Annotated in this window: 62 protein-coding genes (2 of these 62 only partly in view); 10 read left to right on the top strand and 52 right to left on the bottom strand. The window is 67.0% G+C overall.

The annotated features are described in order from the left end of the window. The 40 genes from rpsK to ACV7NO_RS08485 all read right to left on the bottom strand — a co-directional run. Positions 1–78, bottom strand: the 5' end (the start) of a protein-coding gene (gene rpsK, locus ACV7NO_RS08680; RefSeq protein ID WP_281125350.1) for a 30S ribosomal protein S11. It extends 312 nt beyond the left edge of the window; the window shows 78 of its 390 coding nt (coding positions 1–78); its start codon is at positions 76–78; its stop codon lies off the left edge, out of view. An 81-nt stretch (positions 79–159) separates the two neighbouring features. After that, the gene (gene rpsM, locus ACV7NO_RS08675) at positions 160–528 is read right to left on the bottom strand and encodes a 30S ribosomal protein S13 (RefSeq protein WP_463405603.1); all 369 of its coding nucleotides are present in this window, start codon (positions 526–528) and stop codon (positions 160–162) included. A gap of 169 nt (positions 529–697) precedes the next feature. Further along, a complete protein-coding gene (locus ACV7NO_RS08670) occupies positions 698–931 on the bottom strand; it encodes a hypothetical protein (protein ID WP_463405602.1) in 234 nt (77 codons plus the stop codon). A 32-nt stretch (positions 932–963) separates the two neighbouring features. Further along, the gene (locus tag ACV7NO_RS08665) at positions 964–2307 is read right to left on the bottom strand and encodes a sensor histidine kinase (RefSeq protein ID WP_463405601.1); all 1344 of its coding nucleotides are present in this window, start codon (positions 2305–2307) and stop codon (positions 964–966) included. A gap of 22 nt (positions 2308–2329) precedes the next feature. Continuing rightward, the gene (locus ACV7NO_RS08660; protein WP_463405600.1) at positions 2330–3022 is read right to left on the bottom strand and encodes a winged helix-turn-helix domain-containing protein; all 693 of its coding nucleotides are present in this window, start codon (positions 3020–3022) and stop codon (positions 2330–2332) included. Between the two features lie 321 nt (positions 3023–3343). Then, complete coding sequence (locus ACV7NO_RS08655) at positions 3344–3994, bottom strand: adenylate kinase (RefSeq protein ID WP_463405599.1); 651 nt, start codon at positions 3992–3994, stop codon at positions 3344–3346. 63 nt (positions 3995–4057) lie between these two features. Beyond that, the gene (gene secY, locus ACV7NO_RS08650; RefSeq protein WP_463405598.1) at positions 4058–5422 is read right to left on the bottom strand and encodes a preprotein translocase subunit SecY; all 1365 of its coding nucleotides are present in this window, start codon (positions 5420–5422) and stop codon (positions 4058–4060) included. 238 nt (positions 5423–5660) lie between these two features. After that, complete coding sequence (gene rplO / locus ACV7NO_RS08645; RefSeq protein WP_463405597.1) at positions 5661–6203, bottom strand: 50S ribosomal protein L15; 543 nt, start codon at positions 6201–6203, stop codon at positions 5661–5663. Between the two features lie 99 nt (positions 6204–6302). Further along, positions 6303–6479 (bottom strand): 50S ribosomal protein L30, encoded by a 177-nt coding sequence (gene rpmD / locus ACV7NO_RS08640; protein WP_463405596.1) that lies wholly within the window; start codon positions 6477–6479, stop codon positions 6303–6305. A gap of 6 nt (positions 6480–6485) precedes the next feature. Further along, positions 6486–7277: a 30S ribosomal protein S5 gene (rpsE, locus tag ACV7NO_RS08635; RefSeq protein ID WP_463405595.1), complete on the bottom strand. Its 792-nt coding sequence runs from the start codon at positions 7275–7277 to the stop codon at positions 6486–6488. Between the two features lie 2 nt (positions 7278–7279). Next, complete coding sequence (rplR, locus tag ACV7NO_RS08630; RefSeq protein ID WP_463405594.1) at positions 7280–7636, bottom strand: 50S ribosomal protein L18; 357 nt, start codon at positions 7634–7636, stop codon at positions 7280–7282. Next, entirely contained in the window at positions 7633–8166 is a 534-nt protein-coding gene (rplF, locus tag ACV7NO_RS08625; RefSeq protein WP_463405593.1) for a 50S ribosomal protein L6, read from the bottom strand. The genes rplR and rplF overlap by 4 nt, the downstream gene beginning before the upstream one ends. Next, complete coding sequence (rpsH, locus tag ACV7NO_RS08620; RefSeq protein WP_055845506.1) at positions 8166–8561, bottom strand: 30S ribosomal protein S8; 396 nt, start codon at positions 8559–8561, stop codon at positions 8166–8168. The genes rplF and rpsH overlap by 1 nt, the downstream gene beginning before the upstream one ends. 10 nt (positions 8562–8571) lie before the next feature. After that, entirely contained in the window at positions 8572–8877 is a 306-nt protein-coding gene (rpsN, locus tag ACV7NO_RS08615; RefSeq protein ID WP_463405592.1) for a 30S ribosomal protein S14, read from the bottom strand. Between the two features lie 156 nt (positions 8878–9033). Next, positions 9034–9618: a 50S ribosomal protein L5 gene (gene rplE, locus ACV7NO_RS08610; protein ID WP_463405591.1), complete on the bottom strand. Its 585-nt coding sequence runs from the start codon at positions 9616–9618 to the stop codon at positions 9034–9036. Then, on the bottom strand, positions 9611–9928 hold the full coding sequence (rplX, locus tag ACV7NO_RS08605; protein ID WP_463405590.1) for a 50S ribosomal protein L24: 318 nt from the start codon (positions 9926–9928) through the stop codon (positions 9611–9613). The genes rplE and rplX overlap by 8 nt, the downstream gene beginning before the upstream one ends. Then, on the bottom strand, positions 9928–10296 hold the full coding sequence (gene rplN, locus ACV7NO_RS08600) for a 50S ribosomal protein L14 (RefSeq protein ID WP_017979484.1): 369 nt from the start codon (positions 10294–10296) through the stop codon (positions 9928–9930). The genes rplX and rplN overlap by 1 nt, the downstream gene beginning before the upstream one ends. Before the next feature lie 171 nt (positions 10297–10467). Further along, entirely contained in the window at positions 10468–10740 is a 273-nt protein-coding gene (rpsQ, locus tag ACV7NO_RS08595) for a 30S ribosomal protein S17 (protein ID WP_463405589.1), read from the bottom strand. A 10-nt stretch (positions 10741–10750) separates the two neighbouring features. Further along, a complete protein-coding gene (gene rpmC, locus ACV7NO_RS08590; protein ID WP_463405588.1) occupies positions 10751–10954 on the bottom strand; it encodes a 50S ribosomal protein L29 in 204 nt (67 codons plus the stop codon). 1 nt (position 10955) lies between these two features. Continuing rightward, entirely contained in the window at positions 10956–11390 is a 435-nt protein-coding gene (rplP, locus tag ACV7NO_RS08585; RefSeq protein ID WP_463405587.1) for a 50S ribosomal protein L16, read from the bottom strand. Positions 11391–11402: 12 nt separating this feature from the next. Beyond that, positions 11403–12110: a 30S ribosomal protein S3 gene (rpsC, locus tag ACV7NO_RS08580; protein ID WP_463405586.1), complete on the bottom strand. Its 708-nt coding sequence runs from the start codon at positions 12108–12110 to the stop codon at positions 11403–11405. After that, on the bottom strand, positions 12110–12487 hold the full coding sequence (rplV, locus tag ACV7NO_RS08575) for a 50S ribosomal protein L22 (RefSeq protein WP_463405585.1): 378 nt from the start codon (positions 12485–12487) through the stop codon (positions 12110–12112). The genes rpsC and rplV overlap by 1 nt, the downstream gene beginning before the upstream one ends. Beyond that, on the bottom strand, positions 12487–12762 hold the full coding sequence (gene rpsS / locus ACV7NO_RS08570) for a 30S ribosomal protein S19 (protein WP_463405584.1): 276 nt from the start codon (positions 12760–12762) through the stop codon (positions 12487–12489). The genes rplV and rpsS overlap by 1 nt, the downstream gene beginning before the upstream one ends. After that, positions 12762–13595: a 50S ribosomal protein L2 gene (gene rplB / locus ACV7NO_RS08565; protein ID WP_463405583.1), complete on the bottom strand. Its 834-nt coding sequence runs from the start codon at positions 13593–13595 to the stop codon at positions 12762–12764. Before rplB ends, rpsS begins: the two co-directional genes overlap by 1 nt. A 1-nt stretch (position 13596) precedes the next feature. Then, entirely contained in the window at positions 13597–13914 is a 318-nt protein-coding gene (locus ACV7NO_RS08560) for a 50S ribosomal protein L23 (protein WP_463405582.1), read from the bottom strand. After that, on the bottom strand, positions 13907–14533 hold the full coding sequence (gene rplD, locus ACV7NO_RS08555; RefSeq protein ID WP_463405581.1) for a 50S ribosomal protein L4: 627 nt from the start codon (positions 14531–14533) through the stop codon (positions 13907–13909). Before rplD ends, ACV7NO_RS08560 begins: the two co-directional genes overlap by 8 nt. A gap of 2 nt (positions 14534–14535) precedes the next feature. Beyond that, complete coding sequence (gene rplC / locus ACV7NO_RS08550) at positions 14536–15288, bottom strand: 50S ribosomal protein L3 (RefSeq protein ID WP_463405580.1); 753 nt, start codon at positions 15286–15288, stop codon at positions 14536–14538. Between the two features lie 257 nt (positions 15289–15545). Further along, entirely contained in the window at positions 15546–15854 is a 309-nt protein-coding gene (gene rpsJ, locus ACV7NO_RS08545; protein ID WP_375273201.1) for a 30S ribosomal protein S10, read from the bottom strand. A gap of 158 nt (positions 15855–16012) precedes the next feature. Then, positions 16013–17206, bottom strand: a complete 1194-nt coding sequence (gene tuf / locus ACV7NO_RS08540; RefSeq protein WP_463405579.1) for an elongation factor Tu — start codon at positions 17204–17206, stop codon at positions 16013–16015. 102 nt (positions 17207–17308) lie between these two features. Continuing rightward, positions 17309–19405, bottom strand: coding sequence for an elongation factor G (gene fusA, locus ACV7NO_RS08535; RefSeq protein ID WP_463405578.1), 2097 nt, complete (start codon positions 19403–19405; stop codon positions 17309–17311). Between the two features lie 134 nt (positions 19406–19539). Beyond that, complete coding sequence (gene rpsG, locus ACV7NO_RS08530; protein ID WP_463405577.1) at positions 19540–20010, bottom strand: 30S ribosomal protein S7; 471 nt, start codon at positions 20008–20010, stop codon at positions 19540–19542. Positions 20011–20109: 99 nt separating this feature from the next. Continuing rightward, on the bottom strand, positions 20110–20481 hold the full coding sequence (gene rpsL / locus ACV7NO_RS08525; RefSeq protein WP_463405576.1) for a 30S ribosomal protein S12: 372 nt from the start codon (positions 20479–20481) through the stop codon (positions 20110–20112). A 440-nt stretch (positions 20482–20921) separates the two neighbouring features. After that, positions 20922–21938: an alpha/beta fold hydrolase gene (locus tag ACV7NO_RS08520; protein ID WP_463405575.1), complete on the bottom strand. Its 1017-nt coding sequence runs from the start codon at positions 21936–21938 to the stop codon at positions 20922–20924. A gap of 155 nt (positions 21939–22093) precedes the next feature. Next, on the bottom strand, positions 22094–23356 hold the full coding sequence (locus tag ACV7NO_RS08515; protein ID WP_463405574.1) for a Xaa-Pro dipeptidase: 1263 nt from the start codon (positions 23354–23356) through the stop codon (positions 22094–22096). A gap of 53 nt (positions 23357–23409) precedes the next feature. Then, positions 23410–24825 (bottom strand): hypothetical protein, encoded by a 1416-nt coding sequence (locus ACV7NO_RS08510; protein WP_463405573.1) that lies wholly within the window; start codon positions 24823–24825, stop codon positions 23410–23412. Then, a complete protein-coding gene (gene lpdA / locus ACV7NO_RS08505; RefSeq protein ID WP_463405572.1) occupies positions 24809–26221 on the bottom strand; it encodes a dihydrolipoyl dehydrogenase in 1413 nt (470 codons plus the stop codon). The genes ACV7NO_RS08510 and lpdA overlap by 17 nt, the downstream gene beginning before the upstream one ends. Beyond that, on the bottom strand, positions 26214–26657 hold the full coding sequence (locus tag ACV7NO_RS08500) for a hypothetical protein (RefSeq protein ID WP_463405571.1): 444 nt from the start codon (positions 26655–26657) through the stop codon (positions 26214–26216). The genes lpdA and ACV7NO_RS08500 overlap by 8 nt, the downstream gene beginning before the upstream one ends. Beyond that, positions 26657–27046 carry an acyl-CoA thioesterase gene (locus tag ACV7NO_RS08495; RefSeq protein WP_463405570.1) on the bottom strand — a complete coding sequence of 130 codons (390 nt, stop codon included), beginning with the start codon at positions 27044–27046 and terminating at the stop codon, positions 26657–26659. The genes ACV7NO_RS08500 and ACV7NO_RS08495 overlap by 1 nt, the downstream gene beginning before the upstream one ends. A 25-nt stretch (positions 27047–27071) precedes the next feature. After that, a complete protein-coding gene (locus ACV7NO_RS08490) occupies positions 27072–27287 on the bottom strand; it encodes a hypothetical protein (protein ID WP_463405569.1) in 216 nt (71 codons plus the stop codon). Positions 27288–27304: 17 nt separating this feature from the next. Continuing rightward, a complete protein-coding gene (locus tag ACV7NO_RS08485; RefSeq protein ID WP_463405568.1) occupies positions 27305–28636 on the bottom strand; it encodes a pyruvate dehydrogenase complex dihydrolipoamide acetyltransferase in 1332 nt (443 codons plus the stop codon). Positions 28637–28801: 165 nt separating this feature from the next. On the opposite strand from ACV7NO_RS08485, the gene ACV7NO_RS08480 reads away from it, so the two are divergent. Beyond that, complete coding sequence (locus tag ACV7NO_RS08480; protein WP_463405567.1) at positions 28802–29257, top strand: universal stress protein; 456 nt, start codon at positions 28802–28804, stop codon at positions 29255–29257. A gap of 122 nt (positions 29258–29379) precedes the next feature. Here ACV7NO_RS08480 and ACV7NO_RS08475 read toward each other — a convergent pair whose 3' ends face one another. Next, positions 29380–30171, bottom strand: a complete 792-nt coding sequence (locus ACV7NO_RS08475; RefSeq protein ID WP_463405566.1) for a hypothetical protein — start codon at positions 30169–30171, stop codon at positions 29380–29382. Positions 30172–30311: 140 nt separating this feature from the next. On the opposite strand from ACV7NO_RS08475, the gene ACV7NO_RS08470 reads away from it, so the two are divergent. Continuing rightward, on the top strand, positions 30312–31619 hold the full coding sequence (locus ACV7NO_RS08470; RefSeq protein WP_463405565.1) for a M20/M25/M40 family metallo-hydrolase: 1308 nt from the start codon (positions 30312–30314) through the stop codon (positions 31617–31619). A gap of 131 nt (positions 31620–31750) precedes the next feature. Here ACV7NO_RS08470 and ACV7NO_RS08465 read toward each other — a convergent pair whose 3' ends face one another. The 4 genes from ACV7NO_RS08465 to ACV7NO_RS08450 all read right to left on the bottom strand — a co-directional run bounded on the left by ACV7NO_RS08465 (position 31751) and on the right by ACV7NO_RS08450 (position 34686). After that, entirely contained in the window at positions 31751–32989 is a 1239-nt protein-coding gene (locus ACV7NO_RS08465) for an RcnB family protein (protein WP_463405564.1), read from the bottom strand. Between the two features lie 104 nt (positions 32990–33093). After that, entirely contained in the window at positions 33094–33576 is a 483-nt protein-coding gene (locus ACV7NO_RS08460; RefSeq protein WP_463405563.1) for a GAF domain-containing protein, read from the bottom strand. Between the two features lie 11 nt (positions 33577–33587). Then, the gene (gene arfB, locus ACV7NO_RS08455) at positions 33588–34013 is read right to left on the bottom strand and encodes an alternative ribosome rescue aminoacyl-tRNA hydrolase ArfB (RefSeq protein WP_463405562.1); all 426 of its coding nucleotides are present in this window, start codon (positions 34011–34013) and stop codon (positions 33588–33590) included. A 7-nt stretch (positions 34014–34020) separates the two neighbouring features. Then, complete coding sequence (locus ACV7NO_RS08450; protein ID WP_463405561.1) at positions 34021–34686, bottom strand: RluA family pseudouridine synthase; 666 nt, start codon at positions 34684–34686, stop codon at positions 34021–34023. A 48-nt stretch (positions 34687–34734) separates the two neighbouring features. Between ACV7NO_RS08450 and ACV7NO_RS08445 the strand changes: the two genes are divergently transcribed. Beyond that, positions 34735–35496, top strand: coding sequence for a M15 family metallopeptidase (locus ACV7NO_RS08445; protein WP_463405560.1), 762 nt, complete (start codon positions 34735–34737; stop codon positions 35494–35496). A gap of 97 nt (positions 35497–35593) precedes the next feature. Here the strand turns inward: ACV7NO_RS08445 and ACV7NO_RS08440 are convergent, their stop codons facing one another. Further along, complete coding sequence (locus ACV7NO_RS08440; protein WP_463405559.1) at positions 35594–38065, bottom strand: PhoX family protein; 2472 nt, start codon at positions 38063–38065, stop codon at positions 35594–35596. A gap of 414 nt (positions 38066–38479) precedes the next feature. Between ACV7NO_RS08440 and rplJ the strand changes: the two genes are divergently transcribed. The 3 genes from rplJ to ACV7NO_RS08425 all read left to right on the top strand — a co-directional run bounded on the left by rplJ (position 38480) and on the right by ACV7NO_RS08425 (position 39902). Then, positions 38480–38995: a 50S ribosomal protein L10 gene (gene rplJ / locus ACV7NO_RS08435; protein WP_463405558.1), complete on the top strand. Its 516-nt coding sequence runs from the start codon at positions 38480–38482 to the stop codon at positions 38993–38995. Positions 38996–39064: 69 nt separating this feature from the next. Then, positions 39065–39439, top strand: coding sequence for a 50S ribosomal protein L7/L12 (gene rplL / locus ACV7NO_RS08430; RefSeq protein ID WP_463405557.1), 375 nt, complete (start codon positions 39065–39067; stop codon positions 39437–39439). A gap of 328 nt (positions 39440–39767) precedes the next feature. After that, positions 39768–39902, top strand: coding sequence for a hypothetical protein (locus ACV7NO_RS08425; RefSeq protein WP_463405556.1), 135 nt, complete (start codon positions 39768–39770; stop codon positions 39900–39902). A 1-nt stretch (position 39903) separates the two neighbouring features. Here ACV7NO_RS08425 and ACV7NO_RS08420 read toward each other — a convergent pair whose 3' ends face one another. The 3 genes from ACV7NO_RS08420 to ACV7NO_RS08410 are packed head-to-tail and all read right to left on the bottom strand — an operon-like array spanning position 39904 to position 41371. Then, positions 39904–40665 carry a hypothetical protein gene (locus ACV7NO_RS08420; RefSeq protein WP_463405555.1) on the bottom strand — a complete coding sequence of 254 codons (762 nt, stop codon included), beginning with the start codon at positions 40663–40665 and terminating at the stop codon, positions 39904–39906. Further along, positions 40662–40886, bottom strand: coding sequence for a helix-turn-helix domain-containing protein (locus ACV7NO_RS08415; protein ID WP_463405554.1), 225 nt, complete (start codon positions 40884–40886; stop codon positions 40662–40664). The genes ACV7NO_RS08420 and ACV7NO_RS08415 overlap by 4 nt, the downstream gene beginning before the upstream one ends. After that, positions 40886–41371 carry a DUF2975 domain-containing protein gene (locus tag ACV7NO_RS08410; protein ID WP_463405553.1) on the bottom strand — a complete coding sequence of 162 codons (486 nt, stop codon included), beginning with the start codon at positions 41369–41371 and terminating at the stop codon, positions 40886–40888. Before ACV7NO_RS08410 ends, ACV7NO_RS08415 begins: the two co-directional genes overlap by 1 nt. 142 nt (positions 41372–41513) lie before the next feature. Here ACV7NO_RS08410 and ACV7NO_RS08405 point away from each other — a divergent pair, with 142 nt between their 5' ends. After that, complete coding sequence (locus ACV7NO_RS08405; RefSeq protein WP_463405552.1) at positions 41514–42347, top strand: alpha/beta hydrolase; 834 nt, start codon at positions 41514–41516, stop codon at positions 42345–42347. Between the two features lie 25 nt (positions 42348–42372). Here the strand turns inward: ACV7NO_RS08405 and ACV7NO_RS08400 are convergent, their stop codons facing one another. From ACV7NO_RS08400 to ACV7NO_RS08390, 3 genes are read right to left on the bottom strand one after another with little or no spacing between them, the layout of a single operon-like run. Beyond that, positions 42373–43518, bottom strand: coding sequence for a hypothetical protein (locus ACV7NO_RS08400; protein ID WP_463405551.1), 1146 nt, complete (start codon positions 43516–43518; stop codon positions 42373–42375). A gap of 13 nt (positions 43519–43531) precedes the next feature. Next, complete coding sequence (locus tag ACV7NO_RS08395) at positions 43532–45499, bottom strand: CocE/NonD family hydrolase (RefSeq protein ID WP_463405550.1); 1968 nt, start codon at positions 45497–45499, stop codon at positions 43532–43534. A gap of 5 nt (positions 45500–45504) precedes the next feature. Further along, positions 45505–46035: an acyloxyacyl hydrolase gene (locus tag ACV7NO_RS08390; protein WP_463405549.1), complete on the bottom strand. Its 531-nt coding sequence runs from the start codon at positions 46033–46035 to the stop codon at positions 45505–45507. A gap of 126 nt (positions 46036–46161) precedes the next feature. Between ACV7NO_RS08390 and ACV7NO_RS08385 the strand changes: the two genes are divergently transcribed. From ACV7NO_RS08385 to rpoC, 3 genes are all read left to right on the top strand, one after another. Further along, positions 46162–47052, top strand: a complete 891-nt coding sequence (locus ACV7NO_RS08385) for a class I SAM-dependent methyltransferase (RefSeq protein ID WP_463405548.1) — start codon at positions 46162–46164, stop codon at positions 47050–47052. Between the two features lie 244 nt (positions 47053–47296). Then, positions 47297–51445, top strand: coding sequence for a DNA-directed RNA polymerase subunit beta (rpoB, locus tag ACV7NO_RS08380; protein WP_463405547.1), 4149 nt, complete (start codon positions 47297–47299; stop codon positions 51443–51445). Positions 51446–51608: 163 nt separating this feature from the next. Beyond that, positions 51609–54682, top strand: the 5' portion of a protein-coding gene (gene rpoC / locus ACV7NO_RS08375) for a DNA-directed RNA polymerase subunit beta' (RefSeq protein WP_463405546.1). It continues 1303 nt past the right edge of the window; the window shows 3074 of its 4377 coding nt (coding positions 1–3074); its start codon is at positions 51609–51611; its stop codon lies beyond the right edge, outside the window.

Raw genomic sequence — 54682 nt, 5'->3', positions numbered from 1 at the left:
GCTGGCGTTCACATGCGCGACGCCCGAGGTGATGTTCTTGCGTTCGCGACGGCGAATACGCTGCGGTTCACGTGCCATTGAATAGTAGCCCTAATCCTGAGAACGCCGGGCAATCGGCCTCAAGCCTGCCTCCGGCGGAGCAATTCGTCCCCGGACGAATTACTTCTTCTTGCCTGCGATCGGCTTCGCCTTGCCCTTGCGGGTGCGCGCATTGGTGTGCGTGCGCTGGCCGCGGACCGGCAGGCCCTTGCGGTGACGCAGGCCACGATAGCAGGCGAGATCCATCAGGCGCTTGATGTTCATCGCGACTTCGCGACGCAGATCGCCCTCGACCGTGTGGTCGGCATCGATCGTCTCGCGGATCTGGAGGACCTCCTGATCGGTCAGGTCCTGCACGCGCGCGGTGGTCGCGATGTTCAGCTTCTCGGTGATTTCCTTGGCCTTGGCCGGACCGATGCCGTGGATATAGGTCAGCGCGATGACGACGCGCTTGTTGGTCGGGATGTTGACACCCGCGATACGTGCCATGAAATGTTTCTCCTTGCTCCACAGGGCCGGCATGGCTGCACGGGCCCCATCTCTTCGCAGTTGATCCGACCCACAGGGCCTGAACGCAGTAGCGCGGCGAGCGCAAAAGAGCGCCGCCGGGAACCGGTGTGTCGGAGTAGGGAGCAACTAGGCACGGGCGAACACCCTGTCAAGCGATCGGTTCCGCATCCCCGCGGATATGTCCCCAGCGCCGCAGCGCGACGCCCGACCAGATCAGTTCGACCGCGCCGAACGGCCACGCGCCCTGCAAGAAGCCATAGGCCGATCCGAGCAGGCAGCCAACCGCGAACCCCAGGGTCCAGACCGACGCACGCCCCTCGAGCGCGTAGCATAGCAGCATGAACGAAACCGCGAAGAGGCCGAAGGCGGTGAGCAGATCCATGCGCCGACGCCTAGCCCAGGCCACGGACGGGCTCAACGCGGCACTATGATCCGTGCGACCAGCCCCGGCGCGTTGTCCGCCATCTCGAACCGGCCGCCATGCAGCCGCGCGACCGCCTCGATCAGCGCCATCCCCAGCCCCGCCCCCGGCGTCGTCCGCGCCGAGTCGAGTCGACCGAACCGCTTGAGCGCCTGCGCGCGATCGGCCTGCGCGATGCCCGGCCCGCGATCCTCGACCTGGATCGCGATCCCGTCCGGCACCGCGGCGAGCCGCAAGGTCACGTCGGCGCCTTTGGCATGCTTCAGCGCATTGTCGATCAGGTTGGTGATCGCCTGGCTCAGCAGTTCGCGGTGGAGCATCATCGGCAGCGGATGATTGTCGAGCACCACCGCCAGATCGACACCCTGGTCCTCCGCGACGGGTTCGTAGAGTTCGCCGATCTCCTCGACCAGTTCGCCCGGATCGACCAGCGTGAACCGATCGCGCGACACAGCCTCGGACCGGCTGATCTCGATCACCATCGTCAGCATCCGCATGACGAGGTCGGTCTCGGTCAGCAGCCCGCCGAGCGCAGTCTCGCGCTGCACCGGGTCGGCGATCAACACCGCCTGTTCGGTTTTCGTTCGCAGGCGCGCGAGCGGGGAGCGAAGGTCGTGCGCCAGACTGTCGGTGACCACGCGCAGTTCGGCCATCACGCGCTCCAGCCGGTCCAGCGTGGCGTTCAACCGAACCGCGAGCCGGTCGAACGCGTCCCGCCCGCCCGCCACCAGCGGCACCCGCCGCGTCAGGTCACCCTCGCCCGCCGCCGCGACGACGCCCGCGATGCGCACCAGTCGCGCCGACACGTACCGCGTCAGCACCAGCCCTCCGAGCACGCCGAGGATCAGCGACACCAGCACCGCGATCGCCAGCGCGCTTTCCAGCGCGCGCTGCTCCTGCTCGACCACCGCGAGCAGGCTGCCGTTGAGCAGCCAGTATCCCCCCAGCCGGTGGACGGCATAGCCCGCCTCGTGCTCGGACCACGGCGCGCTGCTCGCGATATGCGCGATGCGGAACGTCGTCGGCGCGATCGGAATCGTGTCGACGCGCGCCGGTCCGGTGCCCAGCACGTGACGGCCCTCGCCGTCGAGTAGCGCGACGATCGTCGTGACGTCGCCGGGCTGCCGCGCGCGCATCACCGCGGCGGCCAGCGCGCGGTCGCCGCCCGATCGCCAGATCTCGCGGAAGTCCTCGGCTTGCTCGACGGTGTCGCGGCGTACGGTCGCGATCGCATCGTCATGCGTCTGCTTCCAGACAAACAGGATCACCGCGAAGTTGGACGCGAGCGCAAGCGCGATCGACAGCAGTGCGATCCGCGCGGTGACCGACAACCGCATCAAGCGAATCGCTGTCCGCGCATCAGCCCTCGGGCGAGAGCCGGTAGCCCGCGCCGCGCACGGTGTGAAGGATCGGCGCGCCGAACCCGTCCTCGAGCTTGCGGCGTAGGCGCCCGATATGGACGTCGACGACGTTCGAGCCCGGATCGAAATGATAGTTCCAGATCTTCTCGAGCATCATCGTGCGCGTCACGACCTGGCCGGCGTGGCGCGCGAGATATTCGAGCAGGTTGAACTCACGCGCGCCGAGCGGGATCGCCTTGCCCGATCGCGAGACGCTGCGCGCCAGCAGGTCGATCTCGAGATCGCCGACCGACAGACGCGTCTTCGTCGATTCGCCGGCCACCCGGTCGAAGCGACGCAGCAGCACCTCAATCCGCGCGGAAAGCTCGGCGAACGAGAAGGGCTTGCACAGATAGTCGTCGGCCCCCGCCTTCAGCCCGTCGACACGCTGGTCGACCGCCGCGAGCGCGGACAGGATCAGGACCGGGGTCGCGATCCCCGCCGCGCGGATCGCGCCGACCATCGCCAGCCCGTCGAGCCCGGGCAGCATCCGGTCCGCGATGATGAGGTCGAAGATGCCTTCGCTCGCCAGGAACAGGCCATCGCGACCGTCGCCACACGCCTCGACCGCATAGCCGGCCTCTGCGAGCCCCTTGGCCAGATAGCCCTGCGTGGCGGCGTCGTCCTCGACGATCAGGATCTTGCGGCTCATCCTCGGCGTCCCATCGGCCCGTTGCGCATCACGGCCTTCCACATACGGCGAAAGCCGGCGGGACGCTACGTCCCGCCGGCCCCTCGGTGACCACGGGAAATGGACGCCGACGTCGCTGTATCAGAGGGCGTGACCGACGCCGGGAGAACGCCGGCCACGAGGAAGGACCTAACCGGGACCGCCCGTCATCGCGGTGACGCCTTCATGAAAAGACTGTCATTCTTCAAAACCGTCATCCCCGCGAAAGCCGGGATCGCCCAACGCAGCGACGCGCCCCTTGCAAAGAGACCCCAGCTTTCCCCGGGGTAACGACGTAGGACATCACTTCCCCGCCAGCGCTGCCTCTATCGCCGCGCTGACATGATCGATGTCCGCCATCCCGTCGACGCGGCGTATGAGCCCACGCGCGTCGTACAGCGGCAGGATCGGGGCGGTCTTTGCGCGATATTCCGCCATCCGCGTGCGCACGGTGGCCTCGTTGTCGTCGGGGCGGCGCTTGAACGCGGTCGAGCCGCACTTGTCGCACACACCCTCGACCCTGGGCTTCTGGAACACGTCGTGATAGCCAGCACCGCAGTTCGCACAGGTGTAGCGTCCGACGATCCGTTCGACGAGCGCGTCCTCGTCGACGACCAGTTCGACGACATAGTCGAGCGTCCGGCCACGCCCCGCCAGGATCCCGTCGAGCGATTCGGCCTGCGCCGCCGTCCGCGGATAGCCGTCGAAGATCGCGCCCTGGTCTGCATCCATCGACGCCAGCTTGTCGTCGATCAGCGCGGAGACGATCGCGTCAGACACCAGTGCGCCCGAATCCATGATTGCGGCGACCTCGCGGCCCAGCGGCGAATCGACCTTGCGCTTTTCACGGAGCATGTCGCCGGTCGACAGCTGGACCATGCCGCGGTCGGCGACGAGCTTCGCAGCCTGCGTCCCCTTGCCCGCCCCAGGCGGCCCCAGAAGGATGATATTCACGGTCGAACGCTCTCCCAATGCGTTGGTCGGGGCGTAACCTTGCCGGCCCGCCCCCTCGTGCGATCAGCGAAGCCGCCCACCCTTGAGCTTCGCCTTCTTGATGAGGTCACCATATTGATGCGCGAGCAGGTGCGACTGAATCTGCGTCACCGTGTCCATCGTGACGTTGACGACGATCAGGAGGCTGGTCCCGCCCAGATAGAACGGGATCTGCAATGCCGACACCAGATACTCCGGCACCACGCAGATGAAGGTCAGGTACGCTGCGCCGATGACGGTGATACGCGTCAGGACATAGTCGAAATACGTCTCGGTGTTCTTGCCCGGCCGGATACCCGGCACGAACCCGCCATAGCGCTTCAGGTTCTCGGCGGTCTCCTCCGGGTTGAAGACGACCGCGGTGTAGAAGAACGAGAAGAAGATGATACCGGCCGCATAAAGCGCCATGTACACCGGCGAGCCATGCTGGAGATACTGGTTCAGCGAGATGACGAAGTCGCCCCACTGGCTCTCGCCCGCGACCTTCTGGCCCGCGAACTGGCTGATCGTCAGCGGCATCAGCAGCAGCGACGACGCGAAGATCGGCGGGATCACGCCCGCGGTGTTGATCTTGAGCGGCAGGTGGCTGCGGTCCGCCTGCATCCCGCGCTGCGTCTGGCGCTTGGGATACTGGATCAGGATGCGGCGCTGCGCGCGCTCCATGAAGCAGATCAGCAGGATCAGTCCGACGACCGCAACGACGATCCCGATCAGACGTCCGCCGCCGACCGAGCCCGAGCGCCCACCCTCCAGCAGGTTGATGAGCGTCGTCGGCAAATGCGCGACGATTCCTGCCATGATGATGAGCGACACGCCGTTGCCGATCCCGCGGCTGGTGATCTGCTCGCCGATCCACATCAGGAACATTGTGCCCCCGATCAGCGAGATCACCGCGCCGACGCGGAACAGCATGCCCGGCTCGATCACCGCCTGCACGCCCTGCGTCGCGCCCAGCGCCTCGAGGCCGACCGCGATGAAATAGCCCTGCACCGCGGTCAGCGCGACCGTGCCGTAGCGGGTATACTGGTTGAGCCGCTTGCGCCCGCTCTCGCCTTCCTTCTTGATCGCGGCGAGCTGCGGCGACAGCGACGTCGCCAGCTGCACCACGATCGAGGCGGTGATGTAGGGCATCACACCAAGCGCGATCAGCGACATCCGGCTGAGAGACCCGCCAGAGAAGGTGTTGAAGAAATCGAGCACGCCGCCCTGCGTCTGCTGGCTCAGCAGGCCCAGCGCGGTCGGATCGACGCCCGGCAGCGGCACATAGCTGAGCAGCCGGAACACGATCAGCGCGCCGATCGTGAACCACAACCGCTTCTTGAGGTCGGTGGCCTTCGCGAATTTCGCGAGGCTGACGCTTTGCGCCATACGATCGGCTGCGGATGCCATGCGTGTATCAGTCCTGATGCGACGCTGCGTGAAATAAACTCTCACGGCGTTCAAACGAAAAGCGGCGGGATGCGTTGTGACCCGCCCCGCCGCTCATATAGGCGCGAGAGCGCGCTTGTCTAATGCTGTACGCACAACCCAACCCATTCGGGCCGAGCCTGTCGAAGCCCTGTCCATCTTTCCTTCGACGGAAAAAGACGGACAGTCCCTCGACAAGCTCAGCGCAAACGGTCGAGCATCACGCCTTGAACGACGCCTTGTGCGCCGCGCGCTCCTTGTACTTCACGCCCTTCTTGGCGGCAGCCTTCTCAGCCGCGGGCACCAGCACCGGCACGTCAACCGAACCACCAGCCTTCTCGACCGCCTCGCGCGCCGACGCCGAAACGCCAGCGACCTGGAAGGCAAGCTTCATCGAGAACTCGCCCTTCGCCAGCAGCCGGACGCCGTCCTTGCCACCGCGCGACAGACCGGCCGCGCGCAGCGTCGCCTGGTCGATCGTCGCGCCGGCGTCGAGCTTGCCTGCCTCGACCGCCTTCTGGATCGCGCCGAGGTTCACGGTCGCGTAATCCTTGGCGAAGATGTTGTTGAAGCCACGCTTCGGCAGACGCATGTGGAGCGGCATCTGGCCGCCCTCGAAGCCGGCGATGGACACGCCCTCGCGGCTCTTCTGGCCCTTCTGGCCGCGGCCGCCGGTCTTGCCCTTGCCCGAGCCGATGCCGCGTCCGACGCGGATCTTGGACTTGCGGGCACCTGCATTGTCCCGGAGTTCGTTCAGCTTCATGTCGTGCACTCGCTTTCGCTTTTGTCGCGCTATTGGAAAAAGGAAGGGGGCCGGTTAGCCCCCTTCCCCGTATTTGTCACCTGGTAGAACGCGAAGGGCTCAGCCCTGCACCTCGACCATGTGCTGCACCTTGCGGATCATCCCGCGGACCTCGGGGCTGTCCTCCAGCTCCGAGACCTTGTGCATCTTGTTGAGGCCGAGGCCGATCAGCGTCGCACGCTGGCTCGATACGCGGCGGATCGGCGAACCGGTCTGCTTGATCTTGATGGTTGCCATCATGTGTTACTCCACCAGCGCCGCGGCATCAGCCTCGGCGGTCTGTGCGTCGGCACCGTGACCACGACCCAGCAGGTCGGCGATCTTCTTGCCACGACGCTGCGCCACCGCCTTGGGCGAGGTCTGGTCGCCCAGCGCCTCGAAGGTGGCACGGATCATGTTGTACGGGTTCGACGTCCCGACCGACTTGGTCACGACATCGGCCACGCCGAGCGATTCGAAGATGGCGCGCATCGGGCCACCCGCGATGATCCCGGTGCCCTGCGGCGCCGAACGAAGCGTCACGCGGCCGGCACCGAAATGCCCGTTGCCGTCATGATGCAGCGTGCGGCCTTCCTTCAGCGGCACGCGAACCATCGCCTTCTTGGCGGCTGCGGTCGCCTTCGAGATGGCTTCCGGCACTTCGCGCGCCTTGCCATGCCCGAACCCGACCCGGCCCTTGCCGTCGCCGACCACGACCAGCGCCGCGAAGCCGAAGCGCTTGCCGCCCTTCACCGTTTTCGAGACGCGGTTGATGTGGACCAGCTTCTCGATCAGCTCTTCGCCGCCATCGTCGCTGCCGCGCGGGCCGCCACGATTGTCGCGACCGCCACGACCGCCATCACGGCCGCCACGGTTGCCGCCAGGGCCACCGCCGCGATTGCCGCCGGGGCCGCCACGACCGCCACCGCCGCCGGGACCACCGCGACCACGACCACCGCCCTGGTTGCCCTGATAGCCGGTCGACTGCTGCTGCTCGGGCGCCGAAGCTGCCGGAGCCGCGGCCTCCGGTGCCTGCGTGTTGTTCTCGTCAGCCATATTCAGAACTCCAATCCGGCTTCACGAGCCGCCTCGGCCAGCGCCTTGACGCGGCCGTGGTACAGGAAGCCGCCGCGGTCGAAGACCACCTGCGTCACGCCGGCCGCCTTCGCCTTCTCGGCGACGCGCTTGCCGACCTCGGTCGCTGCGGAGACGTTGGCCCCCGAAGTGCCGCGAACGTCCTTCTCCAAGGTGGATGCCGAAGCGACCGTCGTGCCGGCCGCATCGTCGATGATCTGGGCATAGATATGCTTGCCCGAACGATGCACCGACAGGCGGGCGCGGGTGCCGGCCCGTGCACGCAGCGCGGTGCGGTTGCGGCGACGCCGCTTCTCGAAAAGCGAAAGGCCCTTGGTCACTTCTTCTTCCCTTCCTTACGGAAGATGTACTCGCCCTCGTACTTGATGCCCTTGCCCTTGTAGGGCTCGGGCTTACGCCAGCGACGGATCTCGGCGGCCAACTGGCCCACCTTCTGCTTGTCGGCACCGCTGATCTCGACCGTGGTCGCATCGGGCGTCTTCACCTCGAGGTCGGCCGGAACGTCGATGTTGACGTCGTGGCTGTAGCCCAGCTGAAGCTTCAGGTTGCGCCCCTGCGCCGCGGCGCGGTAGCCAACGCCGGTGATGAGCAGCTTCTTGGTGAAGCCGTCCGTCACGCCGGTGACCAGGTTCTGCACCAGCGTGCGCTGCATGCCCCAGAAAGCGCGCGCCTGCTTGGTATCGTTCGCCGGCTGCACCGAAATGCCGCCGTCCTCGATCGTGTACGTGATCTCGTCGCGCATCGCGAGGGTCAGTGCGCCCTTGGGGCCCTTGACCGTCATGACACGTCCGTCGATCGTCGTGGTGACGTTTGCCGGTACGGGAACCGGCTTCTTGCCGATGCGGCTCATCAGAAGACCTCCGCGAGCACTTCGCCGCCGACATTCTGCTCGCGCGCTTCCGCGTCGGACAGAACGCCGTTGGGCGTCGAGACGATGGTGATGCCGAGGCCGTTCATGACGCGCGGGAGTTCCTGCGAGCCCGAATAGACACGGCGGCCGGGCTTCGAGACGCGCGCGACATGCTTGATCGCGGGCTGGCCCTCGAAATACTTCAGCTCGATGCGAACGCCAGCCGCGGGGCCCATCTGCTCTTCGCTGTAGCCACGGATATAGCCTTCGCGCTGCAACACGTCGAGCACGCGGACGCGCAGCTTCGACGCGGGCGAGAGGACGGAGTCCTTCTTCGCGCGCTGGCCATTGCGGATGCGGGTGAGCAGGTCACCCAGGGGATCGGTCACTGCCATTGCCAGGTCCTTACCAGCTCGACTTCGTCAGGCCGGGGATCATCCCCTTGTTGGCCAGCTCGCGCAGCATGACGCGCGCGAGACGGAACTTGCGATAATAGGCGCGCGGACGGCCCGTCACTTCGCAGCGATTGCGGATACGCGTCGGATTCGCGTTGCGCGGCAGCTCGGCCATCTTGAGCCGCGCGATGAGACGCTCGGTCTCGTCGAGGCTCTGGTCGTTCGCCTGCGCCTTCAGCTTCGCAAGCTTGGGAGCATATTGCTTCACCAGCTTCTTGCGACGCTCGTTCTTGTTCACCGAACTCAGTTTCGCCATGGACTTAAGCTCTCTTCCTGTCTCCCTCCCTCCGCTTGCGGGGAGAGGGTCGGGGAGAGGGGCAGAACGCCTGCACCCTCCCGGTCACTGGTCGGAACGAGGAGCCGTATGCTCCTCCCCCCTGCCCTCTCCCCGCAAGCGGAGAGAGGGAGTAGATCACGCCGCCTTCTTCTCGTCGGCAGCCTCTTCCTCGTGCGGGAAGGGGAAGCCGAACAGACGGAGCAGCTCGCGCGCTTCGTCGTCGGTCTTGGCGGTCGTGGTCACGATCACGTCCATGCCGCGGATCTTGTCGACCCGGTCATAGCTGATCTCGGGGAACACGATCTGCTCCTTCAGGCCGCAGGCATAGTTGCCGCGTCCGTCGAAGCTCTTCGGGTTCAGCCCGCGGAAATCGCGAACACGCGGCAGCGCGATCGTGATGAAGCGGTCGAGGAATTCGTACATGCGCTCGCGACGAAGGGTGACCTTCACGCCGATCGGCATGCCCTCGCGCAGCTTGAACTGCGCGATCGACTTCTTCGCCTTGGTGATGACGGGCTTTTGGCCCGCGATCAGCTCCATCTCGGACGCGGCCTGCTCGACGCGCTTCTTGTCCTGCGTCGCTTCGCCAACACCCATGTTGATGACGATCTTGTCGAGACGCGGGATCTCCATGACGTTCTTGTAACCGAACTTCTCGGTCATCGCGGCAATGATGCGATCATCATAGATCGCCTTCATCCGGGGCTTGGTGTCAGCCATCGATCTTGTCCCCCGTCTTCACGGCCACGCGGACCTTCTTGCCGTCCTGGGTCTCGAAGCGCACGCGCGTCGGCTTCCCGTCGGCGGTCACATGCGCGACCTTCGAGATGTGCATCGGCGCCTCGACCTTGACGAGCCCGCCCTGCGGCTCCGCCTGGCTGGGCTTGCGGTGGCGGGTCGAGACGTTGACGCCCGACACGACGACCTTGCCGTCCTTCGGCATCGCCAGCGTGACTTCGCCGGTCTTGCCCTTGTCCTTACCGGACAGGACGATGACCTTGTCACCCTTCTTGATACGTGCGGCAGCCATTACAGCACCTCCGGCGCGAGCGAGATGATCTTCATGTGCTTCTTACCGCGCAGCTCGCGCACGACCGGCCCGAAGATACGGGTGCCGATCGGCTCCTCGTTCTTGTTGACCAGCACGGCGGCGTTGCCGTCGAAGCGGATGGTCGAGCCGTCGGCCCGGTGGATGTCCTTGGCGGTGCGGACAATGACGGCGCGATGCACGTCACCCTTCTTCACCTTGCCGCGGGGCTGTGCTTCCTTGATGCTGACGACGATGATGTCGCCGACCGATGCCGTGCGACGCTTCGAGCCACCCAGCACCTTGATGCACTGCACCCGCTTCGCGCCGCTGTTGTCAGCGACGTCGAGATTGGATTGCATCTGGATCATCGATCCCGTTCCTTCTCTCTCTTGGGGTGGATACCGACCCAGCCCCGCCTTAAAATAACGACCCCCGGAACGGCGAACCGTTCCAGGGGGAGCGGCCCCTTAGCCACTCCGCGGCGGAAAGGCAATCGCCCTTCCGCGAACATCGCACGACCTCACGGCCGAGCGATGGCGTTACGCGTCGACGTCGACCCGCTCCGGCGTCGCATGGGTGTTCACCCGATCGACGACCTTCCAGGTCTTCAGCTTGGAGATCGGTGCGGTCTCTTCGATCCGCACGGTTTCGCCCTGCTTGTACTCGTTCGCCTCGTCATGGGCGTGATACTTCTTCGAACGGCGGATAATCTTGCCGTAGACCGCATGCTTGACCTTGCGCTCCACGTTCACGACCACCGTCTTCTCGCCCTTGTCGGAGACGATCACTCCGGTCAGCACGCGCTTCGGCATGATACGTTCCTTACTTCGCGGACGCGGCGCTGGTGCGCTGCGCCTGCAGGGTCTTGATGCGGGCGATGTCACGACGGACCTCGCGGACGCGGCTCGGCTTCTCGAGCTGGTTCGTCGCCGCCTGAAAGCGGAGGTTGAACTGCTCGCGCTTGAGCTGGCCGAGCTGCTCGCTCAGCTGGTCGTCGGTCTTCGCGACGAAATCGGAATTCGCCATATCACTCGCCTCCGAGATGCGAGGTGTCGCCGAGACGGGCGACGACCTTCACCTTGATCGGCAGCTTCATGGCTGCCCGCTCGAACGCCTCAGCGGCGATCTTGCCCTCGACACCGTCGAGTTCGAACAGGATCCGGCCCGGCTTCACGCGGGCGGCCCAGAACTCCGGCGAACCCTTGCCCTTGCCCATGCGGACTTCGGCGGGCTTTGACGAGACGGGGACGTCCGGGAAGATCCGGATCCACAACCTGCCCTGACGGCGGATGTGACGCGTGATCGCGCGGCGGGCCGCCTCGATCTGGCGTGCGGTAATCCGCTCCGGCTCCATCGCCTTCAGGCCGTACGACCCGAAGTTGAGGCTGGTGCCACCCTTGGCATCGCCATGGATGCGGCCCTTGAAGGCCTTGCGGAACTTGGTGCGCTTTGGCTGCAACATGTCTGGTGTTCCTTAGCGGCGATCGTCGCGCGCAGGGCGCACGCCGGAGGTCTGGGCCTCCATCATCAGCCGGTCCTGCGCCATCGGGTCGTGGCCAAGGATCTCGCCCTTGAAGATCCACACCTTCACGCCGCACACGCCGTAAGCGGTGTGGGCCTGTGCCTCGGCATAGTCCATGTTCGCGCGCAGCGTGTGCAGCGGAACCCGGCCCTCGCGATAGCTCTCCGAACGCGCGATCTCGGCACCGCCGAGACGGCCGCCGCAGGCGACGCGGATGCCATCGGCACCCAGGCGCATCGCGGACTGCACCGCACGCTTCATCGCACGGCGGAACGCGATACGACGCTCCAGCTGATCGGCGATGCCCTGTGCGACGAGCTTGGCGTCGATCTCGGGCTTGCGGATCTCGACGATGTTCAGCGACACTTCCGACGAGGTCATCGCGCCGATCGTCTTGCGCAGACGCTCGATGTCGGTGCCCTTCTTGCCGATGATGACACCGGGGCGCGCCGCGAAGATCGAGATGCGTGCCAGCTTCGCCGGACGCTCGATCACCACCTTCGAGATCGCGGCCTGCGGCAGCGTCTTCATGATGAACGCGCGGATCTTGAGATCCTCGAGCAGAAGACGGCCATATTCGGCGCCCTCTGCGTACCAGCGGCTGTCCCAGGTCCGGTTGATCTGCAGGCGCAGACCGATGGGGTTGCTCTTGTGACCCATTACGCTTCTTCCTGCTCGCGCACGACGATGCGCAGACGGCTGAACGGCTTCAGGATGCGGGTGGACTTGCCACGGCCGCGGGTCGCGAAGCGCTTCATGGTGATCGACTTGCCGACCGACGCCTCGTGGACGACGAGCGCGTCGACGTCGAGGTTGTGGTTGTTCTCCGCGTTGGCGATCGCCGATGCGAGGACCTTGCGCGCGTCCTCGGCCATGCCCTTCTTCGAGAAGGCCAGGATGTTCATCGCGTCACCGACCTTGCGGCCGCGGATGAGCGCGGCGACCAGGCCCAGCTTCTGCGCCGAACCGCGGATCTGGGTGCCGACCGAGAGGGCTTCCTTCTCGCCGACCTTGCGGGGGGATGCAGGCTTAGACATCAGCGCTTGCCCTTCTTGTCGGCGGCGTGACCGGGGAAGAACCGGGTGGGAGCGAACTCGCCCAGCTTCATGCCCACCATGTCCTCATTGATCGACACCGGCACGAACTTGCGACCGTTGTAGACGTTGAAGGTCAGACCGACGAACGACGGCAGGATGGTGGACCGGCGCGACCAGGTCTTGATCGGCGCGCGGCCACCGGCGTCCTGCGCGGCTTCGGCCTTCTTGAGAAGGCTCAGCTCGACGAACGGCCCCTTCCAGAGAGAGCGCGCCATTACTTCTTCCTCGCGTGACGGCTGCGGATAATCATCTTGTCCGTCGCCTTGTTGTGGCGGGTGCGCGCACCCTTGGTCGGCTTGCCCCACGGCGTGACCGGATGACGGCCGCCCGAGGTCCGGCCTTCACCACCGCCGTGCGGATGGTCGACCGGGTTCTTCGCGACGCCGCGCGTCAGCGGGCGCTTGCCCATCCAGCGCGAACGGCCCGCCTTGCCGAGGTTCTGGTTCTGGTTGTCCGGGTTGGACACCGCACCCACCGTCGCCATGCACTCGCCATGGATATAGCGCTGCTCGCCCGAGTTCAGGCGAACGATCACCATCCCGCGATCACGGCCCACGACCTGCACATAGGTGCCGGCCGAACGCGAGATCTGGCCGCCCTTGCCGGGCTTCATCTCGACGTTGTGGACGATCGTGCCGACCGGCATCTGGCCCAGCTCCATCGCGTTGCCCGGCTTCACGTCGGTCTTCTTGGCGGCGATCACCTTGTCACCCACCGCAAGACGCTGCGGCGCGATGATGTAGTTCTGCTCGCCATCGGCATAGCTGATGAGCGCGATGAACGCGGTGCGGTTGGGATCGTACTCCAGCCGCTCGACCGTGCCCTCGGCGTCCCACTTGCGACGCTTGAAGTCGATGAAGCGATAGCGCTGCTTGTGGCCGCCCGCGATGCCGCGCGACGTCACATGGCCCTTGTTGTTGCGGCCACCCGACTTGCGCTTGCCCTCGGTCAGCGCCTTGACGGGCTTGCCCTTCCAAAGCGACGACTTGTCGACGAGAACCAGGCCGCGGCGGGCCGGGCTCGTCGGATTGTAATGCTTGAGTGCCATCTTACTTGGCCCCCTCCGTCACGTCGATCGACTGCCCGTCCTTGAGCGTCACGATCGCCTTCTTGATGTCCGAGCGCTGATAGGGAGCCCCCTTCCAGCGCTTCGTCTTGCCCTTCTGGACGATCGTGTTCACGCCCGTCACCGTCACGTCGAAGATCGCCTCGATGGCGGCCTTGATCTCGGGCTTCGACGCGGTGTTCGCGACCTTGAAGACGACCGCGTTGTGCTCGCTGAGCAGCGTGGTCTTTTCGGTGATGTGCGGCGCGACGATCACGTCATAGTGACGATTGTCGATCGCGGCCTTCTGCTGCTTAGCCATTGAAGCGCGCCTCCAGCTTCTCGACGGCGGCGCGGGTCAGCACCAGCGTGTCATGCTTCAGGATGTCGTAGACGTTGGCGCCGGCCGCCGGCATCACGTTGACGTGATGCAGGTTGCCCGCCGCCAGCGCGAAGGTCGTCTCGACGGCGTCGCCGTCGATCACCAGCGCCGACTTTCCGAAACCCAGCTTGGCGAGATCGCCGAGCAGCGTCTTGGTCTTGTTGCCCTCGACGACCAGCGAATCCATGACGAACAGCGAGCCCGCCTTGGCGTGGGTCGACAGCGCCATCTTCAGGCCGAGCGCGCGGATCTTCTTGTTCAGCGACGGATCGAAATCACGGACGCGGGCGCCGTGCGCCTTGCCACCGCCGATGAACACCGGAGCGCGACGATCGCCGTGACGCGCCGTACCGCCGCCCTTCTGGCGACCGAACTTCTTGCCCGTGCGGGCGACGTCGGCACGCTCGCGAGTGCCGCGCGCGGTCGCGCGACGCTTCTCGAGCTGCCAGGTGACGACCCGGTGCAGGATGTCGGCGCGCGGATCGAGGCCGAAGACCTCGTCGTTGAGCTCGAGGTCCTGCGTGGCCTCACCGGCGAAGGAGGAAATCTTGACCTTCACGTTCAGCCCTCCTGGCCGTCGGTCGCAACCGGCGCATCCGAAGTCTCGGCGGGCGTGTCGGCGGCGGTGTTGCTGTTGGCAGCCTGCTTCAGGCTGGCGGGATACGGGGCGTCGGCGTGCGCCTTGACCTTGACCGCGTCCTTGACGAACAGCCAGCCGCCCTTCGAACCGGGGACAGACCCCTTGACGAAGATCAGGCCGCGCTCGACGTCGGTGCCGACGATCTCGAGGTTCTGCTGGGTGCGATACTTGTCGCCCATGTGCCCGGCCATCTTCTTGTTCTTGAAGACGCGGCCCGGATCCTGGCGCTGGCCGGTCGAACCGAGCGAGCGGTGCGACACCGAAACGCCGTGCGTGGCGCGAAGCCCGCCGAAGTTCCAGCGCTTCATGCCGCCAGCGAAGCCCTTGCCCTGCGTGCGACCCTGGATATCGACCAGCTGGCCGGCAACATAGTGATCGGCCGACAACTCTGCGCCGACGTCGAGGAGGTTGTCCTCGGTCACGCGGAACTCGGCCACGATCGCCTTGGGCTCGACCTCGGCTTTGCCGAAGTGGCCGCGCTGCGGCTTGGCGACGTTCTTCGCCTTGGCAACGCCAGCACCGAGCTGGACGGCGGTATAACCATCGATAGTCTGTTCGCGGCGGGAAACGACCTGCAGGGCTTCCAGCTGGAGAACGGTGACCGGCACATGCCGACCGTCATCCTGGAAAATCCGGGTCATCCCCATTTTCTTCGCGATCACGCCGGTACGCATGATCCATACTCCTCACAGAGGCACCCGCAGGAACCATTCCCTCAGGTGCGTGCCAGCCCGGATGTGCGAAGCGTGCCCCCGTCCCGGGCTGAACGTCCCTGTGAAGGGACGGACGGGAGACGCTGTCCCGACGGCCGAAGCCGGCGGCGGTATCTCTTGTCTGGTCTGGCGCCCCGCCTGAGCGGGGACCGGGCTCCCGGCCTGAGCCGGGAACGACAAACCCGCGGGACTCGACGTCAACCGCGGGATGCGGCCCATTAGGCCAACTTGATCTCGACGTCAACGCCTGCCGCGAGGTCGAGCTTCATCAGCGCGTCGATCGTCTGCGGGGTCGGCTGGACGATGTCGAGCATGCGCTTGTAGGTACGGACCTCGAACTGCTCGCGCGACTTCTTGTCGATGTGCGGGCCGCGGTTCACCGTGAACTTCTCGATGCGCGTCGGCAGCGGAATTGGGCCACGGATCAGCGCGCCGGTACGTCGAGCGGTGTCGGAAATCTCACCGGTGGCCTGATCGAGCACACGATGATCGAACGCCTTGAGGCGAATGCGGATATTGCTGTCCATGATCCCTACCGATGCGAAAGAGCGGGCCGCGTGACGCGGCTCTTGCTGATTGAAAACGCGACTGTCTGGCGGGCTCCGATGAAGCCTGCCCTCATTAAAAGGCAACGGCCGGCCCCGGTTTCCCGGGACCGGCCGTCGTCTCAAGGCTGGCGCCTATATTACTTCGAGATTGCGCTGACAACCCCTGCGCCGACGGTACGGCCACCCTCGCGGATCGTGAAGCGCTGGCCCACGTCCATCGCGATCGGCGCGATCAGCTTGATGCCCAGTGCGACGTTGTCGCCGGGCATGACCATCTCGGTGCCCTCGGGCAGCTCGACGGTGCCGGTCACGTCCGTGGTGCGGAAGTAGAACTGCGGACGATAGTTACCGAAGAATGGCGTGTGACGGCCCCCCTCTTCCTTCGACAGCACGTACACTTCCGAGTTGAAGTCGGTGTGCGGCTTGATCGAGCCCGGCTTGCAGAGCACCTGGCCGCGCTCGACTTCGTCACGAGCGACGCCGCGGATCAGCGCGCCGACGTTGTCGCCCGCCTGGCCCTGGTCGAGCAGCTTGCGGAACATCTCGACGCCGGTGACCGTGGTCTTGCGGACGGTCGGGTGGATACCGACGATCTCGACTTCCTCGCCGACCTTGACGATGCCCGTCTCGACGCGGCCGGTGACGACCGTGCCACGACCCGAGATCGAGAACACGTCCTCGATCGGCATCATGAACGGCTTGTCGAGCGGACGCTCGGGTTGCGGGATGTACTCGTCGACGGCCTTCATCAGCTCGAGGACCGCGTCCTTGCCGAACTTGTCGTTCGAGCCCGACAGCGCGCAGGTCGCCGAACCCTTGACGATCGGAATGTCGTCGCCCGGGAACTCGTACGAGCTGAGCAGCTCGCGGATTTCCAGCTCGACCAGCTCGAGGATTTCCTCGTCGTCGACCAGATCGACCTTGTTCATGAACACGACCATCGCGGGCACGCCGACCTGGCGCGCCAGCAGGATGTGCTCGCGGGTCTGCGGCATCGGGCCGTCCGTCGCCGACACGACCAGGATCGCGCCGTCCATCTGCGCCGCACCGGTGATCATGTTCTTCACGTAATCGGCGTGGCCCGGGCAGTCGACGTGCGCATAGTGGCGCGCTTCGGTCTCGTACTCGACGTGCGCGGTCGAGATCGTGATGCCGCGCTCACGCTCCTCGGGCGCCTTGTCGATGTTGGCGAAGTCGACTGCGGTGCCGCCCGTCGTCTCGGCCAGGACCTTCGTGATCGCTGCCGTCAGCGACGTCTTGCCGTGATCGACGTGACCGATGGTGCCGATGTTGAGGTGCGGCTTGTTCCGCTCGAATTTTGCCTTTGCCATTTTCCTACCTTCTGATTCGGATTCGACCGCCGCCATGTCGGACCGCGCGAACGCGGCCCCATAACGGCTCTTTTACGGTTATGCCAGCCCTGAGCGAGACGCTCAGGCCAGCTTCGCCTTCACTTCGTCGGCGACGTTCGACGGAACCTCGTCATAGTGCGAGAACTGCATCGAATACTGCGCGCGGCCCTGCGTGAAAGACCGCAGCGCGTTGACGTACCCGAACATGTTCGCCAGCGGCACCATGGCCTCGACGGTCTGCGCGTTGCCGCGCGTGTCGGTGCCCTGGATCTGCCCGCGACGCGAGTTCATGTCGCCGATGACGTCGCCCAGATAATCCTCCGGGGTGACGACCTCGACCTTCATGACCGGCTCGAGCAGCGTGATTCCCGCCTTCTGTGCCGCCTCGCGCATCGCGCCGCGCGCACAGATTTCGAACGCCAGCGCCGACGAATCGACGTCATGGTACGCGCCGTCGTACAGCAGGATCTCGAAATCGATGATCGGGAAGCCGACCAGCGAGCCCGAGGCAGCCGTCTCACGGAAGCCCTTCTCGATCGCGGGGATATATTCCTTCGGAATGTTACCGCCCTTGATCTCGTCCTTGAAGACGATCCCCGATCCACGCTCGCCCGGCGCCAGCTTCACCTTGACGCGGCCGAACTGGCCGGTGCCGCCCGACTGCTTCTTGTGCGTGTAGTCGATGTCGACCGGCTTCTTGAGATACTCGCGATACGCCACCTGCGGCGCGCCGACGTTCGCCTCGACCTTGAACTCGCGCTTCATGCGATCGACCAGGATCTCGAGATGGAGCTCGCCCATGCCCTTGATGATGGTCTGCCCGCTCTCGCTGTCCGAAGACACGCGGAACGACGGGTCTTCGCGCGCGAGACGGTTGAGCGCGACGCCCATCTTCTCCTGGTCGGCCTTCGTCTTCGGCTCCACCGACAGCTCGATCACGGGCTCGGGGAATTCCATCCGCTCGAGGATGATCGGCGCGTTGATGGCGCACAGCGTATCGCCGGTCGTCGTGTCCTTCAGACCCGCCAGCGCGACGATGTCGCCCGCATAGGCCACCTGGATGTCCTCGCGCTCGTTCGCATGCATCAGCAGCATGCGGCCGACCTTTTCCTTCTTGTCCTTGACCGAGTTGGTCACCTGCGACGCGGTTTCGAGCTTGCCCGAATAGATGCGCGCGAAGGTCAGCGTGCCGACGAACGGATCGTTCATGATCTTGAACGCCAGCGCCGAGAACGGCACCTCGTCCGACGACGGACGCTCGTCCGGCGTCACGCCATCGAGCTTGAGGCCCTGGATCGCAGGCACGTCGAGCGGCGACGGCAGATAGTCGACGACCGCGTCGAGCAGCGGCTGCACGCCCTTGTTCTTGAACGCAGAGCCGCAGACGACCGGCACGAACGCCATGCTGAGCGTACCCTTACGGATCAGCGCCTTGAGGTCGGCCGTGCTCGGCTCGTTGCCCTCCAAATACGCCTCCATCAGCGCATCGTCCTGCTCGACCGCCATCTCGATCAGGTCGCTGCGATACTTGGCGGCCTTTTCAGCCAGGTCCTCGGGGATGTCCTGATATTCGAACTTCGCGCCCAGCGACTCCTCGAGCCAGATGATCGCGCGGTTCTCGACCAGGTCGACAAGGCCCTTGAACCCGCCCTCGATGCCGATCGGCAGATACAGCACCGCCGGACGCGCGCCGAGGCGCTCGATGATCGAGTCGACGCAGAAATAGAAGTCCGCGCCGGTGCGATCCAGCTTGTTGACGAAGCACATGCGCGGCACGCCATACTTGTCAGCCTGGCGCCACACCGTCTCCGACTGCGGCTCGACACCCGCGACGCCGTCGAAGCACGCGACCGCGCCGTCGAGCACGCGCAGCGACCGCTCGACCTCGATCGTGAAATCGACGTGGCCCGGCGTGTCGATGATGTTGATGAGGTGCTCTTCACCCTTGCCCTCTTCGGCGCGCCACTTGCAGGTCGTCGCGGCCGACGTGATCGTGATCCCGCGCTCCTGCTCCTGCTCCATCCAGTCCATCGTCGCGGTGCCCTCATGGACCTCGCCGATCTTGTAGGACTTGCCGGTGTAATAGAGGATGCGCTCGGTCGTCGTCGTCTTGCCGGCGTCGATGTGCGCCATGATGCCGATGTTGCGGTAACGGTCGAGCGGATGGCTGCGGGCCATGGTCGTACTCCTGTGCCGCATGCGGGGCGGCGGGGGCTAGAATCTCGTAGGGGGTTCCCACCCCATTCCCGTTCAAGCCGATGGCGAACGGTGACGAGGCGAGGCGCCCGAAGGCGCCTCACCCCATATAGGCATTACCAGCGATAGTGCGAGAAGGCGCGGTTGGCTTCGGCCATCCGGTGCGTGTCTTCGCGCTTCTTCACCGCGTTGCCGCGGTTGTTCGCCGCGTCCATCAGCTCGCCCGACAGGCGCGCCGCCATCGTGTTCTCGGAACGCGAGCGCGCCGCCGAGATCAGCCAGCGGATCGCCAGCGCCTGGGCGCGCTCGGGACGCACCTCGACGGGAACCTGGTAGGTCGCACCGCCGACGCGGCGCGAACGGACCTCGATACCCGGCTTGATGTTGTTCAGCGCATCGTGGAACACGCCGAGCGGATCGCGCTTCGCGCGGGTCTCGACGGTCTCGAACGCACCGTACACGATCAGCTCGGCGACGGACTTCTTGCCGTCGAGCATGACGGAATTCATGAACTTGGAGAGAACCTCATCACCGTACTTGGGATCCGGCAGGATGATGCGCTTCTCTGGACGACGACGACGTGCCATCTGGTGTTCCTTTTTGTTTCAGCCGGTTCCGGAACCCGTCCGGGGCTTACTTTTGATCTGGATCCCGGCCTGCGCCGGGATGATCGGACTAAAGCCCGATCACTTCGGACGCTTGGCGCCGTACTTGGAACGCGACTGGCGGCGATCCTTCACGCCCTGCGTATCGAGCACGCCGCGCAGGACGTGGTAGCGAACGCCGGGAAGATCGCGCACACGACCGCCACGGATCAGGACCACCGAGTGCTCCTGGAGGTTATGGCCTTCGCCCGGAATGTAGCTGATGACTTCGCGGCTGTTCGTCAGGCGGACCTTGGCCACCTTGCGCAGCGCCGAGTTCGGCTTCTTCGGGGTCGTCGTGTAGACGCGGGTGCAGACGCCGCGCTTCTGCGGGTTCTGCTCCATCGCAGGGACCTTGGACTTGGCCTTCTGCAGGACGCGGCCCTTGCGGACCAGCTGGTTGATCGTCGGCATTGAAGCCTTCACCTTTCAAGTGGTTACTTTGCCGGAACCCCAAGCCATAAAGCCAGCGGCCCGAAATACGAAAAGAGCCGTGAGGAAGTCGTGCTCGACCTCCCGGGCCCCGATGCATCCGGCAATGTTCATGCTTGCCGCACGGCCATGAGGGCCGTCCGAGCAGGCGCGCCTATAGACTCGCGCCGGCAATCGGTCAACGGGTCGCGTCGGACGCCGGATCGACATCTGTCCGCAACGCCCCGTTCCGCCTGACCATTCGTCTCGAGTAGGGATCGAGCGAAGCCGAGAGCCCGTATCGAGAGGCCATGGGGTCGACCTGTCTCTCGATACGCCGTCCCGACTTCGGCGCTTGCACTGGAGTTTATCCTGAGCGGCTGGCTTGCCAGCCAGCCGAAGGGCTCGACGGCCATTCGAGACGAACGGTGACGCAGCCAGTCTTAAGCCCTTATGCGGATCGCCGCGAGCAGCGTCGCCTCGAACCGTGCCGGATCCTCGACCTGCGGCGAGTGCCCCAGCCCCTCCATCCTCACCAGCGTGGCATTCGGCATCTGCCGCACCGCCTCGGGCGCGACGAGCGGGATCGCGCGGACGAACTTCTGGAGGTTCGCCGGGATCTGCTGGCGCCCGAACGCGGTCGAATCGAGCGTGCCGACGATCACCGTCGTCGTCGGGCGAATCCGGTAGAGCTCGTGCGCGACCGGCTGGGTCTTCACCATCTCGCTCGTCTTCGCCTGCGCCAGCGCGACGGTGTCGCGGCCGGCCCCCTGGTACATGCCCGCCAGCATCCACACCCAGCGATCATAGGCCGGCTTCCACGTGCCGTGATAGTAATTGGTCTGCTGATACGCCTTGATCGCGGCATAGTCGGTCCGCCGCTCGCCCGCCCACAACGTATCGACATCGGCATAGGGCAGCCCATCCTCGGACCGGTCGCGCAACCCCAGCGGGTTCACGAGCACCAGCCGCTCGACCGCATCGGGGTACATGATCGCATAGCGCATCGCGAGCATGCCTCCGAGCGAGTGCCCGACCACCGTCGCGCGCGACACCCCGCGCGATTCGAGCAGCCGGTGCGTCAGCGCGGCCAGCATCTCGAAGCTGTACTGCGCCGCGCGCGGCTTGGACGATTTGCAGAACCCGATCTGGTCGGGCGCGATCACGCGATACCCCGCCGCCAGCAGCGCGCGCACCGTGCTGCCCCAGGTCGCGCCGCAGAAATTCTTGCCGTGCAGCAACACCACCGTGCGCCCATTGGGTCGCGGCGCGGCGACGTCCATGAACGCCATCTGCGCGGGGGCGCCGACGATATCGACCGTCATCGTCTGGACCGGCCACGGATAATCGAACCGTTCCAGATTGGCGCCCAGATCCGGGATCCGCGGCGCGTCGACGGCGCCCGGCAGCCCGGCAAGCGCGAGCGGCAGAGCGAGCAGGCGGGCGGTCAGAGATGGCATGCAGGTCCTTCGACGGATCGTTACGCTGCCGCGTTAACCGACTTCTCGCATCGCGTCACGTCGAAGCCCCCGTCGCCTCGGACTTGATCCGAGGTCCCGCTTCTTTCTGCGCGACAGCCGATGGCGCGAGCCCGGATCGATTGCGGACACGATGCTTACTTCTCCCGCACCCCGCCCTTGATGACCGCCACCGGCCGCTCCAGCAGGCGAACGTCCGCGGTCGGATCGCCGTCGACCGCGACGATGTCGCCGAACCGCCCCACCGCGATCGCGCCCACGTCGCTGCGCCCCAGCGCCTCCGCGGCATTGGTCGTTGCACTGCGGATCGCCTCGATCGGGGTCATCCCCCATTCGACCATCTTGGCGAACTGCAACGCGTTCTGCCCGGCCGGGAACACCGCGCCGTTGTCGGTGCCGAACACCATCTTCACCCCGGCCGCATGCGCCGCGCGGAACGTCTCGCGCTGCTTGCGGCCGATCTGCCGCTCTTTTTCGAGGCTTTCGGGATGCACGCCGTTCTTCGCGCCCTCGGCCAGGATATAGTCGTCGTCATAGACGTCCATCGAGAACCATGCGCCCCTCGCCTTGGCCAACCGGAAGCTCTCCGCGTCCGCCAGGCTGGCATGCTCGATCGTGTCGATCCCCGCACGCAGCGCATCGTTGATCCCCGCGGTGCCGTGCGCATGCGCGGCGACCTTCATCCCCGCCATATGCGCTTCCTCCGCCACCGCGGTCATCTCGGCGAGGCTCATCTGCTGCGCCCCCGGCGAATCGCGCTTCGACAGCACGCCCCCGGTAGCGCAGATCTTGATGACCTCCGCGCCATATTTGCGCATCGTCCGCACCAGCTTGCGATACCCGTCCGGGCCGTCCGCCACCGCCGGGTTGGGCGTCCCCGCAAAGCTCGGCGGCAGGTCCTCGGTCGCGTCGCAATGCCCGCCCGTCGCGCCCAGCGCATAGCCCGCCGGCACGATCCGCGGCCCGGGGATGTACCCCGCCTCCACCGCCTGCTTCAGCCCGACATCGTTGTAATCGCCCGATCCCACGTTGCGCACCGTCGTGAACCCGGCGTCGAGCATCGCCTTCGCATTCGCCACGCCCACCGCCTGCCAGAAGCTGTCGGTATATTCGAGCCGGCGATATCCGCTGATCCGCGCATCCGCGTCGAGATGGACGTGCATGTCGATCAGCCCGGGCAGGATCGTCTTGCCGGGCAGGTCGATCCGCTTCGCATCCGCCGGGATCGCGCCGCGAGATGTCACCGAGACGATCCGGCCGTCGGTGATGACGACCACCGGCGCGTCCGTCGTCCGCCCGCTCGCCGGATCGAGCATCTTCGCCGAGGTCACCACCACCGTCTCCGACGCGGCGGGCACCGTCACGGTCATCGCCGTCAGCGCGAGCATTGTTCGCTTCATGCATCATCCCCTTGTCGTGCCGCACCTTGCCGCGTCGGGGCGCCCGCGCCAAGCTATCCCAGCATCCCCGCATAGCTTTGCGGCGACACCGGCAGCGTCGCGCGCGCGACGATCGCAGGAACCAGCGCCGCCACCAGAACGACACCGCCGATCGCCAGCACGCGCCGATCCGCGAACCGCCCCGCGACCACCCCCGCCAGCGCAGTCGCGATCATCGACCACAGGTGATAGCGCAGGTCGGACGCGATGCTGATCGCGGCGAAGCTCGCCTCCAGCGCCAGCGCCGACACCAGCAGCGCCACCGCGAGGTCGCGCGACGGGCCGCTCACGCGCCGAAGCGCCAGCAGCAACGTCGCCGCCGCCACCACCCAGGCGAACGGCCACCCGATCGGCGTCTCGACCAGCACCCCCGCCGCACGCTGGACGAGTGCCGCCGCGAACCCGGGCGACGCGAGGCCCAGGGTGTTCGCCTCGCTCCCGGCTGGCGGCGCCGCGGAGGGCCAGCGATACGGCACCCACCAGCGCATCGTCGAATTGAGGTGTCCAAGCCGATGCGCGACATAGGCCACCGGATGCGCCGCCATCGTTCGGGCGAGACCTGCGTACAACACTGCCGCCGGCTGCGCCCGCACGCGCGCGGTCACGACGCCGCACCGCGAATCGTCACCCAGCGGATCCCAGAAGAACGCGCGGACGCAATCCTTCGCGCGTGTCGCCGTCACCTCATCGGCGGTGAGCCCGGTCGACGCCGGGTCCGAAACCCGGACCGCGACGCCCGCCAGATCGTACACCGCCTGCGTCCGCTCGACCCCGCTCGCGCGCCCGTCCAGAACCGCATGGTTGATCGGCGACGACACAGCGATCGCCGCAACGACTCCCGCGCCGCCGACCAGCAAGCGCCTGGTCCACGACCACGAAGCGCCCGCGAGCATCACCGCCAGCGGCACCGTCGCGAACACCGCGTTCGCCCGAACCAGCGTCGCGTAGCCGAGCAGCACCACCACCAGCGCGACCGCCCGCACCGGCAAACGCTCCCCGCGCAACCACCACCACGCGACCAGCCCGGTCGCGCCCAGCATCGCGCCCGCCATCTGCGCGTCCTTCAGGACCACGCCCTGCCAGCCAAGGAACACCGGCACCGCCCCGATCACGACGGCACCGAAACCGGCGCGGATACGCCCGCCCCGCGCCAGCGCGTGGCCGACCAGCCCGAACCCCAGCCAGTACGCCGCCAGCTGGAGCACGAGCATCGGCGCCGCGCCGCCCCCCAGCGGCGACAACAGGTCCCACAGCCGGACCATCACCGGCGGATGCCAATCGTCGTACCGGTCGGTCAGGACCTGGGCATATTGCGCGACGCCGTCATAGGTGACGATACCCGGCCAGAACAGCGCGAGCGACCCCAGCCATCCGAGCGCGGCCGCCGCGAACGGCCACCGCGCCCGCTCCGCATCAGATGTGGATCGCACGTCCGTAGGCGCCCAGCACGCTCTCGTGCATCATCTCCGACAGCGTCGGATGCGCGAACACGGTCTGCATCAGCTCGGTCTCGGTCGTCTCCAGCTGGCGTGCGACGACATAGCCCTGGATCAGCTCGGTCACTTCCGCGCCAACCATGTGCGCGCCCAGCAGTTCGCCGGTCCTGGCGTCGAACACCGTCTTCACGAAGCCTTCCGCCTCGCCCAGCGCGATCGCCTTGCCGTTGCCGATGAAGGGGAACTTGCCGACCTTCAGTTCGTACCCGGCTTCCTTCGCCTTCGCCTCGGTCATGCCTACGCTGGCGACCTGCGGGCGCGCATAGGTGCAGCCCGGGATGTTGCCCTTGTCCATCGCGTGCGGATGGACGTCCGTGTTGCCCGCTTCCTGCGCGATCTTCTCGACCGCGATGACGCCCTCGTGGCTCGCCTTGTGCGCCAGCCACGGCGCGCCGGTCACGTCGCCGATCGCCCAGATACCCGCGACGTTGGTCTTGCCATAGCCGTCGGTCTTGATGTGCCCACGATCGGTTTCGACGCCCAGCGCCTCCAGCCCGATACTCTCGGTATTGGGCACGATCCCGATCGCGACGATCACATGGCTGTACTCGTCGCTCGTCACCTTGCCGTCGGCGCCCTTGATCGACGCCTTGACCGCCTTCGCACCGCTCTCGATCTTCTCGACGCCTGCGCCCTTGACGAGCTTGATGCCCTGCTTCGTCAGCGCCTTGTCCATGAACGCGCTGACCTCCTCGTCCTCGACGGGCAGGATCCGGGGCAGCATCTCGACGATCGTCACGTCGGCGCCCATGTCGTTGTAAAAGCTGGCGAACTCAACCCCGATCGCGCCCGATCCGATGACGAGCAGCTTGGTCGGCATCTCGGTGGGCACCATCGCGTGGCGATACGTCCACACGCGTGCGCCGTCCGCCTTGGCGAACGGCAGGTCGCGCGCGCGCGCGCCGGTCGCGACGATGATGTTCTTGGCCGCCAGTTCGGTCGTCTTGTCGCCCTGCTTGACGCTGAGCTTGCCCTTCCCCGTGATCGTGCCGACGCCTTCATGCACCGCGACCTTGTTCTTCTTCATCAGGCCCTTGACGCCGGCGTTGAGCTGCCCCGCCACCTTGCGGCTGCGCTCGACCACCTTGCCCAGGTCGAACCCGATATTGTCCGCCTTCAGCCCATAGTCGGCGGCATGCTGCATATAGTGATAGATCTCCGACGTGCGCAGCAGCGCCTTGGTCGGGATGCAACCCCAGTTCAGGCAGATCCCCCCCAGCCGCTCGCGCTCGACGATCGCCACCTTCATGCCGAGCTGGCTCGCCCGGATCGCCGCGACATAGCCGCCGGGGCCCGAGCCGAGGATGATGAGGTCGTAGGTGTCAGCCAAGATACGCTCCATGTGCAGATGCGCGGCACGCCGCGAGAGGTTTGAGTATCCATAGACGCCACATCGCCGCGATCGCCGTGCCACCCGCGATGCCGCTTGGCACCATGACGAAAAGCACGCTTGGATCCGATGCCGCCAAAAAGAGAAAGGTCGGCAGGACGGCGACCGCGCCGGTCGCTGCCGCCAATGCGAAATACTGTATCGGATCAAGCAGGCCGACACGCCGGGCGCGGTGAGTGAGGATTGGCAGAACGGCCGCGCTACTCAAGACCCAACCCGGCGCGGTCACCACGATGCCCGCACCCACCATGAAGACTATGCCGACAGGGTTTGAGACGTCCAACAAGTCGCCGGATTTCGCCGCGATCAGAATGAGTCCGATCAGCCCCCCGATGGTGAGCCCCGCCAGGATCGCGACGAAGCCGCGCAGGATCATCACGCCGCCGCCATCCCCGGCACCTTGCGCGGCTGGCGGTCCTCGCCGATCGCGACGAAGACGAAGCGCGCCTGCGTCACCTTGTACGCTTCCTCGCTATGCCGGCTGCGGCGCCATGCCTCGACGTCGATCGTCATCGAGGTGCTGCCCGTCGCCACCAGCGTGGCATAGAAGGACACCTCGTCGCCGACCACGACGGGCCGGTGGAACTTCATCGCCTCGACCGCGATCGTCACCGCACGGCCACCCGCATGACGCGACGCGACCGATCCGGCGGCGAGATCCATATGCCCCATCAGCCAGCCGCCGAAGATGTCGCCATAGGGATTGGCGTCGGCGGGCATTGCGGTCATCCGCACGACGGGCGATCCCGCGGGAAGGACGGTCATGCGCGCGCACCTGTCATCGCTGTCGTCATGTCAGTCCGCCGCTCCGCTCGTACACACGCCATGCGCGTTGCAGCCGGGGCACGTTCATCCCCGCGACCGCCGCCATCGTGACATACCCCACCAGCCAGATCGTCTCCGCCCCCCGCGGATACGCCCAGGCCGCGCCCCAGAAGATCACGAGCGTCGCCAGCACACCGCCGACGAGGTGCAGTCCCTCGATCACGAGTGCGCGGCGACGCATGGGAACGCCGGCCCCCTCTAAGCCAACATGGCCAGCGGCGATTCGACGAGCGTCTTGATCGCCTGCATCAGCTGCGCGCCGTCCGCGCCGTCGATCGCGCGATGATCGAAGCTGCCCGTCGCGGACATGACCGTCGCGACGCCCAGCGATCCGTCCTCCATCACCCACGGGCGCTTGGCCCCTGCGCCAACCGCCAGGATCATCCCCTGCGGCGGATTGATGACCGCGTCGAACTGCGTGATCCCGTACATGCCCATGTTGCTGATCGAAGCGGTGCCGCCCTGATATTCCTCGGGCTTCAGCTTGTTGTCGCGCGCGCGCGTGGCCAGGTCCTTCATCTTCGTCGAGATCGACGAGAGCGACGCGGTATCCGCCTCGGTGATGACCGGCGTGATGAGTCCCGATGGCGTCGACACCGCGACCGAGATGTCCGCGCGGGTGAAGCTGATGAGCTGGTCCGGCGTGTACATCACGTTGCACTTGGGCACCTGCACCAGTGCGACCGCCAGCGCCTTGATGAGCAGGTCATTGACGCTCAGCTTCACGCCGCGCGCCTCCAGCCCCTTGTTCAGCTCGCCGCGCAGCTTGAGCAGCGCATCGAGCCGGATATCCACCGTCAGGTAGATATGCGGCACCTGCTGCTTCGATTCGGTCAGGCGACGCGCGATCGTCTTGCGGACGTTCGACAGCTTGGTCGCCTCGTGCGGGATGTCGGGGATCGCGGCGGGCTTCGGCGCGGGCGCAGCGGTAGCCGCAGCGGCGGGAGCCTCGGCCGTTCCGGTCGGCGCAGCCGCGCCGGGCTTCGCGCCCTCGACATCCGCCTTCACGATCCGCCCGTTCGGCCCGGTCCCCGACAGCGTCGACAGTTCGACACCCTTCTCTGCAGCGATGCGACGCGCCAGCGGGCTCGCCTTCACGCGCTCGCCATCGGCGCGGGGGGCGGCCTTGGCCGGCACGGCGTCCGCAGGCTTGCCGTGGTCCTCGGCCTGCTCCGTCGTGCGCTCGACCGGCTTCGCCTCGCTTTCGGTGTCGTTGGGATCCCTGGTGTCGGGCTTCGGCTCGCTTTCCTTGGCGGCGGGCGCCGGGGTCGTCTCGCCGACCTCCTCGCCCTCGGCCGCCAGCACCGCGATCACGGTGCCGACCTTCACGTTGTCGGTGCCCTCGGCGACCAGGATCTTCGCGATCACGCCTTCGTCGACCGCCTCGAACTCCATCGTCGCCTTGTCGGTCTCTATTTCGGCCATCAGGTCGCCGGACTTCACCGTGTCGCCTTCCTTCACCAGCCATTTGGCCAGCGTGCCCTCCTCCATCGTCGGCGACAGCGCAGGCATCTTGATCTCGATCGGCATGAAGGTCCTCGAACGGTTCCGGGAGAAGCTGCCCCGTCTCTCGCGCCCGTTTGCCCTAGGGTCAAGCCCGCAAGCCGCGCGGCGCCGCTTGCGCGAAGCCCGTCCGCGCGTCAGGTACGACGGACGGGGCCGGCGTCACGGGCGTCGATCGGGGGAACAGCAACGATGCGCATCTATCTGGTCGTGATCGACGACACGCCCGAAGCGGGGATCGCGCTGCGCTTCGCCGCGCGCCGCGCGGTCAAGACCGGGGGCGGGGTTGAGATCCTCAGCCTCGTCCCGCAACAGGAGTTCATCGCGTTCGGCGGCGTCCAGGCGACGATCGAGGACGAGGCGCGCCGCCATGCCGAGGGCCTCGTCGCCGCCGCCGCGGGCACGCTGATCGAGGAATCGGGGCTGCGCGCCTCGATCACGGTGCGCGAGGGCGACGGCGCGAAGATCATCCGCGAGATGATTGCCGCCAATCCGCAGATCGCCGCGCTCGTGCTGGGCGCCGCCGCGAGCGGTGCGCCGGGGGCACTCGTCTCGCATTTCGCCGGCGCGGATGCGGGCGCCCTGCCCGTACCGCTGATGATAATCCCCGGCAGCCTGGACCGCGAAGCGATCGACCGGCTGAGCTGAAGCACGATCGTCATCCCCGCGCGGGCGGGGATCCATCTCCACCATCGGGCTAGTCACGACGGCGAGGTTCGCGCCCGAGCGCGCGAGATGAATCCCCGCCTGCGCGGGAATGACGCGACGTCCTACTGCTTCGTCGCCTTCCACGCCCCCTTCGACCCATCGCGCGGATCGGCCCACTCGCCCATCAGCGTCCGCCCGTCCGCCGCGACCGTCAGCACCATCGTGCCGACCACCTTGCCGCCGCGCATGTCGGTCAGCTTCACCTTCGTCGGCGACAGCCGCTCCGCCTTCGTCATCGTCTTGCCGGGATCGCCGACATTGGGTGCGAACGGCCCGCCGAACGTCGCGGTCAGCGTTTCGCCCATCGGCGAGGTCTGGGTGTAGGTCTTCGCGTCGACCATCACCTTCATCGTCATCCCCGAATCGGACACCTGCGTCGCGGGCGCCGCCTTCCAGCTGCCCGAGATCGCATGCGCCCCCGCGATCGGCGCACCGATGCGCTGCTGCACCGATGTCGATTCGACGAGCGTGCCAGCCGCGTTGTTGGTGTTGCTGTTCTTCGCCGTCAGCGTCTTGCCGTCCGCCGAAACGCTCAGGTCGTTCGTCCCGATCGTCTTGCCGCCCTTCTGATATTCGAAATGCACCGCGCCATCGTCGACGGGCTTGACCAGGATGTGGTCGTAATAGTCCTTCCCCGCCACCGGCTGGAACGTCCCGTCGGCCTTCGCCTTGAACGCTGGCAGGCACGTCGTGCAGCTGTACAGGCCGTCCTTGAGCGAGAACTGGTCGGGCTTGGCCACGACCTGGAGCGACGAGAGATCCGCTTTCCACGTTCCGTCGAACGGGCTGTCGGCAAAGGCGGGCGCGGCGACGAAGACCATCGCGCCGGCAAGGCAGGCCTGGACAAGTTTCATGATATAACGATTCCCCTGTTGGATTGGATACGCCAACGAATCGCGACCGTTTTTTTCTTGTCGCGCAAGCTAGTCACCTCGGTGGACCGGAGTCAAAGTCGGACTTGTCCAAAAACTCCGCGCACGCCACAGCTTACGCCATGCGTATTTCCTTCCTTGCCCCGCTCGTCCTGATCGCAACCCCGGCCGCGGCGCGCGAGGCGCCGTCGCAGTCGGCGCTGCGAACCAGCGTGGAATCGCTCGTCGCGTTCGGCACCCGCCATTCGCTGTCGTCCGCGACCGATCCGAAGCGCGGGATCGGTGCCGCGCGGACCTGGGCGGCCTCGCGCTTTGCCGCCATCTCGCAGGACTGCGGCGGATGCATCGCGGTCGAGCGCCTGTCGCGCCGCTTCGTCGGCCCGCGCGCGCCCGACGGCGTCGTGATCGAGGACGTGCTCGGCATCCAGAAGGGCACCGATCCGAACCGCTACATCATCGTCGGCGGACATATCGACAGCCGCGTGTCGAACGAGATGGACGCGACCAGCGACGCCCCCGGCGCCAACGACGATGCCAGCGGCGTCGCGCTGGTATTGGAAGCGGCGCGGATCCTGTCGAGGGAGCGGTTCGCCGCGACCATCGTATACGTCGCCTTTTCGGGCGAGGAGCAGGGCTTGTGGGGGGCGACATTGCTCGCCGAAACCGCGAAGGCGCGCGGGTGGCAGGTCGATGCGATGCTCAACAACGACATCGTCGGCAACTCGGTCGGCCAGGGCGGCCTCAAGGTCGCCGATCGCGTCCGCGTCTTCTCGGAAGGCATCCGCGCCGACGAATCGCTCGCCGACGCGATCGAGCGTCGCGCGATCGGCGGCGAGGACGACGGCCCCAGCCGCGCGCTCGCCAAGGCGATCGACCGCGTCGCGGACGCGCTGCCCGGAACATTCCCCAACCGCCTGGACGTATTCGTCGATCGCCGTCCAGACCGGTTCGGCCGCGGCGGCGATCACGAGCCGTTCCTGCGCGAGGGCTTCCCCGCAGTCCGTTTCACCGTCGGCGCAGAAAACTGGGACCGCCAGCATCAGGACCTGCGCATCGAGGACGGCCGCGTCTATGGTGACACGATCGAGGGCATGGACTTCGCCTATCTCGCAAAGGTGACCGCGATCAACGTCGCCACGATCGCCCGCCTCGCCGCCGCACCCGCCGCGCCGACCGGCGTCACGATCGCCGGCGCCCTCACCCGCGACGCAACCGTCGCGTGGAAGCCGGTCCCCGGCGCCGCCGAGTATATGATCCGCTGGCGTCGCAACGACACGCAGGACTGGACGGACCAGCGCAAGGTGACCGGCGCCACGACCGCGGTGTTGAAGGAGGTGTCGGTTGACGACCACTTCATCGGCGTCTCGGCCCTCGGTGCGGACGGTGCGGAGAGCCTCGTCACCTTCGCGAGGCGCGTGCCTCGGCGGTAGGCCCGCCCTCCCTCCTTACTCCGTTCGTTTCGGGATTTCGCGAATGACGGAACGCCCCCCATGGAAAAGGGCGCCGCTCCCGAACCCGGAAGCGACGCCCTCCTCATGCGCGGCAAGAAAAGGGAGTCAACTCACCGGCAGATGCACTTCGGCTTGGGCTTCGCACGCCACACGCGACGATGCGCGGGACGGCTGTAGGTGACGGTGTCCTCGAAGACCTCGGTCGTCGTCGTCACCACCGGCGCGGTCGCAACGGTGATCGTCGTCACGCTGCTGCCCGGATAGTAATAGCCGCCCGCATAATAGCCCTGCGTCGGATACGCCCCACCGGTCGACATGGTGGTGACGGTGGTGCCACCGCCATGCGTCACGATCGGCCCCGGCATCGGCGCGGGATAGCCTCCCTGAGCCGGATAGGGCGCCGGATACGGCGCGCCATAGCCCGGCGCGCGGCCATAGGAAGCCGGCGGCGGCGGCGGCGCACGACGCCCGCGATCCTCCGCCTTGTCGATCGCATAGCCCGCCGCCGCGCCGACGCCCGCGCCGATCAACGTGCCGCCCAGCCGATTGCCGCGCCCGCCGATCAGGTTGCCCGCGACGCCGCCAGCGACCGCGCCGATCGCCGCGCCGCCCAGCCCGTTGTCGCGACGCTCGTATCCGCCCTGCGGATAGGGATAGGGCGCACCCGGCTGTGCATAACCACCTTGGGCGTAACCACCTTGGGCGTAGCCGTCCTGCGCATAACCGCCCTGGGCATAGTCGCCGTCGTAATAGCTATAATCGGCGCCCTGTCCGTCATACCGGTCCCAGTCGACCCCGCCGATCGTGTCGTACACCGATCCGCGCCCGTCGATCAGCACCGCGTCGTCATAATAGCGCGACCAGTTATAGCCCTGCGGCGGCTGCGGCAGGCCATATCCCGACCAGTCGGTCACATACCAGGTCGGCGCGACCCAGTAGCTCGGCAGCACCCAGCCGCGGGTCGGCCGGTGATAGGCGTTCCAGCCCCCCGGTGCGCGCTGTCCGCCCCACCAGCGACCGTCGACGCGACCGCCCCAACGCGGCCGATTGACGACGACGTTCGTGTTGGCGCCGTTCCAGCTGCCGCCACGCACGCGCGTGACGCTGCGCTGGTTCTGCCACTGGGCCTGGCTTTGCGCCTGCGACTGACCCTGCCACTGGCTACCACCCTGCCACTGGCGACCGCCGCCATTCCACCCGCCCGGCGTCGACGTCGGCGCGTGCGGCATCGGCCCGCGGGTCCAGCCGCCACCGCGATTGCCGCCGGAGACGACCACGCGCTCCCCCGCATCGGCGGCGCCCGTCGTCAGCATCGACAGCGCCGCGGCCGTCACCATCAGCGTCCGCATTCTTCGGTCTCCCTGTTCTCGTTCGGCGCAACGCACCGCCTGTTAACGGGTTGCTTACCACTCGTGCGGGGGAGTCGCCAGCACGAGCCGTGTCCCGAATCGGATCAGCCGATGCGCGCGGCGATGGACTTCGCCACCGCCTCGATTCCGGCGGAATCCTCCGCGTCGAACCGGCCGGTCACCGGGCTGTCGAGGTCGATCACCGCGACCAGCCGGTCGCCGTCGATCACCGGCGCAACGAGTTCGGAGGCGCTCGCAGCATCGCACGCGATATGCCCGGGAAAGGCGTGGACGTCCGCCACCACCTGCGTCGTCCGAGTCGCGGCGGCGGCCCCGCACACCCCCGCGCCGAACGCGATCCGTATGCACGCCGCCTTGCCTTGGAACGGCCCAAGCACCAGTTCGCCATCGACCGCCCGATAGAAGCCGGCCCAGTTGAGATCGGGCAGATACTGCCACAGCACCGCCGCGACGTTCGCCATATTGGCGACGCCGTCGGGCTCGTCCGCGGTCAGCGCCTCCACCGCATTCAGCAGGTCGCGGTACAGTTCGCGCTTCGTGCCCGCGGACGTGTCGAAAACATACATGCGTTCAGTCCCTATTCGTCGCGGACGCGTCCGCGCCCCGCCTTCACCGCGCTGCGCCCCTTCTTGGCGTCCACCCGGCGCACCTGCGAGCCCTTGGTGGGCTTCGTCGGTCGCCGTTTCTTGGGGACGATCGTTGCCTCGCGGATCAGGTCGATCAACCGGTCGCGCACCTCCTGCCGGTTCAGGAGCTGCGATCGCGACCCCTCGCTGCGCAGCACCAGCACCCCGTCGCGCGTCAGCCGCGATCCCGCCAGCACCGCGAGCCGCGTCTTCACCGCATCGGGAAGCCCCGGCGAATTGGCTACGTCAAACCGCAGCAGCACCGCGCTGTCCGTGGTGTTGACGTGCTGCCCGCCCGGCCCCGACGAGCGTGCGAACGTCTCCGACAGTTCGTCGCTGTCGATCGCGATCGATCGCGTGACGGGGATCGCGACCATCGCGCGCTCAGCCCTCGGCCGCGGGTCCTTCGAACCCGATTGCCACAAAGCGCTCAGGCCACGGCGCGTCCGCGACGACGGGCTCCTTCTCCCCGCGCGGCACGACCAGCCGGCGCGCGTGGAGCATCATCCCCGCCGGATCCGCCTTCCCATAGGTCGGGTCGCCGACCACGGGGATGCCCAGCCCTTCCAGCGCATGGACGCGGATCTGGTGCGTCCGCCCCGTCTCGGGCCGGAACGCGACCAGCGCGCGCGTGCCCTCGACGCGCAGCAGCTCCCAATGCGTCCGCGCCGCCTTGCCCTTGTGATCGCGCGTCATCCGCCAGCCGTCCTCGCGAGTCGAGACCTTGCCCAGCGGCAGGTCGATCAGCCCGCCCGTCCCCTCGGGCAAGCCTTCGAGGATCGCGACATAGTGTTTCTCGACCAACCCTGCCTCGAACGCCTGCTGCAACCGCGCATGCGCCTTGGGATTGCGCGACATCAGCAGGCACCCGCTCGTATCGCGGTCGAGTCGATGGACCGGGTGGGGCCACCGCTTGAACCCGAAGGTCAGGTTCTGCATGTGGTTCTCGAGGCTGATCGATCCGTCGCGCGGACGATCGACCGGCAGCCCGGCGGGCTTGTCGATCACCAGGGCCTCGCCGTCGAGGAAGAGCACGCGTTCACCGATCATGGATGCGCGCTTGCCACGCCTCGCCCGCGCATGCCAGTGCCGCCTGCGATGATCCGCCTCCTCGTCCCCCTCGCGCTGGTCGCCGCCCCCGCGCAGGCGCAGGTCTGCGATGGCGCGCCCACCACGGTCGGCGCGGACGGACGGACGCTGGGCCACCTGCCCTATGGCGACGTCGCGGAGGGCGAGCTCGCGCCGCTGCGCCACGATCTCGCCGCCGCGGGCACCTGCATGATGCGGCGCGAGGCGATCCCCGATCTGGAGCGGATGCTCGACGCCGCCGCACGCGATCCGGCGGTGGCGGGGCGGATCCTCGCGCTGTCGTGCCACCGCTCGCTGGCGCGGCAGGCCAGCGTCTTCTGTCGCGGGCGCGGCGGCGCGGATGCGGCGGACCGCGCGATCTCGGTCGCGCCGCCGGGGCATAGCGAACACAGCACCGGGCTCGCGTTCGACGTCGCGATCCGCCCGCGCACCGACTGCCCGGACGCGGAGGCGTGCATGGCGGCGACCCCCGGGTTCCGCTGGCTCCGGGCCAACGCGCCGAAATACGGCTTCGAGATGTCGTTCCCCGCGGGCAACCGCCAGACGGTGAAGTGGGAGCCGTGGCACTGGCGCTGGGTCGGCACCACTGCCGCCGCGCCCGGCGCGGCGAAGGCCCGCTTCATCTTCGCGGCCGCGCGCGCGCGCTTCCCCGCGCAACCCGCGGTCGATGGCGTGACGGTGATTCGCACGATGCCCGCGCCGCCGATCTGGCTCCCCCTCCCGCCATGGCAGGATCCGAAGGCGAAGAAGAAGTGGCGGCTCTCGCGTTGAACCGTCATCCCGGCGAAGGCCGGGATCTCTTGCGGCCGGGAGCACCCAGCCACGGAAAGACCCCGGCTTGCGCCGGGGTGACGATCAAACGTCCGTCTTAAAGCCCCACGATCCCGCCGTCGTTCTTCGTGATGACGATCGTCGCCGAGCGCGGCCGCCCCGTGCCCGTCGCGGTCGCCTGGTTCGCGGGCCAGTTGCTGGTAATGTTCGTCGGGCCGCCATTCTCGCCGGGATGCTGGATGTTGACGAACAGCGACCTGCCGTCCGGCGTCGAGTGGATCCCCGTGATCTCGCACTCCTTCGGCCCCACCAGGAAGCGGCGCAGCGTCGCGCCCGGCGCCTTGCCGAAGCGCGTGCCCTGCGTGCCCGTCACGGTGCCGATCGCGTTGGTGATCGTGCGCGTCGTACCGTCGCCGACGCTGCCCGGGATCGCGGCGAGCATCATGCAGTTGGTGACGTCGGTATAGGCGCCGTCGTCGGTCTGGATCCACATCACCGGCGCGCCCTGCCCCGTCGCGTTCGACGGCAGCCCGAACCAGAGGCCATCGGGCGACGAGAAGTCGTTCGTCGCGTCGAGCCCGGAGATGTTGATGTTGCTCGGATTCAGGTCCGCGCCGGCGCCGAAGGCATAGATGTCCCACGCGAACGTCAGCGCCTCCGACGTGTCGCCGCTCTCGCGCAGGCGGACGATATGGCCGTTGGCGTTGCCGTTGGTCTGCCCGCCGGTCATCTTCGCGTCGGTATAGGCGCGCGGGTTCGCCCAGTCGGTGTTGAGCGGGGTGCGCGAGCTGTTGTTGGTCAGCGTGCAATACATCTCGCCGGTCGCGGGATTGACCGCGGTCCATTCCGGCCGATCCATCCGTGTCGCGCCCAGCACGTCCGCGGCGAGGCGAGTGTTCACTAGAACGTCGGCCTGGCTGGCGAAGGGATAGATCGCGTTCGCGCTCGTCAGCCCGCCCTGCCCGAACACCAGCGGCAACCACTGCCCGGTCCCGTCCGCGTTGAACCGCGCGACGTACAGCGTGCCCGCATCCATGTACTTGTCGCCGATCGCCAGCCGGTTGGTCGCACTCGCATCCGCCGCGGACCACGGCGTGGCGGAGACGAATTTATAGATATATTCGTTCTGCGCATCGTCGCCCATGTAGAAGGCGGGGCGGATGCCCGCGATCGTGCGGCCGATCTCGCAGCCCTCATGGTTCATCCGGCCGAGCGCGGTGCGCTTGCGCGGCGTCGCGGTCGGGTCATAGGGATCGATCTCGACCACCCAGCCGAACTGGAACGGCTCGTGGCGGAAGTCGCCGGTGCCGTCCGTCGCCGTGGTCGCCTGTGCGGTCGCGTTCCAGCGCGCATAGAGCGTGCTCGACGTGTCGGCCGGGGTGACGGTCGACCAGCCATAGTTCCCGGTGCGTCCCTCGGGCATGCCATAGCGGGTGAGGCTGGTATTCTCCTTGCCCTGGCCCGCCGCGGTGCGCACCGCGGCATCGCCCGCGGTCCGGCGGAAATAGCCGACCCAGTTCTCCTCGTTGGTCAGGTATGTGCCCCACGGCATCGTCCCGTTGGCGCAGTTGTTGATCGTCCCGCGCCCATCGGTCCCCGCCGGCGAATGCCGCGTGCGGAGCAGCGCATCGCCGCGCACCGGGCCGCTGAACGTCATCGGCGTGTTGGGCGTGATGCGGCGGTTGAGCGACGAGGCGGGCACATAGGCCCACGTCCCGCCCGTCCGCGCGGTCTCCACCACCGAGACGCCGTGGCACTCGATCTCCTTGATCGCCTCCGCCTCGGGACGCACCCCGCCGGTCGTCGTCGGGCCGTTCGGGTGCAGATAGGCCTGCGTGATATTCTCGTGGTTCAGCACCAGCACGCCGCGCGTGTTCGACGTCGCGTCGCGCGTCGCGCCCGATGCGGCGAGCCCGAACCAGCTCATCCCGTCATGATGGTCGCCCGCGCGCTGCGCGAAATTGCCGTCGGTGCCGTTGTTGGCATAAGCGCCGACGCCCGCGGCGATCGGGTCGCCAAGCCGGTACAGCACGGTGACGCTGTAGTCGCCCGGCACCGCGACCGTATCCGCCTGGCCCTTGGCGATCGCGGTGAAGCCCAGCACCGCGGGGTTCACCGTCACGGTCGTGTCCGCACTCGTCGTCAGCCGGTCGCTGCTCGTGCTGGTGAAGCGGAACGCGAGCACCGTCGCGGCGGCGACGCCGGGCGCGGTGAAGGTGGCGGTCGCGCCGCTGGCCGCCAGCGTGACGCTCGGGCCGCCGGTCTGCATCCACGCCACGCTCGCCGCGTTGCCGCTGGTGACGGTGCCGGTCAGCGTCACCGTCCGCCCCGCGGTGGTCGTGATCGCGCTCCCCGCGTCGACATTGGCGATACGCGCGCTCTCGTCCTCGTCGCACCCCGTCAGCATCATCCCGCCGAACACCGCGACCGTCGCCGCGCCGATCCCGCCGAACAGCGCCTGCCGCCGCGAATAGCGCTCTGCGACCAGATCGTTCAGATGCGGGTTCGCGGTGCGATTGGTATCGATGTCGCCATCGTCATAGGCGGCGAGCATGGTCGCGTCGGTCATGTGAGTATCCCCCGGATCGCCCGCGTTCGGGCGTTGCGGCGGCTTTGCCGGCGGAGCATGGCACCCGCGTTACGACCGCGCGACGGTTCGGCGACGATCGGGTTACGGTTCGACGACACGGCCGCCCCGCATTGACTCCCCCGCACGATCCTGTAAGGGCGCGCCTGCGTCCCGATCGGTTTCCGTTCGGGGCTCCGTCCAAGACAGCGGGTGCCGTGGGTTCGCCATGGCTTAATTTCCTGCCGAGACGGGGAAAAGGATTTGCCGCCCGGCCCATGGCCGCGTCGGTCTGTCGTGTACTCCACGACGTCTGCCCTCCCCATCGAAGGACACCGCCGGGTGGCGGTTATGTCGCCCGGTTCGTAACCGGGCCCGGGGCGTTCGCGCTCCCGGGTTCTGAAAGTGGAGAATGGCATGGATCGTGATCAGAAGACCGCGGCCGTCGCCGAGCTGAACAGCAACTTTGCCAAGGTCGGTGTGGTGGTCGTCACCCGCAACCTCGGCATGACCGTCGCACAGTCCACTGTGCTGCGGAACAAGATGCGCGACGCCGGCGCGACCTACAAGGTCTCGAAGAACAAGCTTGCCAGGATCGCCCTCGAAGGGACCGATTACGGTTCGATCAGCGACATGCTGACCGGCCCCGTCGGTCTCGCCACCTCGACCGATCCGGTCGCGGCCGCGAAGATCGCGGTCGAATTCGCGAAGACGAACGACAAGTTCGAAATCGTGGGTGGTGCGATGGGCACGACCGCGCTGGACCTCGCAGGGGTTCAGGCGCTCGCGACGCTGCCGTCGCTGGATGAACTGCGCGCCAAGATCATCGGCCTCGTCGTGGCACCCGCCACGAAGATCGCCACGATCGCGCAGGCACCGGCCGCCCAGCTCGCGCGCGTCCTGTCCGCCTATGCGGAGAAGGAAGCGGCCTGATCCTGGCCTGAGCTTTTCGTTTTTGACTGAACCCTTGGGGCGTCGCAGCCCCGATACTGGAGACTACACATGGCAGACCTGAACGCGCTCGTTGAGAGCCTGAGCGAACTGACCGTCCTCGAGGCAGCCGAGCTGTCGAAGATGCTCGAAGAGAAGTGGGGCGTTTCGGCCGCAGCAGCGGTTGCGGCTCCCGCAGCAGGCGGCGGCGCAGCAGCGCCCGCAGCCGAAGAGCAGACCGAGTTCGACGTCATCCTCACCGGCGACGGTGGCAAGAAGATCAACGTCATCAAGGAAGTCCGCGCGATCACCGCGCTCGGCCTGACCGAAGCCAAGGCACTCGTCGAGGGCGCCCCGAAGGCGGTCAAGGAAGGCGTGAACAAGGAAGAGGCGACCAAGCTGAAGGCTCAGCTGGAAGCCGCCGGCGCGACCGTCGAGATCAAGTAAGCCGCAGCGGGCGGAGTCGGGCAAGCCAGCTTGCCCGACTCCGCCCGCAAGGGCCTGTCCTGAGCGCCTGCCTTGGCAGGCAGTCGAAGGGCCGGCCGGCGCGGGCTCGCCCGCGTCCGACGACATGGGCTTCGCCCTTGTCGGCTTGCTCCAAGGAAAAAGGGCGACCCCAGCGATGGGGCCGCCCTTTTTCTTCGCCTCCAGTACACGCTGCACTGCAACATACTGAAACCATTGCAGAATGTCGACGGACGCCTTATGTCGAACCCATCGGCCGGGACCTTCCGGAGATACGAGGCCCGGCCTTCTTCAATGGAGAGGACGGGTCATGACCACGATCAGATCGATAGGATACACCGGAAGCGTCGCGCTCGCGGCAGCAGCAGGCATGGCGGCGATCGTCCTGCTCGCCCGGCTGGTGGCGGGTCTGCTGATCGCCATCGGGGAATATCTGCTGCGATAGGTTATGCGCGAACCGGCGCGAGGTCTGCGCTCTGCATGCCTTCACCGGAAGCAAGATTGACCCCGGCGAGATCCGCCGCGCGCACCGCCGCGACATAGCCGGAGGCAATCATCACCGGCGCCAGCCAGCCGACCAGCAACGAGTCGACCGCCAGCACCGGCCACAATAGCGTCTTCGGCCCGACCAGCGCCGCGGCGCCCAGCGCATAATGCGGCACCATCAGCGGCAGCACGGCGATGAGGGTGAAGACGATCGTCCACGGCAGCTGCCGCGCCATGATCGCAATCGATCGCCACGGCCCGATCGCCGCATTGCCGAGCGGCGCCGCGACACCCCAGGTAAGCAGCAGGGTTCCGATCACCTGCCCGACGACGAAACCGACGAGCGTCGCGATGCCCGATCCCGAAAGCGCAAACAGCTGCACCGCGTTCATCGCCAGATGGAATGCCAGCACCGCCGCAAACAGCCGGACCGCCCGGGCATCGAAGCGCGCCGCGAACCGCGCGTCGCGCGACCACAGGAACCGCGCCACCCAATAGATCGGGATCGTCAGCGCCGCGACCTTCACCATCCCCAGCACCATGCGTAGCGGGTGATGCTCCATCGCCCTTGCCGCCGCGACGCTGTCGTACATCCCGATATGCACCTCGCCCCAATGCTGGAGCAGTTCGAACGCGACCGGGAACAGCGCTAGCAGCGGGCACGCGATCACGAACGCGGTGCCCCCACGATAGGTCGCCTTGAGAGCCTGCCAGAACGTCATTCACTATCCCCCTTCTCGTCGATGGTCACCGCCAGCAGGTCCCCCGGCTGGCATTCGAGCGCGAGGCAGATCGCCTCCAGCGTCGAGAAGCGCATCGCCTTCGCCTTGCCTGTCTTAAGGATCGAAAGGTTCGCCAGCGTGATGTCGACGCGCTCGCTCAGCTCGGTCAGCGTCATCCGGCGCGCATGGAGCAGCGCGTCGAGCCGCACCTCGACCGGCATCAGACCGTCGCCTCGAGCTCGTCGCGCATCGCCGCGCCATGCGCGAACACGCGCCCCAGCACGAACACCATCATCACCACGATCCAGCCCGCGATCGAGGGCGTCCACCCTGCGTGATCGACCCCGAGCCGCGTCAGCCACAACGTCATGGCGCCCATCACCAGATCGAGAAGCTGCCACCCGACCAGGGCCCAGCCGATCGCGGTCAGCCGCCGCGCATTGTCCGCGACGAACGGGTCCCCCGCCGCCACCGTCGCGATCATCGCCAGCAGCCGCGTACAGATCACCCACGCGACCGCCACCGCGGCCAGCGCCAGCACGAACAGCCCCCGCATCGCCATGACGACCTGCGCCGCATCGACCGCGTCCGCGTATTTGGCGACGACCCGCGCCTCGAACAGGCCGTGAAATGGCACCGACAGCAGCAGCAGGCCGCCGAACCCCACAGCGCCGATCCAGTTCAGCACCAGGATCGCCCGCAACAACACCCTGGCCCCGCCCAACATTCGATCCCGCGCCACCGTCACCCCCGAATCATTATCGATATACGATATGATCCATATCGCTTTTCGACAAGTGCGAAGAAGCCGCTGGACGATCGCGAGGCCGACGGGGCACGAGGACGACATGACCCGTTCCACCGTCTCTCTCGCGATCCTGTCGCTCGCTGCGGTCGCCACCGTCGCCCCCGCGCAGTTCCAAGGGCGGATCTACCCCGCACCCAAAGCCCCGCTGACGGTCGCCGGCCTGCCCGTCGCCGCGCTCGACCGCGTCGCAACCGCGGACCGGCTGACGCTCACCGGCATCGAGATCGCCGGGCGCGCGGACAAGCCGGTCGTACTGGTCTTCCACGGCAATGCCTCGGACGCGAGCGGGACGGTGGCGTGGCTCTCCCCACTCGTCGCGCGCGGCTACGGCATCGTCGCGGCGGAATATCGCGGCTATGCAGGCAATCCCGGCAAGCCGAACGAGCCCGGCCTCTCCGCCGACGCCGACGCCTTCTACGCCCGTGCGAAGGCGCTGGCCGGCGCGCGCCGCGTGATCGTGCTGGGACACAGCCTCGGCGGCGGTGTCGCTTTCTCGCTTGCGCGGCGGCAGCGGCTCGATGCGCTGGTGACGATCGGCACCTTCAGCCGGTTGCGCGCCATGGCGCCGCGGATCGCACGCGCCTTCATCACCGATCGCTGGGACAATGCGGACGCCGCGACGACGCTCGACGAGCCGCTCTACCTGATCCACGGCACCGCCGACGACACCGTACCGCTGGCCGAGGCGCAGGCGATCGCAAACGCGGCAACCAGCAAATGCTGCGCGGCGTGGATCTTGCCCGGTGCCGACCATCGCCCGGACGGCGCGACGATCGCGGAGCTGGTCGATGTCGTCACGGCGCGGTTGGACGGAAAGGACGCACCACTTCCCGAAGGTGCGAAGGTCTATCCGTTCGCGAAGAGCGGCGGATAACCCCCTCCAGACGCTGACTTCCGTCTCAGCTCCGCAGCGACAATGCGTGCGGGCGTACCCCCAGCGTCTCGTGCATCCGGCTGACGGTATCGAGCCAGAACGGCCCCAGCTTGGCGGCGCCCGGCCGCTCCACCCCTATAGCGAACGCCGCCGCGGTCTGCCCCATCCCGCCATCGCCGCGATCATAGACGATGTTCGCCGCCACCACCGGCACGAACATCGGACGCCCGCCCGCGTCGAGCACGTTGATCGCGTTGCGGGGCAGCGTCACGAGCACGCGCATCGTCCGCGTTTCGCCCGGCGCGAGCGCGAACGGCGCAACCGCCGGACGCCCGACCGGCGCGGCGAACAGTCGGCCGAGCTCGTCGTCCTGCCCCGATCGCGCGCTGAGCAACGACAGCCCGACGCGCACCGACGCAGCGGGCGCGTCCCCGACATTGGTCAGCATCACCTCCACGTCCGCGGTCGCCGTCGCCATGTTGATCCCTGCGCGCACCGGGGTGAGCGACAGGCCGATCCATGGCCGGACGACCGGCTCGACTGCAGCTGGGGAAATGTCGGCAGGCGGCGCCGCAACGGGCGCCGACGCCGCGAGCGGCTGGCGCTCGGCAGGAGCATCGGGCGTGAGTGCAGCAGTGGGCTCCATCGCACGTTCCGCCGCCGCACGCCGCCGCCGCCACAGCAGCGCTCCCACCGCCAGCAGCACAACGACACCCGCCGGGACCAGCCATGACGGCCCGCCATCCTGCGTACCGGCTTCGGGCGCGACGGTGCCAGGGTCTGCGGCCGCCGCGGAGCTCGGGGTCGCACCGCCCACCGGCCCGGCCGACAGGACCGGCGGCGACGGCACCGTCACCACGGGCGGCGTCGCCTCCGGCTCGGGCGCGGGCGTCTCCTCGACGACAGGGCGCGCGGCCGGCGTGGCGCGCGGCGTCGGCGTCGCCACCGGTGTCGCGCGGGGGCGCGGCGTCGCGGACGTGACCGGCGCGGGCAGGCCGACCGGCGCGGCCGGGGTCGGCACCGCGCTCGGCTGCGTGGCGGGCAGGCTGAAATTCTCCAGTCCCTGAACCGGCGCGGGAGGCTGGGCGGGCGAAGACGTCTGGCCGGCGACGGGCGCGGCCATCAGCAGGACGAGCAGCGGAACGGTCAGGCGCGGGGGGATCGTCATCATCGTGAACAGACCGCTAGGGCCGCCCCGCCCCCGCTGCAACAGTTCCCGACACCGCCGCTGGTGCCGCCAGCGTCGGCTGCGCGACCGGAACGACCGGCAGCCACACCGCGCTCGACGTCGCGCCACCGCGCTGGAGCGAGATCGTGGCCTTGCGATAGTCCGCCGGCTTGGCGAAGAAGATGTTCGACACGTAGCTCTGCGGATTGCGATCGTAGAGCGGATAGAGCGACGACTGGACCTGCACCATGATCCGGTGCCCCGGCTGGAACACATGGTTCACCGTCGGCAGGCGGAACTTGTAACGCTGGATCTTGCCTGCCGGGATCGCACTGGGCTTGGCGAAGCTGTCGCGATAGCGCCCGCGGAAGATGTCGAGCGCGATCGGCAGCTGGTATCCGCCCATCTTCGCATCCGTCGCCACTTCAGCCGGGTAGACGTCGATCACCTTCACCACGAAGTCCCCGTCGGTCCCCGTCGTCTTAGCGAACAGGTCCGCGATCGGCGCGCCGGACACGCGGACGGCCTGCGTCAGCACCGGCGTCTCGTACGTCAGCACGTCGGTCCGCCCCTCGGCATGGCGCTGGTCGCTGACGAGCCAGTCGCCCCAACGGCCGTCTTCGAAATTCACCGGACGCGGGAGGTGCGGGACGGGCGTCGCGGGATCGGAAACATAACTGTCCTCCCCCGCCGCCGCCTTCGCGAACCCCAGCCCGCGATCCGCCTGCAGGTAGATCGGCGTCAGCGGCGACGCGCATCCGCTCTCGCACGCGAGCGGCCACGCCGCGAAGCGGTCCCAATGGTTCTCCCCGGTGTTGTAGATCGCCGCGGCGGGCAGGTTCGCCGCGGGGCCGCCTTTGAGATACTGGTTGAACAGCGGCAGCACCATCTGCTCGCGGAACTGCGCGGCGGTGTCGCCGTTCCACTGGAACGCGCCCAGGCTGGTGCCGGTCCGGTTGACCTGGCTGTGCCGCCACGGCCCCATCACGAGGAAATTGTTCCCCGTCCTGCCCTTCTTGGCCAGCGCCTCCCACGTCGTGATGGCGCCGTACATGTCCTCCTGGTCCCACAGCCCCTGCTCCCAGAGCGTCGGGACGTTCGACGGGTTGGCGGCGACCATCTTGTCGAGCGCCTGCCCCTGCCAGAACGCGTCGTAGGACGGATGCGCCGCCATCCGCTGCCAGAAGGGCAGCTGCGCATAGCCACGCTTGGCCGCCCAGTCTCCTGCGGACCCGGTGCGGAAATTGTCGTAGTCGTCATAGCCGCCGGTGGGCGGGGCCTTGCCCTCGCCCTTGTACCCGGTCTGGCTGCCCAGCCACGCGATGTTCGCGAGGCGGAACGCGCCGTAATGGAACCAGTCGTCGCCCATCCATCCGTCGATCATCGGGCTCTCGGGCGCCGCGACCTTGAGCGCGGGATGCGGATTGAGCAGCGCCATGACGACGGTGAAGCCCTCGTAGGACGATCCGATCATCCCGACCTTGCCGTTGCTCTCGGGCAGGTTGGCCTTGTTCACCAGCCAGTCGATCGTGTCGTAGGCATCGGTGACGTGGTCGACCTTGGTCGGGTTCAACGGACCCATGACCGGGCGCGTGACGACATACTCCCCTTCCGATCCGTACTTGCCGCGCACGTCCTGATAGACGCGGATATAGCCGTCCTTGACGAAGATCTCGTCGGCGAGCGGCAGCGTCGACAGCATCGACGGGCTGTCCATCCGGTTCGCGCGGCCCTTCGCATCGTACGGCGTTCGGGTCAGCACGATCGGCGCGTTCGTCGCGCCCTTGGGCACGACGATGACGGTGTACAGCTTCGTCCCGTCGCGCATCGGCACCATCACCACGCGCTTGTCGTAGTCCGCGAGGGGCTTTGGCGGGATGTAGTTGGCGGGAATGTCCCCGCCCTTCGGCCAGACCGATGCTTGCTGCGCGGCCAGCGGGGTCGCGGCGAGCATCGCGAGCAGGATCAGCGGACGGACGGTCATGGAAATTACCTCAACGCAAACGAAAGACGGGTGCCGATCATGTCGAGACCGGGGTTCTGCGGGCCGAAGATCTGCGCGTGGCTGACATGCGTCCACTGCGCCTCGATCGTGACGCGCGGCGCGGCGCGCAACCCGATGCCGAGTTCGGGCTCGAACAGCACGCGGCTGCCCAGCTGGGTCTGGTAGCTGCCGAAGACGCGGTAGCGCGGGCCGTCCTGGATCGCGATGCCGATCCCCGGCCGCACGAACATGCGGCCGCGCCCCAGCGTCCACGCCAGCCCGGCGGCGGCGAGGTCGGTATCGCCCGCGCTGTTGACCGATACGAAGGCATAGGGGGCCGGCGCACCGATCGCGGACAGCGCATCGATGCGCCCGCCGCGATACCCCAACTGGACATCGACGCCGCGCTCGCCCGTCTCGAACGTCAGCGGCGTTTCGACCGCGTGCGCGAGCATCCCGACGAACACCTCGCGGGCGGCGGCGGGTTGCGGAACGACGGCGGCGATGGCGAGGAGAAGGCTGGCGAATTTCGGCACGGACACGGGGCTAGTCCCGCGCCGCGCGCTTGGCAACGCCCCCGACGTCACGACGTCGCGGGCGGCGCGAGCGCCGCAAGCGGGGCGCCCTTGCTCCCCCCGTCGCGCCCCGATAGGCTGGGCGATATGTCGCAGAACCCCTTCTGGCATTACAATGCCCTGTTCGATCCGGTCGCGCTCGTGCGCAAATACGCCGCGGGCGAGCAGGTGCCCCGCCCCGGCTTCTACACCAGCTATTTCGGCGTCGCGATCGATCCGCGCTTCTTTCCTGACACCCTGGGCCCCTGGACCGGGCTGGTCGAGCAGGAGACGGTGCCCGCGAACTGGCATTCGGACCTCGCCGAATTCGGCGCGGCGCTGCGCGCGGTCGAGTTGGCGGGTGACCGGTTCGCGATGCTGGAACTCGGCTGCGGCTGGGGCTGCTGGATGTCGCTGACGGGGGTGGCGGCCCGGCGCCGCGGGCTGGAGGTGACACTGATGGGGATCGAGGCCGACCCGCAGCACATCGCGTTCGCGCGGCAGGCGATGGCGGACAACGGTTTCGCCGACACCGACGTCGTCCTCCACCGCGGGATCGCCGCGGGTCGGCAGGGCGAGGCGCTGTTTCCGACGCAGGACGCGGGCGGCGGCCATTGGGGCCTGTCCCCGATCCTCGACGCCGACGGCGATGCACGGATCCGCGCGTTGCTGAGCGGGAAGTACGAGGCGCTGCCGCTGGTCGCGCTCGAGGACGCCATCGCGAGCGTCGACCGGCTCGACCTGCTCCATGTCGATATCCAGGGCGGCGAGGCCGATCTGGTCGCGGAGACGGTCGATCTGATGAGTACGAAAGTCGCCTATACGGTGATCGGCACGCATGGCCGCGATCTCGAGGGACGGCTGTTCGAAACGCTCGGCAATGCCGGCTGGGTATTGGAGATCGAGCGCCCCGCGATGATGCGCGACGATCGCGGCACGCTGCTGGTGCATGTCGACGGCGTCCAGGGCTGGCGCAACCCGCGGCTCCTGCCGGTCTGACCGTCGCCCGCCCCGCGCGTTGACACGCTCCAACACGCGGCCTATATCCCCACCTCTACCACAGCTTCGGGACATGGCACGGCGTCGCGCACCGTGTCGTACGGATGGGAGCTGGTGGTTTCATGGACGCTGACAGGCTGCCGTCGCCCCGGCCGGGGTATGACGCGCGGCCTTTCGGCGTCTTTTCCGTGCGCTCGGAAATATTTACGGCTGATCCTTCAGCCGAGTGAGGGCGAAAAACTCCATGGCGACCAGGGCGATCGAAGGCGGCACGCGCAAGCGCCGCATCCGCAAGGTGTTCGGCAACATCCACGAAGTGGTGCAGATGCCGAACCTGATCGAGGTGCAGCGCGAGAGCTACGAGCAGTTCCTCCGCTCCGATCCCTCGACCGGCTATGTCTCGGGCCTCGAGAAGACGCTGCGCAGCGTGTTCCCGATCCGCGACTTTGCGGGCACCGCCGAGCTGGACTTCGTCAACTATGAGCTCGAGCCGCCCAAGTTCGACGTCGAGGAATGCCGCCAGCGCGGCATCACCTATGCCGCGCCGATGCGCGTCACGCTGCGCCTGATCGTGTTCGAGGTGGATCCGGAGACGGAGACCCGCTCGGTCCTCGATATCAAGGAGCAGGACGTGTACATGGGCGACATGCCGCTCATGACCGAGAACGGCACCTTCTTCATCAACGGCACCGAGCGCGTGATCGTGTCGCAGATGCACCGGTCGCCGGGCGTCCTGTTCGACCATGACCGCGGCAAGACCCATGCATCGGGCAAGTATCTCTTCGCGGCGCGCGTGATCCCGTATCGCGGGTCGTGGCTCGATTTCGAGTTCGACGCCAAGGACATCGTCAACGTCCGCATCGATCGCAAGCGCAAGCTGCCGGTGACGGCGCTGCTCTATGCGCTCGGCCTGACGGGCGAGGAAATCCTCGCGCAGTTCTACAACCGCGTCACCTATGTGCGCGGCCAGGGCGGCTGGCAGATCCCGTACGCGCCCGAGAACTGGCGCGGCGTGAAGCCGACGTTCGACATCGTCGATGCGAAGTCGGGCGAAGTGATCTTTCCCACCGGGACCAAGATCACACCGCGCTCCGCCAACAAGGCGGGCAAGGACGGGCTAGAAACGCTGCTGATCCCGACCGATGAGATCTTCGGGCGCTACTCTGCGTATGACCTCATCAACGAGTCGACGGGCGAGATCTATGTCGAGGCGGGCGACGAGATCGGCCCCGACAATCTCGAGAAGCTCGACAAGGCGGGCATCGAGAAACTCGATCTGCTCGACATCGACTATGTCACCAAGGGTCCGTGGATCCGCAACACGCTCAAGGCCGACAAGGCCGAAGAGCGCGAGCAGGCGCTGTCCGACATCTACCGCGTCATGCGCCCCGGCGAGCCGCCGACGCTGGAGACGGCGGAGTCGCTGTTCTCGGGCCTGTTCTTCGATCCCGACCGGTACGACCTGTCCGCGGTCGGCCGCGTCAAGCTCAACATGCGCCTCGACCTCGACGTCGAGGACACCGTGACGACGCTGCGCACCGAGGACATTCTCGAGGTCGTCAAGACGCTCGTGAACCTGAAGGACGGCAAGGGCGAGATCGACGACATCGACAATCTCGGCAATCGCCGCGTGCGCTCGGTCGGCGAGCTGCTGGAGAACCAGTATCGCGTCGGCCTGCTCCGCATGGAGCGTGCCGTGAAGGAGCGCATGTCGTCGGTCGACGTGTCGACGGTGATGCCGAACGACCTCATCAACGCCAAGCCAGCGGTCGCCGCGGTGCGTGAATTCTTCGGCTCGTCGCAGCTGTCGCAGTTCATGGATCAGACCAATCCGCTCTCCGAAGTGACGCACAAGCGTCGCGTCTCGGCGCTCGGGCCGGGCGGCCTGACGCGTGAGCGCGCGGGCTTCGAGGTCCGTGACGTCCATCCGACGCATTACGGCCGCATCTGCCCGATCGAGACGCCGGAAGGCCCGAACATCGGCCTCATCAACTCGCTGGCCAGCTTCTCGCGCGTCAACAAGTATGGCTTCATCGAGACGCCGTACCGCAAGATCATCGACGGCAAGGTGACCAACGACGTCGTCTACCTGTCGGCGATGGAGGAGGCCAAGCACACGATCGCGCAGGCCTCCGCCGCACTCGATGGCGAGAACCGCTTCACCGAGGAGCTGGTGTCGTCGCGCCAGGCCGGCGAGTTCCTGATGGCGCTGCCCGACAACATCACGCTGATGGACGTGTCGCCGAAGCAGCTCGTTTCGGTCGCCGCGTCGCTCATTCCGTTCCTGGAGAACGATGACGCCAACCGCGCGCTGATGGGCTCGAACATGCAGCGCCAGGCGGTGCCGCTCGTCCGTGCCGAGGCGCCGTTCGTCGGCACCGGCATGGAAGAGACGGTGGCACGCGATTCGGGCGCCGCGATTTCGGCCCGCCGCGCCGGCATCGTCGACCAGGTCGACGCCGCCCGCATCGTCGTGCGCGCCACGGGTGAGGTCGACGCCGGCAAGTCGGGCGTCGACATCTACACGCTGATGAAGTTCCAGCGCTCGAACCAGTCGACCTGCATCAACCAGCGTCCGCTGGTGAAGGTGGGCGACGTGGTCGAGGTGGGCGACGTCATCGCCGACGGCCCGTCGACCGAGTTCGGCGAGCTGGCGCTGGGGCGCAACGCGCTTGTCGCGTTCATGCCGTGGAACGGGTATAACTACGAGGATTCGATCCTGATCTCGGAGCGGATCGTGAAGGACGACGTGTTCACGTCGATCCATATCGACGAGTTCGAGGTCGCCGCCCGCGACACGAAGCTGGGGCCGGAGGACATCACCCGCGATATCCCGAACGTCGGCGAGGAAGCGCTGCGCAACCTCGACGAGGCGGGCATCGTCTATATCGGCGCCGAGGTGGAGCCGGGCGACATCCTGGTCGGCAAGATCACGCCGAAGGGCGAAAGCCCGATGACGCCGGAGGAAAAGCTTCTTCGTGCCATCTTCGGTGAGAAGGCCTCGGACGTGCGCGACACGTCGCTGCGCCTGCCGCCGGGTGTGTCGGGCACGATCGTCGACGTGCGCGTCTTCAATCGCCACGGCATCGACAAGGACGAGCGCGCGATGGCGATCGAGCGCGAGGAGATCGAGCGCCTGAAGAAGGACTCGGACGACGAGCGCACGATCCTCAACCGCGCGACATGGTCGCGTCTGCGCGAGATGCTGCTCGACCAGGTCGCCACGGCGGTTCCGAAGGGCCTGAAGAAGGGCGCGACGATCGACATGGACCTGCTGGACAGCGTCGACCGCCACGAGTGGTGGAAGTTCGCGGTGCAGGACGACAAAGTCCAGGGCGATCTGGAAGCCGTCAAGCAGCAGTATGACGATGCCGCCAAGCTCATCACCGACAAGTTCCACGACCGTCGCGAGAAGCTGGAGCGCGGCGATGAGTTGCCGCCGGGCGTGCTCAAGATGGTCAAGGTCTTCGTCGCGGTGAAGCGCAAGCTGCAGCCGGGCGACAAGATGGCCGGCCGTCACGGCAACAAGGGCGTCATCAGCCGCATCCTGCCGGCGGAGGACATGCCGTTCCTCGCCGACGGGACGCCGGTCGATCTCGTGCTCAACCCGCTCGGCGTGCCGTCGCGCATGAACGTCGGGCAGATCTTCGAGACGCATCTGGGCTGGGCCGCGCGTGGTCTCGGGCAGCAGATCGCCAAGGGTCTTGAGGACTGGCGCGAGGCCAATCCGGACATCAAGTCGGGCGATATGCCCGATGCGGTCAAGGAGCGGCTCAAGACGGTGTATGGCGAGCATTATCTCGCCGACATCGAGGCGCGCAGCGCGGACGAGATCGTCGAGCTGGCCGAGAACCTGAAGCCCGGCGTCCCGATGGGCACCCCGGTGTTCGACGGCGCGGTCGAGGCGGACGTCTCGGCGATGCTGGAGCTGGCGGGTCTCGATCCGTCGGGCCAGTCGGAGCTGTTCGACGGACGCACCGGCGACAAGTTCGACCGCAAGGTGACGGTGGGCATCATCTACATGCTCAAGCTGCACCATCTCGTGGACGACAAGATCCACGCGCGTTCGATCGGGCCGTACTCGCTCGTCACCCAGCAGCCGCTGGGCGGCAAGGCGCAGTTCGGCGGACAGCGCTTCGGCGAGATGGAGGTCTGGGCGCTCCAGGCCTACGGCGCGGCCTATACCCTGCAGGAGATGCTGACGGTGAAGTCGGACGACGTGGTCGGCCGCACCAAGGTCTACGAGGCGATCGTCAAGGGCGACGACACCTTCGAGGCCGGCATCCCGGAGAGCTTCAACGTGCTCGTCAAGGAAATGCGCTCGCTGGGCCTCAACGTCGAACTCAAGAGCCACGAGCTCGACGACGACGGCATCGCGATCGCCGCGGAGTAACCAGCCTTGAAGCCCTCTCCCGCCTTCGCGGGAGAGGGTTGGGTGAGGGTCTTCTTCTACCGCGCGTCGGCGCAGGAAGGCCCTCGCCTCCCATCGCGAAGAGCGATGGGCCCCTCCTCTCCCGCGAAGGCGGAAGAGGGTACAGATTTCTAAAGGACAGCTCATGAACGAGATGACCCCCTTCGCCAATCCGGTCGCCAAGCCGGAGACGTTCGACCAGATCCAGATCGGCATCGCGTCCCCGGACCGTATCCGCAGCTGGTCGTTCGGCGAGATCAAGAAGCCCGAGACCATCAACTACCGCACGTTCAAGCCCGAGCGTGACGGCCTGTTCTGCGCGCGTATCTTCGGTCCGATCAAGGATTACGAGTGCCTGTGCGGCAAGTACAAGCGCATGAAGTACAAGGGTATCGTCTGCGAGAAGTGCGGCGTCGAGGTCACCGTCTCGAAGGTTCGCCGTGAGCGGATGGGCCATATCGAGCTCGCCGCCCCGGTCGCGCACATCTGGTTCCTGAAGTCGCTGCCGTCGCGCATCGGCCTGCTTCTCGACATGCAGTTGAAGCAGCTCGAGCGCGTGCTGTACTTCGAGGCGTATATCGTGATCGAGCCGGGCCTGACCCCGCTCGAAAAGTTCACGCTGCTGACCGAGGACGAGCTGCTCGAGGCGCAGGACGAATATGGCGAGGACGCCTTCTCGGCCGGCATCGGCGCGGAAGCCGTGCGGATCATGCTCGAAAGCCTCGATCTCGAGGGCGAGAAGCAGCAGCTGCTCGACGAGCTGGCGGTCACCAAGTCCGAGCTGAAGCCCAAGAAGATCATCAAGCGGCTGAAGGTCGTCGAGAGCTTCCTCGAATCGGGCAACCGTCCCGAATGGATGATCCTCGAGGTCGTGCCGGTCATCCCACCGGAACTGCGTCCGCTGGTGCCGCTGGACGGCGGCCGCTTCGCGACGTCGGATCTCAACGACCTGTACCGCCGCGTCATCAACCGTAACAACCGGTTGAAGCGGCTGATGGAACTGCGCGCGCCGGACATCATCGTCCGCAATGAAAAGCGCATGCTCCAGGAAGCGGTCGACGCGCTGTTCGACAACGGCCGTCGCGGCCGCACGATCACGGGTGCCAACAAGCGTCCGCTCAAGTCGCTGTCCGACATGCTCAAGGGCAAGCAGGGCCGCTTCCGCCAGAACCTGCTCGGCAAGCGCGTCGACTATTCGGGCCGTTCGGTCATCGTGACGGGGCCTGAGCTTAAGCTGCACCAGTGCGGCCTGCCCAAGAAGATGGCGCTCGAGCTGTTCAAGCCGTTCATCTACGCGCGCCTCGACGCCAAGGGCCTGAGCATGACGCTCAAGCAGGCGAAGAAGTGGGTCGAGAAGGAGCGCAAGGAAGTCTGGGACATCCTCGACGAGGTGATCCGCGAGCATCCCGTGCTGCTGAACCGCGCGCCGACGCTCCATCGTCTCGGCATCCAGGCGTTCGAGCCGGTGCTGATCGAGGGCAAGGCGATCCAGCTGCATCCGCTGGTCTGCTCCGCGTTCAACGCCGATTTCGACGGCGACCAGATGGCCGTGCACGTTCCGCTGTCGCTGGAAGCGCAGCTGGAAGCGCGCGTCCTGATGATGTCGACGAACAACATCCTGTCGCCCGCCAACGGCAAGCCGATCATCGTGCCGTCGCAGGACATGGTGCTGGGCCTCTATTACCTGTCGATGCTCAAGGAAGGCGAGCCCGGCGAGGGCATGCTGATTTCCGACATGTCGGAAGTGCATCAGGCGCTCGAGGCGAAGGCGGTCACGCTCCACACCAAGATCATCAGCCGCGTCCCGCAGACCGACGAGGCGGGCAAGCAGTATCTCAAGCGCTACGAGACGACGCCGGGCCGCATGCTGCTCGGCGAGACGCTCCCGAAATCGTCGAAGGTGCCGTTCGAGACCGTCAACCGCCTCCTCACCAAGAAGGACGTGGGCGACGTGATCGACGAGGTCTATCGCCACACCGGCCAGAAGGAGACCGTGCTGTTCGCCGACGCGATCATGGCGCTGGGCTTCCGTCACGCGTTCCGTGCGGGCATCTCGTTCGGCAAGGACGACATGATCATCGCGCCGGACAAGGACAAGCTGGTCGACGAGACGCGCGACCAGGTGAAGGACTTCGAGCAGCAGTACCAGGACGGCCTGATTACGCAGCAGGAGAAGTACAACAAGGTGATCGACGCGTGGTCGCGCTGCGGTGACCAGGTCGCGAACTCGATGATGAACGAGATCAAGGCGGTCCGCCATTACGAGGACGGCCCGAACAAGGGCCGCGAGCGCGACATCAACTCGATCTACATGATGGCGCATTCGGGTGCCCGCGGTTCGCAGGCGCAGATCAAGCAGCTCGCCGGCATGCGCGGGCTGATGGCCAAGCCGTCGGGCGAGATCATCGAGACGCCGATCATCTCGAACTTCAAGGAAGGCCTGACCGTCCTCGAATACTTCAACTCCACCCACGGCGCGCGCAAGGGCCTCGCGGATACGGCGTTGAAGACCGCGAACTCGGGCTATCTCACGCGTCGCCTGGTCGACGTGTCGCAGGACTGCACGATCGTCGAACTCGATTGCGGCACCGAGCGCGCGCTCGAGATGAAGGCGATCGTCCAGGGCGGCACCGTCATCGCGTCGCTCGGCGAGCGCATCCTCGGCCGGACCACGGCCGAGGACGTCGTCGACGCGAAGTCGGGCAAGGTGCTCATCCCGTCGGGCACGCTGCTCGACGAGCCGATGGTCGCGCAGATCGAGGCCACCGGCATCCAGGGGATGAAGATCCGCTCGCCGCTGGTCTGCGAGAGCAAGGTCGGCGTGTGCGGCAAGTGCTACGGGCGCGATCTCGCCCGCGGTACGCCGGTCAACATCGGCGAGGCGGTCGGCGTGATCGCGGCGCAGTCGATCGGCGAGCCGGGCACGCAGCTGACGATGCGCACGTTCCACATCGGCGGCGCAGCGCAGCTCAACGAAACCTCGAACCTCGAGGCGCATGCCGACGGCACGGCGGAGTATCGCGACCTGCGCGTCATCGTCGACCAGCGTGGTCGTCGCGTGGTGCTCAGCCGTTCGGGCGAGATCGTCATCAAGGACATGGACGGCCGCGAGCTGTCGGTCGATCGCATCCCCTATGGTGCGTACGTCATGTTCGACGACAACCACATCGTGTCGAAGGGCGATCGGATGGCGGAGTGGGATCCGTTCACCATGCCCGT

The organism is Sphingomonas sp. Ell38C01 (genome assembly GCF_055231975.1).
Note: the sequence above shows the minus strand (reverse complement) of the source record. Positions and strands in the feature narration are given on the sequence as shown.

Excerpts from the sequence above, each read along its gene's own strand:
- rpsM (WP_463405603.1), bottom strand. The coding sequence starts at position 528 with ATGGCACGTATCGCGGGTGTCAACATCCCGACCAACAAGCGCGTCGTC.
- ACV7NO_RS08670 (WP_463405602.1), bottom strand. The coding sequence starts at position 931 with ATGGATCTGCTCACCGCCTTCGGCCTCTTCGCGGTTTCGTTCATGCTG.
- ACV7NO_RS08665 (WP_463405601.1), bottom strand. The coding sequence starts at position 2,307 with ATGCGGTTGTCGGTCACCGCGCGGATCGCACTGCTGTCGATCGCGCTT.
- ACV7NO_RS08660 (WP_463405600.1), bottom strand. The coding sequence starts at position 3,022 with ATGAGCCGCAAGATCCTGATCGTCGAGGACGACGCCGCCACGCAGGGC.
- secY (WP_463405598.1), bottom strand. The coding sequence starts at position 5,422 with ATGGCATCCGCAGCCGATCGTATGGCGCAAAGCGTCAGCCTCGCGAAA.
- rplO (WP_463405597.1), bottom strand. The coding sequence starts at position 6,203 with ATGAAGCTGAACGAACTCCGGGACAATGCAGGTGCCCGCAAGTCCAAG.
- rpmD (WP_463405596.1), bottom strand. The coding sequence starts at position 6,479 with ATGGCAACCATCAAGATCAAGCAGACCGGTTCGCCGATCCGCCGCGTA.
- rpsE (WP_463405595.1), bottom strand. The coding sequence starts at position 7,277 with ATGGCTGACGAGAACAACACGCAGGCACCGGAGGCCGCGGCTCCGGCA.
- rplF (WP_463405593.1), bottom strand. The coding sequence starts at position 8,166 with ATGAGCCGCATCGGCAAGAAGCCGGTTCCCGTACCGGCAAACGTCACC.
- rpsH (WP_055845506.1), bottom strand. The coding sequence starts at position 8,561 with ATGGCAGTGACCGATCCCCTGGGTGACCTGCTCACCCGCATCCGCAAT.
- rpsN (WP_463405592.1), bottom strand. The coding sequence starts at position 8,877 with ATGGCGAAACTGAGTTCGGTGAACAAGAACGAGCGTCGCAAGAAGCTG.
- rplE (WP_463405591.1), bottom strand. The coding sequence starts at position 9,618 with ATGGCTGACACCAAGCCCCGGATGAAGGCGATCTATGATGATCGCATC.
- rplX (WP_463405590.1), bottom strand. The coding sequence starts at position 9,928 with ATGGCTGCCGCACGTATCAAGAAGGGTGACAAGGTCATCGTCCTGTCC.
- rplN (WP_017979484.1), bottom strand. The coding sequence starts at position 10,296 with ATGATCCAGATGCAATCCAATCTCGACGTCGCTGACAACAGCGGCGCG.
- rpsQ (WP_463405589.1), bottom strand. The coding sequence starts at position 10,740 with ATGCCGAAGCGCGTGCTGACCGGAGTGATCGTCTCCGACAAGGGCGAG.
- rpmC (WP_463405588.1), bottom strand. The coding sequence starts at position 10,954 with ATGGCGAATTCCGATTTCGTCGCGAAGACCGACGACCAGCTGAGCGAG.
- rplP (WP_463405587.1), bottom strand. The coding sequence starts at position 11,390 with ATGTTGCAGCCAAAGCGCACCAAGTTCCGCAAGGCCTTCAAGGGCCGC.
- rpsC (WP_463405586.1), bottom strand. The coding sequence starts at position 12,110 with ATGGGTCACAAGAGCAACCCCATCGGTCTGCGCCTGCAGATCAACCGG.
- rplV (WP_463405585.1), bottom strand. The coding sequence starts at position 12,487 with ATGTCTAAGCCTGCATCCCCCCGCAAGGTCGGCGAGAAGGAAGCCCTC.
- rpsS (WP_463405584.1), bottom strand. The coding sequence starts at position 12,762 with ATGGCGCGCTCTCTCTGGAAGGGGCCGTTCGTCGAGCTGAGCCTTCTC.
- rplB (WP_463405583.1), bottom strand. The coding sequence starts at position 13,595 with ATGGCACTCAAGCATTACAATCCGACGAGCCCGGCCCGCCGCGGCCTG.
- ACV7NO_RS08560 (WP_463405582.1), bottom strand. The coding sequence starts at position 13,914 with ATGGCTAAGCAGCAGAAGGCCGCGATCGACAATCGTCACTATGACGTG.
- rplC (WP_463405580.1), bottom strand. The coding sequence starts at position 15,288 with ATGCGTACCGGCGTGATCGCGAAGAAAATGGGGATGACCCGGATTTTC.
- rpsJ (WP_375273201.1), bottom strand. The coding sequence starts at position 15,854 with ATGGACAGCAATATCCGCATTCGCCTCAAGGCGTTCGATCATCGTGTG.
- tuf (WP_463405579.1), bottom strand. The coding sequence starts at position 17,206 with ATGGCAAAGGCAAAATTCGAGCGGAACAAGCCGCACCTCAACATCGGC.
- fusA (WP_463405578.1), bottom strand. The coding sequence starts at position 19,405 with ATGGCCCGCAGCCATCCGCTCGACCGTTACCGCAACATCGGCATCATG.
- rpsG (WP_463405577.1), bottom strand. The coding sequence starts at position 20,010 with ATGGCACGTCGTCGTCGTCCAGAGAAGCGCATCATCCTGCCGGATCCC.
- rpsL (WP_463405576.1), bottom strand. The coding sequence starts at position 20,481 with ATGCCGACGATCAACCAGCTGGTCCGCAAGGGCCGCGTCCTGCAGAAG.
- ACV7NO_RS08520 (WP_463405575.1), bottom strand. The coding sequence starts at position 21,938 with ATGCCATCTCTGACCGCCCGCCTGCTCGCTCTGCCGCTCGCGCTTGCC.
- ACV7NO_RS08515 (WP_463405574.1), bottom strand. The coding sequence starts at position 23,356 with ATGAAGCGAACAATGCTCGCGCTGACGGCGATGACCGTGACGGTGCCC.
- ACV7NO_RS08500 (WP_463405571.1), bottom strand. The coding sequence starts at position 26,657 with ATGATCCTGCGCGGCTTCGTCGCGATCCTGGCGGGGCTCACCATCGGG.
- ACV7NO_RS08495 (WP_463405570.1), bottom strand. The coding sequence starts at position 27,046 with ATGACCGTCCTTCCCGCGGGATCGCCCGTCGTGCGGATGACCGCAATG.
- ACV7NO_RS08490 (WP_463405569.1), bottom strand. The coding sequence starts at position 27,287 with ATGCGTCGCCGCGCACTCGTGATCGAGGGACTGCACCTCGTCGGCGGT.
- ACV7NO_RS08485 (WP_463405568.1), bottom strand. The coding sequence starts at position 28,636 with ATGCCGATCGAGATCAAGATGCCTGCGCTGTCGCCGACGATGGAGGAG.
- ACV7NO_RS08480 (WP_463405567.1), top strand. The coding sequence starts at position 28,802 with ATGCGCATCTATCTGGTCGTGATCGACGACACGCCCGAAGCGGGGATC.
- ACV7NO_RS08475 (WP_463405566.1), bottom strand. The coding sequence starts at position 30,171 with ATGAAACTTGTCCAGGCCTGCCTTGCCGGCGCGATGGTCTTCGTCGCC.
- ACV7NO_RS08470 (WP_463405565.1), top strand. The coding sequence starts at position 30,312 with ATGCGTATTTCCTTCCTTGCCCCGCTCGTCCTGATCGCAACCCCGGCC.
- ACV7NO_RS08465 (WP_463405564.1), bottom strand. The coding sequence starts at position 32,989 with ATGCGGACGCTGATGGTGACGGCCGCGGCGCTGTCGATGCTGACGACG.
- ACV7NO_RS08460 (WP_463405563.1), bottom strand. The coding sequence starts at position 33,576 with ATGTATGTTTTCGACACGTCCGCGGGCACGAAGCGCGAACTGTACCGC.
- arfB (WP_463405562.1), bottom strand. The coding sequence starts at position 34,013 with ATGGTCGCGATCCCCGTCACGCGATCGATCGCGATCGACAGCGACGAA.
- ACV7NO_RS08450 (WP_463405561.1), bottom strand. The coding sequence starts at position 34,686 with ATGATCGGTGAACGCGTGCTCTTCCTCGACGGCGAGGCCCTGGTGATC.
- ACV7NO_RS08445 (WP_463405560.1), top strand. The coding sequence starts at position 34,735 with ATGATCCGCCTCCTCGTCCCCCTCGCGCTGGTCGCCGCCCCCGCGCAG.
- ACV7NO_RS08440 (WP_463405559.1), bottom strand. The coding sequence starts at position 38,065 with ATGACCGACGCGACCATGCTCGCCGCCTATGACGATGGCGACATCGAT.
- rplJ (WP_463405558.1), top strand. The coding sequence starts at position 38,480 with ATGGATCGTGATCAGAAGACCGCGGCCGTCGCCGAGCTGAACAGCAAC.
- rplL (WP_463405557.1), top strand. The coding sequence starts at position 39,065 with ATGGCAGACCTGAACGCGCTCGTTGAGAGCCTGAGCGAACTGACCGTC.
- ACV7NO_RS08425 (WP_463405556.1), top strand. The coding sequence starts at position 39,768 with ATGACCACGATCAGATCGATAGGATACACCGGAAGCGTCGCGCTCGCG.
- ACV7NO_RS08420 (WP_463405555.1), bottom strand. The coding sequence starts at position 40,665 with ATGACGTTCTGGCAGGCTCTCAAGGCGACCTATCGTGGGGGCACCGCG.
- ACV7NO_RS08415 (WP_463405554.1), bottom strand. The coding sequence starts at position 40,886 with ATGCCGGTCGAGGTGCGGCTCGACGCGCTGCTCCATGCGCGCCGGATG.
- ACV7NO_RS08405 (WP_463405552.1), top strand. The coding sequence starts at position 41,514 with ATGACCCGTTCCACCGTCTCTCTCGCGATCCTGTCGCTCGCTGCGGTC.
- ACV7NO_RS08400 (WP_463405551.1), bottom strand. The coding sequence starts at position 43,518 with ATGATGACGATCCCCCCGCGCCTGACCGTTCCGCTGCTCGTCCTGCTG.
- ACV7NO_RS08395 (WP_463405550.1), bottom strand. The coding sequence starts at position 45,499 with ATGACCGTCCGTCCGCTGATCCTGCTCGCGATGCTCGCCGCGACCCCG.
- ACV7NO_RS08385 (WP_463405548.1), top strand. The coding sequence starts at position 46,162 with ATGTCGCAGAACCCCTTCTGGCATTACAATGCCCTGTTCGATCCGGTC.
- rpoB (WP_463405547.1), top strand. The coding sequence starts at position 47,297 with ATGGCGACCAGGGCGATCGAAGGCGGCACGCGCAAGCGCCGCATCCGC.